The 57,671-nt window shown below is 40.6% G+C and carries 55 protein-coding genes, 1 tRNA gene and 1 pseudogene (2 of these 57 cut by a window edge); 44 read left to right on the top strand and 13 right to left on the bottom strand.

Annotated elements, in window-relative coordinates; all coding sequences use genetic code 11:
• The 6 genes and pseudogenes from B2727_RS02190 to B2727_RS02165 all read left to right on the top strand — a co-directional run.
• Nucleotides 1-290 carry the 3' portion of a LysM peptidoglycan-binding domain-containing protein gene (locus tag B2727_RS02190; protein WP_033132720.1) on the top strand. Its footprint begins 1,894 nt before the window's first position, so the window shows 290 of its 2,184 coding nt (coding positions 1,895-2,184); its start codon lies off the left edge, out of view; the stop codon is at nucleotides 288-290.
• A 1-nt stretch (nucleotide 291) separates the two neighbouring features.
• Nucleotides 292-1,020, top strand: coding sequence for a hypothetical protein (locus tag B2727_RS02185; protein ID WP_004657083.1), 729 nt, complete (start codon nucleotides 292-294; stop codon nucleotides 1,018-1,020).
• A gap of 80 nt (nucleotides 1,021-1,100) precedes the next feature.
• A pseudogene (locus B2727_RS02180) lies at nucleotides 1,101-1,291 on the top strand (DUF2345 domain-containing protein); the annotation flags it as partial.
• Between the two features lie 283 nt (nucleotides 1,292-1,574).
• Nucleotides 1,575-1,928, top strand: coding sequence for a hypothetical protein (locus B2727_RS02175; protein WP_033132719.1), 354 nt, complete (start codon nucleotides 1,575-1,577; stop codon nucleotides 1,926-1,928).
• 50 nt (nucleotides 1,929-1,978) lie between these two features.
• Nucleotides 1,979-2,674 carry a hypothetical protein gene (locus B2727_RS02170; RefSeq protein WP_096089471.1) on the top strand — a complete coding sequence of 232 codons (696 nt, stop codon included), beginning with the start codon at nucleotides 1,979-1,981 and terminating at the stop codon, nucleotides 2,672-2,674.
• Nucleotides 2,675-3,016: 342 nt separating this feature from the next.
• Nucleotides 3,017-3,565, top strand: a complete 549-nt coding sequence (locus tag B2727_RS02165) for a hypothetical protein (protein ID WP_033132718.1) — start codon at nucleotides 3,017-3,019, stop codon at nucleotides 3,563-3,565.
• Nucleotides 3,566-3,645: 80 nt separating this feature from the next.
• Here the strand turns inward: B2727_RS02165 and B2727_RS02160 are convergent, their stop codons facing one another.
• Nucleotides 3,646-4,992 carry a hypothetical protein gene (locus B2727_RS02160; protein ID WP_033132717.1) on the bottom strand — a complete coding sequence of 449 codons (1,347 nt, stop codon included), beginning with the start codon at nucleotides 4,990-4,992 and terminating at the stop codon, nucleotides 3,646-3,648.
• A gap of 262 nt (nucleotides 4,993-5,254) precedes the next feature.
• Between B2727_RS02160 and B2727_RS02155 the strand changes: the two genes are divergently transcribed.
• The 17 genes from B2727_RS02155 (at nucleotide 5,255) to urtE (ending at nucleotide 25,498) form a co-directional block, all read left to right on the top strand.
• Entirely contained in the window at nucleotides 5,255-5,845 is a 591-nt protein-coding gene (locus B2727_RS02155; protein ID WP_033132716.1) for a YqiA/YcfP family alpha/beta fold hydrolase, read from the top strand.
• Nucleotides 5,846-5,859: 14 nt separating this feature from the next.
• Nucleotides 5,860-7,743 carry a DNA topoisomerase IV subunit B gene (gene parE / locus B2727_RS02150; RefSeq protein WP_033132715.1) on the top strand — a complete coding sequence of 628 codons (1,884 nt, stop codon included), beginning with the start codon at nucleotides 5,860-5,862 and terminating at the stop codon, nucleotides 7,741-7,743.
• 113 nt (nucleotides 7,744-7,856) lie between these two features.
• Complete coding sequence (locus tag B2727_RS02145; RefSeq protein WP_031958238.1) at nucleotides 7,857-8,492, top strand: TnsA endonuclease N-terminal domain-containing protein; 636 nt, start codon at nucleotides 7,857-7,859, stop codon at nucleotides 8,490-8,492.
• Nucleotides 8,482-10,398 (top strand): Mu transposase C-terminal domain-containing protein, encoded by a 1,917-nt coding sequence (locus tag B2727_RS02140; protein WP_031958239.1) that lies wholly within the window; start codon nucleotides 8,482-8,484, stop codon nucleotides 10,396-10,398. The genes B2727_RS02145 and B2727_RS02140 overlap by 11 nt, the downstream gene beginning before the upstream one ends.
• Nucleotides 10,398-11,393 carry a TniB family NTP-binding protein gene (locus tag B2727_RS02135; protein ID WP_031958240.1) on the top strand — a complete coding sequence of 332 codons (996 nt, stop codon included), beginning with the start codon at nucleotides 10,398-10,400 and terminating at the stop codon, nucleotides 11,391-11,393. The genes B2727_RS02140 and B2727_RS02135 overlap by 1 nt, the downstream gene beginning before the upstream one ends.
• A gap of 28 nt (nucleotides 11,394-11,421) precedes the next feature.
• A complete protein-coding gene (locus B2727_RS02130) occupies nucleotides 11,422-11,979 on the top strand; it encodes a hypothetical protein (RefSeq protein WP_031958241.1) in 558 nt (185 codons plus the stop codon).
• 38 nt (nucleotides 11,980-12,017) lie between these two features.
• Complete coding sequence (locus B2727_RS02125; protein ID WP_031958242.1) at nucleotides 12,018-13,475, top strand: TniQ family protein; 1,458 nt, start codon at nucleotides 12,018-12,020, stop codon at nucleotides 13,473-13,475.
• Between the two features lie 158 nt (nucleotides 13,476-13,633).
• A complete protein-coding gene (locus B2727_RS02120; protein WP_031958244.1) occupies nucleotides 13,634-14,890 on the top strand; it encodes a DNA cytosine methyltransferase in 1,257 nt (418 codons plus the stop codon).
• Complete coding sequence (locus B2727_RS02115) at nucleotides 14,890-16,992, top strand: ATP-binding protein (protein ID WP_031958247.1); 2,103 nt, start codon at nucleotides 14,890-14,892, stop codon at nucleotides 16,990-16,992. The genes B2727_RS02120 and B2727_RS02115 overlap by 1 nt, the downstream gene beginning before the upstream one ends.
• An 18-nt stretch (nucleotides 16,993-17,010) precedes the next feature.
• Nucleotides 17,011-18,378, top strand: a complete 1,368-nt coding sequence (locus B2727_RS02110; RefSeq protein WP_031958249.1) for a hypothetical protein — start codon at nucleotides 17,011-17,013, stop codon at nucleotides 18,376-18,378.
• 131 nt (nucleotides 18,379-18,509) lie between these two features.
• Nucleotides 18,510-18,977, top strand: a complete 468-nt coding sequence (locus tag B2727_RS02105; protein WP_031958251.1) for a 3'-5' exoribonuclease — start codon at nucleotides 18,510-18,512, stop codon at nucleotides 18,975-18,977.
• A gap of 142 nt (nucleotides 18,978-19,119) precedes the next feature.
• On the top strand, nucleotides 19,120-19,689 hold the full coding sequence (locus B2727_RS02100; protein WP_050511440.1) for a DUF6714 family protein: 570 nt from the start codon (nucleotides 19,120-19,122) through the stop codon (nucleotides 19,687-19,689).
• 204 nt (nucleotides 19,690-19,893) lie between these two features.
• Nucleotides 19,894-21,174: an urea ABC transporter substrate-binding protein gene (urtA, locus tag B2727_RS02095; RefSeq protein ID WP_033132714.1), complete on the top strand. Its 1,281-nt coding sequence runs from the start codon at nucleotides 19,894-19,896 to the stop codon at nucleotides 21,172-21,174.
• A gap of 90 nt (nucleotides 21,175-21,264) precedes the next feature.
• Nucleotides 21,265-22,887, top strand: a complete 1,623-nt coding sequence (gene urtB / locus B2727_RS02090; RefSeq protein ID WP_033132713.1) for an urea ABC transporter permease subunit UrtB — start codon at nucleotides 21,265-21,267, stop codon at nucleotides 22,885-22,887.
• Nucleotides 22,888-22,891: 4 nt separating this feature from the next.
• Nucleotides 22,892-23,962, top strand: a complete 1,071-nt coding sequence (gene urtC, locus B2727_RS02085; protein WP_033132712.1) for an urea ABC transporter permease subunit UrtC — start codon at nucleotides 22,892-22,894, stop codon at nucleotides 23,960-23,962.
• Nucleotides 23,963-24,790 carry an urea ABC transporter ATP-binding protein UrtD gene (urtD, locus tag B2727_RS02080; protein ID WP_004657105.1) on the top strand — a complete coding sequence of 276 codons (828 nt, stop codon included), beginning with the start codon at nucleotides 23,963-23,965 and terminating at the stop codon, nucleotides 24,788-24,790.
• A gap of 9 nt (nucleotides 24,791-24,799) precedes the next feature.
• Entirely contained in the window at nucleotides 24,800-25,498 is a 699-nt protein-coding gene (gene urtE, locus B2727_RS02075; protein ID WP_004657106.1) for an urea ABC transporter ATP-binding subunit UrtE, read from the top strand.
• A gap of 214 nt (nucleotides 25,499-25,712) precedes the next feature.
• Here the strand turns inward: urtE and B2727_RS02070 are convergent, their stop codons facing one another.
• From B2727_RS02070 to B2727_RS02060, 3 genes are all read right to left on the bottom strand, one after another.
• Complete coding sequence (locus B2727_RS02070) at nucleotides 25,713-26,453, bottom strand: hypothetical protein (RefSeq protein WP_005201619.1); 741 nt, start codon at nucleotides 26,451-26,453, stop codon at nucleotides 25,713-25,715.
• Between the two features lie 81 nt (nucleotides 26,454-26,534).
• A complete protein-coding gene (locus B2727_RS02065; RefSeq protein WP_033132711.1) occupies nucleotides 26,535-27,086 on the bottom strand; it encodes a GNAT family N-acetyltransferase in 552 nt (183 codons plus the stop codon).
• Between the two features lie 131 nt (nucleotides 27,087-27,217).
• A complete protein-coding gene (locus tag B2727_RS02060; protein ID WP_005201617.1) occupies nucleotides 27,218-27,943 on the bottom strand; it encodes an outer membrane protein OmpK in 726 nt (241 codons plus the stop codon).
• A gap of 369 nt (nucleotides 27,944-28,312) precedes the next feature.
• Between B2727_RS02060 and B2727_RS02055 the strand changes: the two genes are divergently transcribed.
• From B2727_RS02055 to B2727_RS02035, 5 genes are all read left to right on the top strand, one after another.
• Entirely contained in the window at nucleotides 28,313-28,687 is a 375-nt protein-coding gene (locus B2727_RS02055; RefSeq protein ID WP_005317311.1) for an HPF/RaiA family ribosome-associated protein, read from the top strand.
• Between the two features lie 143 nt (nucleotides 28,688-28,830).
• A complete protein-coding gene (locus tag B2727_RS02050) occupies nucleotides 28,831-29,376 on the top strand; it encodes an ankyrin repeat domain-containing protein (protein WP_004803559.1) in 546 nt (181 codons plus the stop codon).
• 32 nt (nucleotides 29,377-29,408) lie between these two features.
• Complete coding sequence (locus tag B2727_RS02045) at nucleotides 29,409-30,176, top strand: transporter (RefSeq protein WP_033132710.1); 768 nt, start codon at nucleotides 29,409-29,411, stop codon at nucleotides 30,174-30,176.
• Between the two features lie 83 nt (nucleotides 30,177-30,259).
• Nucleotides 30,260-32,110 carry a protein-disulfide reductase DsbD gene (gene dsbD / locus B2727_RS02040; RefSeq protein ID WP_033132709.1) on the top strand — a complete coding sequence of 617 codons (1,851 nt, stop codon included), beginning with the start codon at nucleotides 30,260-30,262 and terminating at the stop codon, nucleotides 32,108-32,110.
• 2 nt (nucleotides 32,111-32,112) lie between these two features.
• Nucleotides 32,113-32,808, top strand: a complete 696-nt coding sequence (locus B2727_RS02035; protein ID WP_033132708.1) for a glutathione S-transferase family protein — start codon at nucleotides 32,113-32,115, stop codon at nucleotides 32,806-32,808.
• A 38-nt stretch (nucleotides 32,809-32,846) separates the two neighbouring features.
• Here B2727_RS02035 and B2727_RS02030 read toward each other — a convergent pair whose 3' ends face one another.
• Complete coding sequence (locus B2727_RS02030) at nucleotides 32,847-34,034, bottom strand: GGDEF domain-containing protein (RefSeq protein WP_033132707.1); 1,188 nt, start codon at nucleotides 34,032-34,034, stop codon at nucleotides 32,847-32,849.
• Between the two features lie 272 nt (nucleotides 34,035-34,306).
• Nucleotides 34,307-35,218, bottom strand: coding sequence for an alpha/beta hydrolase (locus tag B2727_RS02025; RefSeq protein ID WP_033132706.1), 912 nt, complete (start codon nucleotides 35,216-35,218; stop codon nucleotides 34,307-34,309).
• A gap of 204 nt (nucleotides 35,219-35,422) precedes the next feature.
• On the opposite strand from B2727_RS02025, the gene B2727_RS02020 reads away from it, so the two are divergent.
• Nucleotides 35,423-35,860, top strand: a complete 438-nt coding sequence (locus B2727_RS02020; protein WP_004803572.1) for a DUF2147 domain-containing protein — start codon at nucleotides 35,423-35,425, stop codon at nucleotides 35,858-35,860.
• A 66-nt stretch (nucleotides 35,861-35,926) separates the two neighbouring features.
• Here the strand turns inward: B2727_RS02020 and B2727_RS02015 are convergent, their stop codons facing one another.
• The gene (locus B2727_RS02015) at nucleotides 35,927-36,277 is read right to left on the bottom strand and encodes an arsenate reductase (protein ID WP_004803574.1); all 351 of its coding nucleotides are present in this window, start codon (nucleotides 36,275-36,277) and stop codon (nucleotides 35,927-35,929) included.
• 439 nt (nucleotides 36,278-36,716) lie between these two features.
• Nucleotides 36,717-37,541 (bottom strand): exodeoxyribonuclease III, encoded by an 825-nt coding sequence (locus B2727_RS02010; protein WP_033132705.1) that lies wholly within the window; start codon nucleotides 37,539-37,541, stop codon nucleotides 36,717-36,719.
• Nucleotides 37,542-37,582: 41 nt separating this feature from the next.
• Here B2727_RS02010 and pyrE point away from each other — a divergent pair, with 41 nt between their 5' ends.
• Nucleotides 37,583-38,233: an orotate phosphoribosyltransferase gene (gene pyrE, locus B2727_RS02005; RefSeq protein WP_005209496.1), complete on the top strand. Its 651-nt coding sequence runs from the start codon at nucleotides 37,583-37,585 to the stop codon at nucleotides 38,231-38,233.
• Between the two features lie 75 nt (nucleotides 38,234-38,308).
• On the opposite strand, the gene B2727_RS02000 is transcribed toward pyrE, so the two are convergent.
• A complete protein-coding gene (locus tag B2727_RS02000; protein WP_033132704.1) occupies nucleotides 38,309-38,806 on the bottom strand; it encodes a zinc-ribbon domain-containing protein in 498 nt (165 codons plus the stop codon).
• A 114-nt stretch (nucleotides 38,807-38,920) separates the two neighbouring features.
• Nucleotides 38,921-39,640, bottom strand: a complete 720-nt coding sequence (locus B2727_RS01995) for an SDR family oxidoreductase (RefSeq protein WP_033132703.1) — start codon at nucleotides 39,638-39,640, stop codon at nucleotides 38,921-38,923.
• A gap of 216 nt (nucleotides 39,641-39,856) precedes the next feature.
• Between B2727_RS01995 and B2727_RS01990 the strand changes: the two genes are divergently transcribed.
• Complete coding sequence (locus B2727_RS01990) at nucleotides 39,857-41,170, top strand: hypothetical protein (protein WP_033132753.1); 1,314 nt, start codon at nucleotides 39,857-39,859, stop codon at nucleotides 41,168-41,170.
• Nucleotides 41,165-41,240, top strand: a tRNA-OTHER gene (locus tag B2727_RS01985). The genes B2727_RS01990 and B2727_RS01985 overlap by 6 nt, the downstream gene beginning before the upstream one ends.
• Nucleotides 41,241-41,280: 40 nt before the next feature.
• Here the strand turns inward: B2727_RS01985 and B2727_RS01980 are convergent.
• Together B2727_RS01980 and B2727_RS01975 are read right to left on the bottom strand one after the other, a co-directional pair.
• Nucleotides 41,281-41,487 carry a DUF3565 domain-containing protein gene (locus B2727_RS01980; RefSeq protein ID WP_033132702.1) on the bottom strand — a complete coding sequence of 69 codons (207 nt, stop codon included), beginning with the start codon at nucleotides 41,485-41,487 and terminating at the stop codon, nucleotides 41,281-41,283.
• On the bottom strand, nucleotides 41,488-41,940 hold the full coding sequence (locus tag B2727_RS01975) for a MarR family winged helix-turn-helix transcriptional regulator (RefSeq protein ID WP_033132701.1): 453 nt from the start codon (nucleotides 41,938-41,940) through the stop codon (nucleotides 41,488-41,490). It lies immediately after the preceding gene.
• 178 nt (nucleotides 41,941-42,118) lie between these two features.
• Between B2727_RS01975 and B2727_RS01970 the strand changes: the two genes are divergently transcribed.
• From B2727_RS01970 to lpxC, 9 genes are all read left to right on the top strand, one after another.
• Nucleotides 42,119-42,598, top strand: coding sequence for a glutathione peroxidase (locus B2727_RS01970; RefSeq protein ID WP_005201599.1), 480 nt, complete (start codon nucleotides 42,119-42,121; stop codon nucleotides 42,596-42,598).
• A gap of 225 nt (nucleotides 42,599-42,823) precedes the next feature.
• Nucleotides 42,824-43,768, top strand: a complete 945-nt coding sequence (gene gshB / locus B2727_RS01965; protein ID WP_005201597.1) for a glutathione synthase — start codon at nucleotides 42,824-42,826, stop codon at nucleotides 43,766-43,768.
• A 228-nt stretch (nucleotides 43,769-43,996) separates the two neighbouring features.
• On the top strand, nucleotides 43,997-45,094 hold the full coding sequence (gene murG, locus B2727_RS01960; protein ID WP_081406930.1) for an undecaprenyldiphospho-muramoylpentapeptide beta-N-acetylglucosaminyltransferase: 1,098 nt from the start codon (nucleotides 43,997-43,999) through the stop codon (nucleotides 45,092-45,094).
• A 13-nt stretch (nucleotides 45,095-45,107) separates the two neighbouring features.
• Nucleotides 45,108-46,553 carry a UDP-N-acetylmuramate--L-alanine ligase gene (gene murC, locus B2727_RS01955; RefSeq protein ID WP_004803601.1) on the top strand — a complete coding sequence of 482 codons (1,446 nt, stop codon included), beginning with the start codon at nucleotides 45,108-45,110 and terminating at the stop codon, nucleotides 46,551-46,553.
• A 39-nt stretch (nucleotides 46,554-46,592) separates the two neighbouring features.
• Nucleotides 46,593-47,519, top strand: a complete 927-nt coding sequence (locus tag B2727_RS01950; RefSeq protein ID WP_005201595.1) for a D-alanine--D-alanine ligase — start codon at nucleotides 46,593-46,595, stop codon at nucleotides 47,517-47,519.
• A 6-nt stretch (nucleotides 47,520-47,525) separates the two neighbouring features.
• Nucleotides 47,526-48,383 carry a cell division protein FtsQ/DivIB gene (locus B2727_RS01945; RefSeq protein ID WP_005201594.1) on the top strand — a complete coding sequence of 286 codons (858 nt, stop codon included), beginning with the start codon at nucleotides 47,526-47,528 and terminating at the stop codon, nucleotides 48,381-48,383.
• Between the two features lie 61 nt (nucleotides 48,384-48,444).
• Nucleotides 48,445-49,707, top strand: coding sequence for a cell division protein FtsA (ftsA, locus tag B2727_RS01940; RefSeq protein ID WP_004803607.1), 1,263 nt, complete (start codon nucleotides 48,445-48,447; stop codon nucleotides 49,705-49,707).
• A gap of 164 nt (nucleotides 49,708-49,871) precedes the next feature.
• On the top strand, nucleotides 49,872-51,053 hold the full coding sequence (ftsZ, locus tag B2727_RS01935; protein WP_004803609.1) for a cell division protein FtsZ: 1,182 nt from the start codon (nucleotides 49,872-49,874) through the stop codon (nucleotides 51,051-51,053).
• Between the two features lie 111 nt (nucleotides 51,054-51,164).
• A complete protein-coding gene (gene lpxC / locus B2727_RS01930; protein ID WP_004803611.1) occupies nucleotides 51,165-52,067 on the top strand; it encodes a UDP-3-O-acyl-N-acetylglucosamine deacetylase in 903 nt (300 codons plus the stop codon).
• 98 nt (nucleotides 52,068-52,165) lie between these two features.
• Here the strand turns inward: lpxC and B2727_RS01925 are convergent, their stop codons facing one another.
• Nucleotides 52,166-52,606: a hypothetical protein gene (locus B2727_RS01925; protein ID WP_004803613.1), complete on the bottom strand. Its 441-nt coding sequence runs from the start codon at nucleotides 52,604-52,606 to the stop codon at nucleotides 52,166-52,168.
• 105 nt (nucleotides 52,607-52,711) lie between these two features.
• Here B2727_RS01925 and B2727_RS01920 point away from each other — a divergent pair, with 105 nt between their 5' ends.
• The 3 genes from B2727_RS01920 to B2727_RS01910 form a co-directional block, all read left to right on the top strand.
• On the top strand, nucleotides 52,712-53,413 hold the full coding sequence (locus B2727_RS01920) for a M23 family metallopeptidase (RefSeq protein ID WP_005201593.1): 702 nt from the start codon (nucleotides 52,712-52,714) through the stop codon (nucleotides 53,411-53,413).
• A gap of 204 nt (nucleotides 53,414-53,617) precedes the next feature.
• Nucleotides 53,618-56,335, top strand: coding sequence for a pyruvate dehydrogenase (acetyl-transferring), homodimeric type (gene aceE, locus B2727_RS01915; protein ID WP_005201592.1), 2,718 nt, complete (start codon nucleotides 53,618-53,620; stop codon nucleotides 56,333-56,335).
• Between the two features lie 2 nt (nucleotides 56,336-56,337).
• Nucleotides 56,338-57,671: the 5' portion of a 2-oxo acid dehydrogenase subunit E2 gene (locus B2727_RS01910; RefSeq protein ID WP_033132700.1), read on the top strand. It continues 634 nt past the right edge of the window; 1,334 of the gene's 1,968 nt are visible here — the first part of the coding sequence; it begins with the start codon at nucleotides 56,338-56,340; the stop codon falls past the right edge of the window.

The raw sequence follows: 57,671 nt of genomic DNA, 5'->3' as shown, positions 1-57,671 counted from the left end.
TATCGCATGTAAGTACAAGGGTTAGGAATTTTGTTAATAGCTATCTTATAGAAAGAGCAGATGGTAAACTTTCCATTATTGGAGAAAATCTAAACTATGCAAATAAATATTATTCAGATGCAAAAAATAGAAAGGCATGGGTAGATAAATTTCATGATGAAGCAGTAAAGAAAGGTATGATACTTGGCAATGGAACAGCTATACATGCTCATGGTACTACGACTGAACTAAGAAATAAAATGCCAAAACCTTTTAAAATAGTTCTCCCTAAAAACTTCAAAGGAATTTAATATGTTTAGTAAATATGTGGTTGGTACAGGATTAGTATTGTTAGCATTTGGTTCAACAATATCAGCATGTGCGGATAGCTCGTCAGTAAATTGTAATAAAAATAATGTTTATGAAAGTATACAATGTATAGAAAAGGAAAATAAAAAATTAATTATTAAACTTGATAATGAGAAAAATAGAGAAAAAAATGATTATGATAAATGGGTGAAAAAAATAAAAAGTAATTGTGAAGGGAAAATAAGTCATATAGCTGGGGAAGGTGCTGGTCTAGTTAGAAATCAATGTTATAGGGATGAATATTTATCTAGATTATCATTTTTAACAACTGGAAAATCTTCGAAAGAAGAAAAAAATATTCATGGTTTAGTATTAACACATTTACCTTACAATTCAGTTGATCATTTTAAATGTCTTTTAAAGAAAGATATAAATAGTTGTTCTAAAGTTAATTTGGTGAGCTCATCTAATTTGATAAAATTCTATCCATCTATTTCTCCTAGTTATGGGGATGGTATTGTTCTTCCAGAAACAGAAAGTGGTAAACAAATCATTATTTCTCCATTTGAAGATAATGAGGATGAGGGGCCACAACTTGCTATTTTAATCATTAATGCTTTTGGTGTGGAAGAAAAGAAATTTATACCAGCAACTAAAAACGTATTAATCGATAAGAATTATAATTTAACTTATATGGAAGGAAATAAAGAAAAACGAGTACAATTAAAATGATAATTTTATTTGTATTGTAGTAAATACGTGAAATCAGCCCGAATTTTGCTTAGTTCGGGTTTTTTGTAAACAAACAGTAAGAGCAAGGCAAACTTTTCAGACAGGCGCTGATGTTGCTGGCATTGTCGAATGGGATTGCATTAGCCACGCCTGAAAATATTATCTTTCAGACCGCTCAGGATATTGCCGAGAGTGCTAGTGGTTCAATTAATTTGAGCGTACAGAAAAATATTATTGGCATGTACAGGACAAGATCAGTTTGTTTGCTGCGTAAAATGGCTTTAGGGTTTATACAGCAAAAGGGAAATTGGAGTTGCAGGCGAGGTTCCGCAATTACCGAATAGCTTTAATTATGGTAATGGGATTAATTTATATAAAATTTTTCAATGAAGTAATTTTGATAGTATTAAATATAAGGGTATTTTTGAGAATCAAAAAATTATCCAAGGAAGTTTAGAGTGGTTGAAGTGAACAGAACTATTTAAAAGTAGTACTCCTGATAAAATGAAAGCCAGGATTGTGTCAATATTTTAAGAGATAATGGCGGGTTGCTAATGAAATTTATATGTTTTTTATTTTCTGTTTTATTAACTAGTGGATGCAGTGCGAAGATAAATGTTAATAGTTTGGATCAAAATCAGCAATGTGAAAATGATCTTAATGCTATTGTTTATAAAAATTTTGACATGAAAGAAATTAAAAAGAAAGATATTGCTTTCGATTTTTCAGAAAAGGATTACATACAAATATTTGTGAAAAGTAAAAGTGGGGTAAACAATGGAGCGACATTTGAGTGGATTAAAATTGATAAAAATAATAATAAATTATATGATGTTACTTATGATAATGAAAATAAAATCCCAATGAATACTTTAGGTAAAAATAATTATATCGATAGATGTCTGTAGTTTTAGTGCTGTTAAAAAGCTTTGTGGTATAAAAATAAGGAGATAAGTTTGTGAAAGTTTTTAATCATATAAAAATGTATTTAGCTATATTAGTGCTAACCCCTATTTTTGCTTGCTCAAGCAGTTCGTCAGTCGCCAAAGAAATTAACAAAATAGAAGAAAATGTGAAGGTGGTTAAATCTTCAGCATCTTTGAATTCATTTATGAATTTTAATGATAATTTTTATTCATTCAAAATTTGTAATATAACTGGTAAATGTCAATTGAATAAGGCGAGAAGTAATAATGATCAATATTTTTTTGAAAGTTTTGATCCTCCGAATGATGAATTTTATTTAAAAAAGAATAAGGATGGGTATGTTCTCTATTATAAAAATATTTATAATGAAGATGTTTTAATGGGGTGGGCAAATTCTCATATTTTGTCTGAGAATGATGAGAGTTTAATTTTAGGTATAAATAAAGTGTTTTTGACTATGGGGGGAGTCGATTTTTTATTAATGGGTGATAATTCAAACCAAGTACAATCCAGAAACCATAAGAAAGGTATTTATTTTTTGAATGATAATTATGACAAAAATCCATACTATCAAAAACAAGAAATTAAATTTACGAAAAAAAAGGATGGTACGATACTTTTAGATTGTAAGGCTTATATGAAAAATGAAATGGTAAAAAAACAATTTTCTGGAATTTTTTATAATGAATGTTCAGATGAAAGTAAAGTTTATTTTAAGAAAATATAATTTATAAATATAAAATGATAAAGAATGTCATAAAGACCTTCTTCATTCTTGCTAAAATTAGAGTGCAGTTTGTTCGATATCTGGAGCAACAGTGCAGGAGTTGATTTAGGGCATCTAGTGGGGCAATAGAAATTGTAAGGATGAAACTATGTATCTATCGTATTTTTTTAAAGTCAATTTTTTGAAATGTGTATGATGAATAAATTATTATAACTATTTAATTTACCCTCAAGCTGAGACACCTGATGATTACGTACTTAAGCAGGTGAATTGCTTAACCAAGAAAAAGATTAAATTCAGTGAATATTATGGTCGTTGTGGTTAATTTTAGAGGAATTTATTATGACTCCGCCCTATAAAAAATATACTTATATTCTAAGCTTAGTCAGCCTAAGCATCATAACTGCTTCCTGTAGCACTGCCTCAGAAAAGAAACATGAGATTTCTCATCAAAGCCAAATACATAAAGCTTCATCAAACCCTGCAAAGTTAAAAAATGATGATGGTTTCCTGATCACTTCGCTTCCTTATAGCTCAAATGCACATCTGAATTGTATTTTATCTGCACAGAGAATGAATTGTGGCTCAATTAACTTAATTGATAGTGTTGGTTTGATCAAAGTTTATAAATTTATTAACCCAAGCTATGGCGATTCGGTCATCTTCCCAGAAACAAGTTCGGGTGTTTTATTGATCGCGTCTCCCTCAACAAGTGAAGGGGAAACCCCAGAAATAAATCTGACGACGGTCAATAGGTTTGGCTTGGTTAAAAGCATTACCTTAGATGCATCTCAAAATATTGTCATTAATCAGAAGTATGAAGTTTTATATAAAGAATTTGGAAAAGATCTAAAACTAAAATTAAATGACCAAGGTGAGTTTGTTCAGTAAGGGTATTTCTAAGCTGATGAAGTTTGTCACGGATTTTGATCGATAAAAGCTCAGCTAGATCCTAACTGAGCTTTTATCTTTTAGGTCTCAACAATGCCTTCTAAATCATCAAAGGTATAGTTTTGAGGTACGTTGATCATATGGGTTTGTACACCAGCTTCAACTTTCTCTTTAGCATCTGGATATAACCAGCGTGTGATTTGTTCGGCCACACTGGAATGATACTGAATTTCAAAATGATTCAGCCCATAGAAAACCGCTTTATGGGTGTCAGGTAATTTCAGTTGGAAACGTGGGTTTGGATGTTCACCCAAAGCACTTTTCACACTGACCAGATAATCCCCAATCACAGACAGCGCTTTATTACGTAACTTCTCAAACTCTAAAGTTCCTGCAATCAAGAAGGTATTGATATGGGACGGTAACGGAGCGGGTTTACGATTGTCGTCGGCAAAACCAATGCGGGCATCATTATGTTCCCAGTCATCATCACGGACACTACCATAACGTAGATCGAGTATGCCGTTACTACGCACATTCACCAATTGGCCAAGCAAGTTGATAAACGGGAATCCACCGAGCTTGTCCTGTAAAACGAAACCAAAGCGTTCAAGTACTGCACCATGATGTGGCGAACCGATACAAACCAGATTCTCGACCATATGCACCCATTGATACAGATTCTGTTTGCCATAAAACAGGGCACTACGCGAAACCAAGCCGCCCATACTGTGCCCGATCAGATCAATACTGGTAATACGCGGATTACGCTGTACCAAATCCTCTAAGGTATTGGCAAAACTACGGCCATTGGCGGAAATTCGGCGACCAGTGTTGTAATTCAAATACAGGATGGTGTTGTTATCACGTTGCGCGAGCAAACGCTCACCAATCCCGCCATAACGATGATTAGACCAAGTTAAATGGTTCATACATAAACCATGGGCAAGAATCACCACACGCCCTGTGAGCTCGCCTTGCTGTAAAGAACCATAGTGATCATAAAGCACCATTGGCAAAGCCATTGGATTGTGCTGCTTTAAAAAGAAATCACCAAAAATTCCATTCAACGCACCCACCAAAAAATGTAGAGTTGGGGTTAAGGGCTTGTCATGTAAGACTGGAAATTTTTCAATAATGCGACGTAAATTTGGCGCAAGAAAATGACTGCCATATTTTTGTAGCGCCACATAAGAAAACTGATAAAACTTTTGCAGTTGCGGGTGCTTTTGTAATTGTTTGGCTTTTTGTGCACTTAAACCGAGCGTTGTCCTTAATACCTCAGTCTGTACCACTTGAATCAGTTCGTGTACACCACTAAGGCTGGTACTGACCAGCTGTGCCAAACCCTCCAAAACATCTGCCTGACTCGGGGGCGTGCGATCCCACTTACAATAGGTTTCATGCAGAGGTGTTAAACTTGGCATATTGATTTCCCCATCCTTGATATATACCGAAGGTTTGAAGTGTTTTTTCTGAATATTGTTTAGATAAACTACAACAAACGCTTACATCTTATGTCTTTCATACGTAATTTTTTTAGAATACTGATGAACGGAGTACAGTATCGTTTTTTGTGTCAGACAATATCCAGCTTAAATGTAATTTATATTGTTATTTGTTTAACTATTAATCAAAATAATGTGATTTATTTCACTTTATGTCAAGTCATTGCCTATTTTGGTGCGTATGCAAATTATCTATCTACATGGTTTCCGAAGCAGTCCGATGTCGATAAAAGGACAGCAGTTGCAACAATATTGTGCACAGCATGAGGCGATACAGGTGCATTTACCTGATTTAAATCAGCCACCCAATCAAGTGCTAGAACAACTCTCTCAGCTTATCGAAAATTTAGCACAGGATAAAGTAGTTTTAGTGGGAAGCAGCCTCGGTGGTTTCTATGCGACATATCTTGTCGCAAAATATGGTTGTGCTGCTGTATTGATTAATCCTGCTATGCGACCATGGCAATTATTCGAAGATTTATTTGGGGTTGAACAAATCCCACTCAAAGTCACTGCATCATGGACACTTGATGCCAATCAACTGCAGCAATTACAATCGATTGCTGACACGAAGCTCGTTCATGCTGATAAAATTCTAGTGCTTTTGCAACAAGGCGACGAAGTTTTGGATTATCGTGAAGCTCAACGCTATTATAGTGCAGTTCATCCATCCTCATTGATTTTAACCGACGCTAATGGTAATCATGCAATGGATGATTTTGAAGAAAAATTACCTTTAGTTCTCGAATTTTTATCGGCAGCCATCCAATAAGGAAGTCAGACCAAGTGACACAATACACGGCACAATCTCTTGAAGTTCTTTCTGGTTTAGATCCAGTGCGTCGTCGACCGGGCATGTATACCGATACCTCACGTCCAAACCATTTGGCGCAAGAGGTGATTGATAATGCAGTCGATGAAGCACTTGCAGGTCACGCCAACCAGATTTGTGTCACAGTTTATGAAGATGGCTCATTGTCGGTTGAAGATAATGGTCGTGGTATGCCAGTCGATATTCATCCTGAATATGGGCAAAGTGGTATCGAGATTATTTTGACCAAGTTACATGCGGGTGGCAAATTCAGTACCGATAACTATCAGTTCTCAGGTGGTTTGCATGGCGTTGGGATTTCGGTGGTCAATGCATTATCGACCCGTGTTGAAGTGGCCGTACAGCGTCAAGGTAATCTGTATCAAATGGCCTTTGAACAAGGCGAGCCAGTTGCACCTTTGTCGGTTTTAGAAGGTAAGGTAGCTAAGCGTGCGACAGGCACGACGGTACGTTTCTGGCCTGAAACCAAATATTTTGACAGCCCTAAATTTGCGCTTAAGGCACTGAAACATAATTTAAAAGCCAAGGCGGTTTTAGCTGCGGGCTTAAAAATAATTTATGACGATAAAATCAATAACGAAAAGATTGAATGGCAGTTCGAAAATGGTCTGGTCGACTATTTAATGGATGAACTGCAAGATCGTGACATCTTGCCAGATCCTGCTTTTGTCAGCAGCGGACAAGCAGACCGCGCAGCCTGTGAATTTGCAATTTGTTGGAATGTTGAAGGTGGCGAGCAAATTCAGGAAAGCTATGTCAACTTGATTCCAACCGCGCAAGGCGGTACCCATGTCAATGGTCTGCGTTCAGGTGTGACGGAGGCTTTACGTGAATTTTGTGAATTACGCAATTTGTTGCCGCGTAATATGAAGCTCTCTGCGGAAGATGTTTGGGATGGTGTGAATTTCATTTTGTCGTTGAAATTTCAGGAACCACAATTTTCAGGCCAAACCAAAGAACGTTTATCCAGTCGTGAAGCCTCTAATATTGTGCTGAACATCGCCAAAGATGCATTTGCCTTATGGTTAAACCAGCATGCCGAGATTGCGACACAACTGGCTGAAATGGCGATTGCCAAAGCAGGACGTCGTTTAAAAGCAGCGAAAAAAGTAGAACGTAAGAAGATTGTCGCAGGCCCAGCCCTACCTGGGAAATTAGCCGATTGTGTCGGTTTAACTCGTGAAGACAGTGAGTTGTTTATTGTCGAAGGGGATTCTGCGGGCGGTAGTGCCAAACAGGCACGTGACAAGAACTTCCAAGCGATTATGCCGATTCGTGGAAAAATCCTGAATACTTGGGAAGTCTCTTCGGACGAAGTTTTGGCTTCTCAAGAAGTGCATGATATTGCCATCGCAATTGGGGTCGATCCGGGCAGTGATGATCTGTCTGAACTGCGTTATGGCAAGATCTGTATCCTTGCCGATGCGGACTCGGATGGTCTGCATATCGCAACCTTATTATGCGCTTTATTCGTAAAACATTTCCCGACCTTGGTCGAGGAAGGTCATCTATTCGTAGCAATGCCACCACTCTATCGTACCGATATTGGTAAAGAGGTGTACTATGCCTTGGATGATGACGAACTTGAAAGCATCCTGAAAAAAGTTAAAGGCAATAAAAATCCGCAGATCACCCGATTTAAAGGTTTGGGCGAGATGAACGCCAGCCAGTTGCGTGAAACCACCATGGACCCGAATACGCGTCGTTTGGTGCAATTAGACTTGGACGATGCACATTTAACCGCAGGTTTATTAGATAAATTACTTGCGAAAAAGCGTTCTGCGGATCGTAAACATTGGTTAGAGCAAAAGGGTAATTTGGCGGATATCGTGGTTTGATTGTAGATTGTAGGATAAGTTTATAAAATTGTAGGAATAGTCTATAAATTATGTAGGATAAACTTATAAAAAAGCTTATAATTTGAACAAGGAAGTTCAGGATGAGCTAGAAAATGAATAGCCCTGCGCGCAAAATTCAGAAATCTGCTGTTAAGAATATTGTTCGTTTTCCTTCAATAAAAGCGAATGATGGAAAGACAATTCTTGTTGAATCCATCTTAGAGTCGAAATATTGTCTTCATTTAGAGTTTGACGCTGAGGTAGAGACATATTTCCCGCAACCTCGAAAATTTGAAGTTTCTGATAATGATGGAGAATGTAATATCTATACACCTGATTTTGAAGTTATTTATACTTCTGGTGTTAGGAAATATGTGGAGGTCAAACCCTCTGAAAATGTTCAAACTGAGCACTATCAACTTCTCTTTTCTCGCTTTTCCAACTTCTTGCAGGGTACTAATACAGACTTCTTGATAGTGAGTGAAATTGAAATCTATCAGCAGCCATTACTATCAAACTATGAAAAGCTTTATCAATATAAAAAGCGCCCTTTATTAAAAATGAAGAATCTTCAGCAGTGTGCCGAAGATATTAATGATTCGATGCCATTAGCACAGTTAGTGCATAGACTTGGTGACCGAGCACACTTGAGAGAAATATATTCATGGATTGCGCTAGGGTATTTGCGATTTGATATGCGCTCTGAGCCATTGAGTATGACAACAGAGGTGAAATTCGATGTCTGTTGAGTTATGGGAACAAGGTGTAATCATTGAGTTTAACAAGGGTATTCCTTGTCATCGTGCTATGGTCAGGTCTGTAGGAAAAGCAGAGGTCATTTTAGTAGATATTGAGAATGGAGCCGTATCTAGATTGAGTCGAGAAGAACTAGGTACAGTTTATGCTTCTGGAGGTATCAAATTTCTTGCGGAATCGCAAGATTTTGGGGATCTTAAGTTTATTGATCTTTCAGAAGCTGAGCAGCGTGAAACCAATAGAAAATATAAATATATCAAAAGGCTTAAAGAAAATGGTATTAGTAAAATCACTGAGAAAAGTGCTAGAAATACGATAGAGGAAGTCGCTTTAGAATTGGGTGAGAAAGCACCACATTGGCAATCAGTAAGAAGTTGGTACGCTAGTTTTGTCGAGGCAGGTCTAAAGATACAAGGTCTTTATCCTAAGCATCGATTTAAAGGGCATAGAAACCCTAAGATTGATGCTAAAGTTATTGAAATTATTGAATATTGTGCAAAGCGATATTACACACTCAGCCAGTCGTCAATGGCTTCAGTGGTTCGTAATGTTGAAGCTAAAATTATGTCACACAATTTAGATCATCCTGATGCACCGCTTCAGAAGCCAACATATCATACAGTTCAGAACCGTGTGTTAAGTGGGCTTTACCAAACTAAGAGAAAAGGGCGATATGGTGCTCGAGTTTTGCAGGCGGAGCTTGCTAAAGCATTAAGTGGGATAACTACTACTAGAGTCTTAGAGCGTGTCGAGCTTGATCATACTGAGTTGGATATTCATGTTCTACATGATGACTATAAGACTTTACTTGGCCGACCTAATATCACTGCTTTGATAGATCATTATTCTGGAATGTTACTTGGATTCCAAATTTCTTTTGAAGCTCCTTCATATGCCTCAGTTTGTTTGGCTTGTTTGAATGCATTCTTACCGAAAAATGACTTTATGAACGAGTTGAAATTGGACGGTTCTTGGCCTGCTCATGGGATTCCTTCGACGCTTGTAACAGACAATGCTAATGAGTTTTGGGGGAAGAAATTTATTGCAGTTGCGGATGAAATAGGGACAGTTTTTCAGTATTGTCCGATTCGTAAAGGTAATTATAAAAGTCGTATTGAACGTTTCTTCGGTATAGTCAATGCACTAGTGCTTGACGATTTGCCTGGTGTGGTTAGAAAAATTGGTAAATCTGGTGATGGCTATGACGCAAGACAAGAAGCTGCGCTCACATTTTCAGAGTTTAAACGCTATTTTGTGAAGTGGGTGACAGAAGAGTATCACCATACACCTCTAGAAGACTCAGATTTAACACCTTATGAAATTTGGGCTAGCTCGGAGGAGTGCTTCCCAGTGCCCGTAGAAGATAAAATGGAATTGACTACTATTTTACTGGCTACTGCCACACGTACGCTGAATAAAAGTGGTATCGAAATTTTTTCGATGAACTATGACTCAGGTCTTCTTAAAGATTTATATAGAAGAGATGGGCCTGGGGAAGTAACTGTAAAATACAATCCTTTTGATATTGGTTATATCTTGGTGCTAGATAAGATTAACAAGGTCTATTTAAAAGTAGATTGCCTGAAATATTCTTATGCTTCCAATCTTTCTGAGTTTGAACATAATAAGATTCGAGCTGCTGCAAGAGCTGCTCGACAATCAAAATTTGATAACTTGAATCTCCAAAAAGCTAAAATTCAACTTGCTAAAGAGCGTGAAGAATATCATGCAAGAAATGTTCGAAGAAGTAAGCAAGTAACAACATCTAAAGCCGCAAGATCTGATAAAACAGGTGTCCCTAATATCAGCCTTGTGGTGGACAATTCACATCGTACGATGAAAGTTGATTTTGAAGATGATGGGGATAATCTTAGCTTAAATGGATGGAGTATGGGCTAATGAAAACTACTTTCGAGGATCGTCCATTCATTAAAAGTCCATTTCTTACAAAAATGGTGAATCTATTTGATTCTTTGCGCAATAAAAAGAAAAAATATGGTGTTGCTTCTTGCATGTTGGTAACTGGAGAATCTGGGAGCGGGAAATCTGAGTTAGCAAAATATTATGCAAAGAATAATCCGAAAATAGAACAAGCGGAGCGGACACATATCCCCGTTCTACACTACGAATTAAGATCAGTTTCCACACCAGAAGAATTCCTAAGATCGTTGTTGGTCACAATTGGCGATCCACAGTGCGGACGAGGTGCGAGAAACAAAGGTGAACTTTATGAGCGATTGATTACGTTGCTTAAGGTGGTTGGCATAGAGTTGCTGATCCTTGACGAAATTCAGGTGATCATTGAACGTCGTAGTGCAAAGGTTGTTACAGGAATTGCAGATTTATTTAAAGACCTAATCAATGATACAGAGATACCGATTATTTTTATGGGAATGCCGTGGAGTAGATATCTTGTTGAATCAAATCAGCAATTAGCACGTCGGATATCATACCGCTACACCATTCCACCTTTTAGGATTAGCAGTAACGAAGATCGTGATGATTATAGAAGGCTCTTGATGTGCCTATCAGAGGCATATGGACTTTCTAAAAAGATTAAATTGGAAGAAATGACAATGTCGCTAAGGTGTTTTAGTGCAACGAGTGGAAATCTAGCAGCTACGGCTAATCTTGTTCGTGATGCTAGGATGATGTCTGAAATGGAAGACATGAAAGTAGATAAGGATTTGTTTGCTGAGGTTCTTAGCAGTTATGGTATTGATGAGCGAAATAATGCTTTTTTACTACCGATTGACAAGTTGGTGTTGAGAGAACTCATCGTTCATTCAGACTGGCATTTTGGGTATAGGGCAAATAAAAACGCAATCATCGATGCTGAATATGTTGAGTTTGGCGTATCAAAAGGCAATAAAGTGTTTTGTTTGGCAGGGTAAATGATAATTTATTTCAAGGTAAAGCATTGTGTTACTTGATCGATCACGACCAAATGATCAGCAAACATTTGATGATTATTTGAATGATTTGGGAAAGAAAAATGGTTTTTCGGATATTAAAGCTTTTAAAAAATTTCTAGTAAATTCTTCTAAAAAGTGGTATCGCACCTATTCTGTTAATAATTTGGATAGATATAGGGCTATTTCTGGGCTATTTCTTGAGCTTGGTATTGATCAAAAAGAAGTATCAGATATTATGCAGATACAATGTTTTAAGTGTCTTGATCGATACCCAGAGATATGGTCATGGAATAAGATAGCTGAGTACGAATGCTTAGGGCCAGAAGCTTACACCAGTAAAACATGTGAGCCATTACAGCAAGTATTTAAAACTAAAAATAAAGAAGAATATTGCGGTTTAATAAAGTGTTCTATGAGTAAGCTTGGGCTAAGTACTTCACCACTACCAGATGGGTTCTATTTTGCGGATCTGGCTTCAAAAGAAGAACTAATGAAACGTTTCCGAAACTATAGTGGGATGAAAGAGCTTTCCATAGATAGGCTGATAGCATTAAGATCTCAGTAACTATTAGATATTTTATTATCGATTGTGAGATCATTGAGATGCTTCTCGCCAGACCTAGCATCGAACCAAATGAATGCTTAGTTAGTTATTTGATTCGAATATCAGAGAAAAATGGCTTTAAGCACATAGGTCATTTGCTGCGTCACGCTGGTTTGGCTTGGAAAAATAATCGTGTACCAGTTCATCAGATTTTAACTGGTGAGTTTGATCTCAATGTGTATTTATTGCAGCTTGGGTTAGCAACTTGCTCCTCTAAAATTGAGCCAATATCTCACTCTTTTCAAAATGTTATTGATACGCCCTATCTAATTGTTAAATATCCAAAAGTATGTCCAGATTGTATTGAAGAATTTGGATTCTGTAGATTTGAATGGAGCTTATTGCCATACCTTGCTTGTGTTCGACATGGGAAATTATTGATAGATACGCACTCTGGTACTAGCAAACGACTGAATTGGTATCGTAGGTATTTAAATAAGTTTGATGATACTGATGTTATCAATTCATTAAGTGATGTTGCTCCGTCTGAGGCAATCAAACTCAGTCAATATATTGAAGTACTGTTACAAGGAGGAAATGGAATTTCTTGCCCTAAAATTCTGCAAGGTTTGGAGCTCCGAGAATCTCTTAGCTTAATTCATTTTATTGCTCATTATAGATCAAGGTTATTGGGTGGTTCGTTTCAACCTCTTTCAATGATTAATAGTGAGCTTGCTCAACATTATCAGTATGTATGGGCAATGCTTGAGAATTGGCCAGATGCCTACTACAAGTTTCTCAACCAATATCTTGAGCATCCGATGAGCAAAAAAGGTGTTGGTGGCCTACATAAACATTTTAGGGATTTATATGAGTCTCTACATCGTCAGAGTGAAAACAAGGGGATTGCTCGGATAAAATTTGAATTTGACCATTACATAGAGAATTATTGGCCTAGTGTCTTAGAGTCGAAGCGTATAACACGCATCCAGTTCACTACCCGAGAACGAAATGTTGTTTCCAGAAAGGAAGCTGCCAAAATTCTTAATTGCCATCCAGATAGAGTAGATAAATTAGTACAACAACAAAAGCTTACACCTCGTGTTTTTGAAGGGAAAAAGCACTATTCCCGTGAACAGGTTGAGGGTCTTGCAATACAGGTATCCTCAAATTGGACGATGGATGAGGCGTGTGAGGCATTACAGCTCACAAGATATCAGCTAAAGCAGTTGTTAGATGCTGGTATATTACATACGCTTCAGCGCCCAGATATGTTTAACCGAGATTGGATCGTTGATAAAGTACAATGCCAAGAACTGATAGCAAGTTTGTGCCAGAAGGCACGGAAGAACATTCCAGCTTCGGGAGTATTATCAATGACAAGTATGCAGCGCAGAGGCTACTCAATAGTTCGATTAGTTCTAGCTATGCAAACTGGGCAGATTGAATTTGGACAACTCTACGTTGTTGATCGTCCTTTAAGTTTTAAGCAGTTTACAGATTTTGCTTTCAAATAGCATTTGGGACCACTAAAGATCGATCGTAAGAACCGATAGATTTTGAATAGAAACCGTTGGGGTGCTAGGGTTTTAGCCTTTTAAATTAGTTACTATATTTTTGCTAAATCTTAAGTTTCCTGGTATCCTGGCACTTATTTATTTTCTATTGATGTATTATGTCTAGCACTTTAAAATTTCTTGATTTATTCGCTGGTGCTGGCGGCTTGTCAGAGGGGTTTATTCGTGCTGGGTTCAAACCAATTGCCCACGTTGAAGCAGATGCCTCAGCATGTTTTACACTGAAGACACGTCAAGCATTCCATTGGTTAAAAAACAATAATTCGATAGATCTATACTCAAAATATTTAAAAAATGAGATTACTCGAAAAGAATTATATAGTGCTGTTCCAATAAGTGAAATTGATTCGGTTATCAACGAGTTTATCGGCCTAGATACTTTAGATAAAATTTTTCAAAAAATAGATGAACAACTTGGTAAATCGAAATTAGATTTAATTATTGGGGGGCCACCTTGCCAAGCCTATTCTCTTATTGGTAGAGCACGTGGAAATATGGATGATGATCCCAGAAATCATTTATACAAATACTATGCTGAGTTTTTGAAAAGATATAAACCTAAATATTTTGTCTTTGAAAATGTGCTGGGACTTCTGACTGCAAAAAACCCTAATGGTGAACTCTACTTTGATAAGATGAGAGCCCTGTTTGTCGAAATAGGTTATACAATTGAGTATAGAGTACTATCTGCAAATGAATATGGTGTTCTACAAAATCGTAAACGCATTATTTTGGTAGGCAAACGAGGTCATCGCAGTAAGAAATCTTTTTATCCTGAACCTGAACAATGGCTGCCACAAGCTAATGTGTGGGATCTATTTAAAGATCTCCCTCAAATATCTGCTGGTGGAGGCCAAACTAGGCCAGTAGAGCCGATCAGTAAGCCGTCGGAATGGCTTGAACAAGCTCAAATTTATTCAAATCTTCCTCTAACTTGGCATGAAGCTCGTCCACATTCTAAACAAGATTTAGAAATTTATCAGTATGCTGTCAATTTATGGAATACTGAGAAAAGACGATTACATTATGATGATTTACCTGAATATTTAAAAAGTCATAAAGGTAGAAATTCCTTTGTCGATCGCTTTAAAGTAGTTGCTGGTAATTTAGCTGCCTGCCATACTGTTGTTGCACATATATCTAAAGATGGACATCATTATATTCATCCAGATATTGAGCAAAATCGGTCGATTACACCTAGAGAAGCCGCTAGAATTCAAAGTTTTCCTGACGACTACTATTTTGAAAATGTATCAGGTAAGCCTGCACGTACTAGTGCTTTTAAGCAAATTGGTAATGCTGTACCTGTTTTACTTGCGCAAAAAATTGCAGAAAAATTATTAAAGGATTGGTAATGACTGAAAATTATATTACTTCCGAAGATTTGGCATTTCGCCCAAGAGCACGCTTATTGCAAATGTTAGGTGATCAACTAATCGGTTCTTCTCGCCTAGCAATTTTTGAGCTTGTTAAAAATGCTTATGATGCTGATGCCGATACTGTCTTAATTACATTAGATAAAATCAACACCCCAAGTGCAAAAATCATTGTTGAAGATAATGGTGAGGGGATGTCAGCTGATATTATTAAAAATATTTGGCTTGTCCCTGCTCATGATCATAAGGAACAGCAAAAAAAAGAAAAAAGACGAACCAAAGCTGGTCGTTTACCTTTAGGGGAGAAAGGTTTAGGAAGATTCGCAGTACATAAATTAGGAAATGAAATTCAATTAATCACCAGATCTGAAAACTCTGATGAATGTATTCTTCACATTAACTGGCAAGATTTAATTGATAAACCTTTTCTAGAAGATACCCGTGTAGAAGTAATTACAAGAACACCTATAGTCTTTACGGGAGAAAATACAGGTACTCAAATTACTATAAGTAATTTGAGAGAACAAAGCTGGTCTCGTGGCGATGTAAGAAAACTTTTACGCCAAATTACTTCGATCTCTACACCTTTTAATGAAAAGCGAAGTGACAAGTTTGAAACATTACTTGAAGTTAAAGGACATCCAGACTGGACTGAAGGTGTTTCAGATATTGATAAATTAAAGGAAAGAGCTCCTTGGCATATCTCATTTTCAATCGCCAATGGTTTACTATCTTTAAACTATAATTTTATTGGTGTTCCTGGAATCAAAGTAGAGCCTCGTCAAGAATTATTAGAAAATGAGAAACTTTTATTACCATCAAATGTGAAAAAAAACAAAGTTGTTGTGGAGCCTGAGGACTTACATGGAATTGGTGATATAAGCGGTGAATTTTTTATCTATGATCGCGATAAACTAGTTATATCTAAGTTTGGAGAGCAGCAACTTGTTGAAAGCTTCCTAAATGAAAATGGCGGTATTCGTGTATATCGAGATAACATACGAGTTTATAACTATGGTGAACCTGGTGATGATTGGCTCGGTTTAGATTTGCGACGAGTCAATGTACCTGGTAGGCATATTAGTCGTAATATCATTGTTGGATCTTTAGATCTTAGTGTTGAAGATAGTTTTGATCTTCAAGAGAAAACTAATCGAGAAGGCTTTATTGAAAATGAGACGTACGAGAGATTCCAACAAATTGTATTAAGTGTATTAACTATTGTTGAGACAGAGCGCCAAAAAGATAAAGAACGTATAAGACAAGTAACTGAAACTGGTAAAAATATAGAAGAGAAAAAAATTGAAAAGCCATTAACTGAGCTCAGAAAACTGGCAAAGAAACATAATTTAACTGAGGAATTAGAACCATTAATTGAGAAAACTGAGAAAAATTATAATGAAATGCGTGAAGTAATGCTGACTTCAGGTTTTAATAATATGGGATTAGCTATTGTTTTTCATGAAGTTGAACATGGTGTTAGATCTTTATATCGGACTATTGAGCATAGCGAAGATATTACTTTAATTAAAGATCATGCCTATGAACTTGTGAAAATTTTAGATAGTTTCTCTGACTTGTTGAGAAAAGGTGATAATAAGCCGGCGAGCCTAAAAAACTTGATTCGTCGTGCAAGAGATATTGCCTCGATTCGATTCAGAGCACATAAGGTTCAATTCGTTTGTCCATTCCTTGAGGAAAATATTCCTGATATTGAACAAAAATATATTTTTAAAATATTAATCGGTTGTTTAAATAATATCTTTGATAATTCAATATATTGGCTCCAAGCACGTTGGCCTGAAGATACTATAGGTCAAAGAAAGATTTATATAGACGTACGTAGAGACTTTTATGGTAAAACAGCAATTATTGTTGCTGATAATGGTCCAGGTTTTCAAGATGAGCAAGAGCAGTTAGTGAAACCTTTCTTTACGAGAAGACCTAACGGGATGGGTATAGGTTTGTATTATGTAAATCTAGCTATGGAGGTAAATAAAGGACGTCTAGTTATTCTTGATGATCAGGATGATGTACCGACTGAATTTGACGGTGCAGCTATGGCTTTAGTTTTTGATTAATTTTTGAGTTTAATAATAATGTTAACACCTCCTCGCTTCGTTGTTTTAGATGATAAAAAAGAGCACTTAGGACCAATTATTGAAACATTTAAGCTTATTGGCTCCTCATGTATTGGTGTTCAATATAATGAAGAGGATGAATCTCATCTATGTCAAGACTATTACAAAGGTGTGAGAGGGCTATTTATAGATTTAAATTTATCAGGTAGAAGCTCCATTGGTCATAATACTCATTATGCTGAAATTATAAGAATTTTAGAGTCTGTCATCTCAAGTGAAAATGGACCTTTTATTATGATCTTGTGGACAGATAATCCTCAAGAATGTAGTAATTTAATTCAATATATAGAAGAACGCTTAGATCCTGAAAAGAAATATTGTAAGCCTTTACTTATTAAGCCTCTTTCTAAAACTCAATATATTGATGAAAATAGCAATATCAAGGTAGATACTAGTGAAAACTTAAAGGATGAAATTAAAGGTTTTTTCTCTTCTGTTCCTCAAATAGCAGCACTGTTTGATTGGGAATCAAAAGTCTTGGAGGCTGTAAATCAAACTTTAATTGAATTAATAAATTTAGTTCCAAATGATAAAAGAAATTTCAATGATTATCCATCCGAGATAGATAAAGTACTCAGTTGTATTGCTAGAGAAACTGTAGGAAAAGGTCATGTTGCAACTGATCCTAAAAAAGCACTTAATTTGGCTATTTATCCTATTTTGGTTGATAAAATACTAAATAACACCCCTGATCAAGCAAATATTCAGCTTTGGAATAATGCTATTACACAAGTAGGATCTGCTTCAATCGCTGATGAAAAAGCTGTTGGGAAATTCAACAAGATGCTTCATTTAGCGGTAACTGGACATGAGTCAATGAGTCCTTATGATTGGGGAGCTGTAGTTGAAATACCTTCTGAGATTTTTAATGATGAATTTTGTTTAGGACACTTTGGATATAATCAAAATTACCTTATTAAAAACACATTTTGTTTTAATAGCACAGAAAAGCTTAGGCCTATTCTAATACGTTTAGGAGCATCGTGTGATTATGCACAAAATAAGCAAGGACCTATTCCATATATTTTTGGATTCGTTGTTGAAGCAGAAAAATACCATGAAAGAGAAAGGGACTTTTTAGATCCAGATAAAAAATTTATAAGTAAAAAACTCTCTGACTGGGTATCACCACTATTTAGTTATAGGGATGAAGATCCAGCATTTTATATAGTTTTAAATCTTCAGTTAGTAATTTCTAAAGTTAAAGGACAGCTTGATAGTTATCAGACCCTATACAGGCTTCGAGAACAATTGCTGAATCAAGTTATTGTAAGAGCAACTACTTTTGCTTCTAGACCAGGCATTAATGAACTATATGTAAGATAATAGAATGGTTAAGGCAATAAATCTGATACCGAAATATTCAATGTATTGGATAGCTCATAGATTTTTTCAAGTGTAGGATTCACTTCATCTGAGGGTGTTCTAAATTGTGATTCTATATCGTGAGATGAAAAATGTATTTATTTCTGGATTGTGAATTTAATGGCTGGCATGATCAAGGTACAGGGGAGTTGATTTCATTAGGCTTAGTGTCTGCCGACGGCAAATATGAGTTTTATGAAGTGGTGAGCTGTAAGAATCCTAGTCCTTTTGTTGAACAACATGTCCTGCCAATTTTAGGACAATCAGCTATTCCTGTATGGGAGTTAGTTAATAAGCTATGTAGCTTTTTATGGGAAGTGAATAACCAAGAAGATGAGGATATCACTATAGTAGCTGACTATCCTTCAGATATAGAGTTATTCAACCGTATTTTGCTCTTAGGCCAAGGGCAGTGTATCAATGTGCCTGTATTAGGTTTCCTACTCGATTTGTCGCTTACTACAAAGAATTCTGCGATTCCTCATAATGCATTGGCTGATGCTAGAGCTTTGAGTAAAGATTATGCATTGAAGTACGCTCATAAGATCACAAGTGAGTGAGCTTTGAATTTAGCCCCGCCTGACTAAAGGTGGTTTTTTATAATCTTATCCTACAATTTAATTTATAGACTTATGCTTCAAAAGGCTTAGTTTAGCGGGGCCTAGGCCATTTTTTTATAAAGTTATCCTACAACTGACATTGATGAAAAAATATCCTTCACCTAGTGATATTCAGGAGATGCGCAAGAAAGGCTATGATCCCATCACGATTGAAGCAGCCGAAGAACTCTTGCCACGTTGGCAACAGTTAGATGAAGTGAAACAAAAAATCTCTAGTGCTTTTAATGGAGTCACTCTACAAGAGGGAATTGGTTTATATGAAGCACAAGGGATGGATGATTATGCAAGCCAAGCAGAGTGCTTGGCTTATCGCGCTAAAGATGAAAAGCTAAATTGGCATAACATTTCGGTTGATGCCTTAAATCGTTGTAACAGCGGTCTCTCATTTTTTGATGCTCAAGGCATGTTGTTTCATTTACCTGCATTTTTATTAGCAAGTTTAAATGGGGATTATTTACATGACCTCAGTTTTACGTTGACACATGAATGGCATGATACAGAAAGAAAATTCAGCTTATTTAATGCTGAACAGCGTGCAGTTGTGGCAGATTATTTACAAATTTTGCTGGATGAGCCTGATTACACTTATCATTATAAGGAAATCATGAGTGCATTAATTACAGGCTACTGGTCAGGCACAGCCATCGTATAGTTAATATATCAGTAGATAATGATGAGCATCTGCACTCTTTTAGGTCGTTGCGTATTTTTTGTATGCAATGTTGTATACAAGATGGAAGAATTAATACTTAACTTTTATTTAAAGTAAATAAAAACAATAGCTTGCTGTGTTGGCACAGAAATTGAATAACTCCACCCAGTAAAAATCACAATTATTGATGGGTGGAGAAACAAGATGCAAAACAAATTGATGTCGATGTCAGTGCTCATGGCAGCCATGATGGGGATCGGTCTAGTTGGCTGTTCAAAACCAGCAGAAAAAACAGAACAGACCAAAACAGAAGCTAAAACTGCACCCGCAGCGAGTGGCGATACCATTAAAGTCGGAATTCTGCATTCGCTTTCAGGCACCATGGCGATTTCAGAGACTTCACTGAAAGACACCGCCTTGATGACCATTAATGAGATCAATGCCAATGGTGGGGTACTGGGTAAAAAATTAGAACCTGTGATTGTTGACCCTGCATCGGATTGGCCATTATTTGCAGAAAAAGCCCGTCAGTTGATTACCCAAGATAAGGTCGCAGTAATTTTTGGCTGCTGGACGTCAGTTTCTCGTAAATCGGTGTTGCCTGTGGTGGAAGAGCTGAATGGCTTGTTGTTCTATCCAGTACAGTACGAAGGCCAGGAACAGTCTAAAAACATCTTTTATACTGGTGCAGCGCCAAATCAACAAGCGATTCCTGCGGTTGAATATCTGATGGGGGATGAAGGCGGTAAAGCAGAACGTTTTGTGTTACTCGGGACAGATTATGTCTATCCACGTACTACCAATAAAATTCTTCGTGCTTTCTTGAAGTCGAAAGGTGTGGCTGATGCTGACATCATGGAAGAATACACGCCATTTGGTCACAGCAATTATCAAACCATTGTTTCCAATATTAAAAAGTTCTCTGCAGGTAAAAAGACTGCGGTGATCTCGACCATCAATGGCGACTCCAATGTGCCGTTCTATCGTGAGCTGGGTAACCAAGGTATTAAAGCATCGGATATTCCCGTCATGGCTTTCTCGGTAGGTGAGGAAGAATTACGTGGTATCGACACCAAACCATTGGTGGGGCATTTAGCAGCATGGAACTACTTCATGTCAGTGAAAAACCCTAAAAACACTGAGTTTGTGAATAAATTCAAACAATATGCGGTGGAATATAAGCTTCCAAATGCAGACAAAGTCGTGACCAATGATCCGATGGAAGCAACCTATGTCGGTATCAATATGTGGAAGCAAGCAGTTGAAAAAGCGGGCACGACAGAGGTGGATAAGGTTCGTAATGCGATGGCAGGTCAGACTTTTGCTGCCCCATCAGGCTATACCTTAAAAATGGATGAAACTAATCACCATCTACATAAACCCGTGATGATTGGACAGATCCGTGGCGATGGCCAATTTGATGTGGTGTATAAAACTGCGCAAACCATCAAGGCGGAGCCTTGGAGCCCGTATATCCCGAAATAAGTGACTTTTAGCCTGCTGTATTCACAGCAGGCTTTTCTATTCTGATTTTTTGTTTGATCTATTTAAAACCGTAATAATAAGGGGAGTTCTATGGCGAAACACTATGTTTTGGCACTGCTCTGCATCATGGCACAGATGATTTTTAGTCCAGCATGGGCAGAAGCCACATCCGCAACAACCGTGACGTCTACAGCTTCTCAAGATGCCATTCAGACCTTTGTGAAGTCCGATTTTGCGACGCGTCGTGCCATGCTCAATCAATGGCCTGCCAGTATTGAACAACTGGATCAGTTGGTGGCATATATTGATCAAAATGAGCTGTATACCGATAGCGCAGGCAATACTTATCTCTTAAAAAATGATGACAAACTGTTTAGTTATCCTGAGCAGCAAGCATTGGAACAATGGCCAGCCGATCTATCTCAAGTGACTTTGGTCAATACCTTACGCAAGGCACTGAATTTTGGTCAAGCCAAGGCCAAACTGAATTCAACGGATGCATCGCAACGTTTAGCCGCGGTTGATATTTTAGAAAATAATTTGACTGAACTTGATGTGGCGATGGTGAAGCAGCTTTATCTGAATGAAAAAAATGATCAGGTCAAAGCACGTTTAGCACAGCTCAAAGCGCGCTTAGATTTTAACAGTGCTGATGAGTTTACCAAGCTTGAAGCCGTGAAAGTCTTGGCCGATTCAAATCGCCCTGATGTGTTCGCCTTAATCAACCAAACTTTAGAACAACCACAAAGCAATCCCGCATTGAAGGCAGCGTTGTTGGATGCACATAATCAAATTAAAACCCGCCTACAAATCAGTGAGTGGTCAGGCCATGTATTTTCAGGCTTAAGTACGGCCAGCATTTTATTGCTTGCTGCACTTGGCTTAGCGATTACTTATGGTCTGCTTGGGGTAATTAACATGGCACATGGTGAGCTCATCATGATTGGTGCCTATACCACCTATGTGATCCAGAGTTTTTTTAAAACCCATTTTGCTGGATTAGTCGATTGGTATTTGTTGGCTGCGATTCCTGCGGCATTTCTGGTCAGTGCCTTGATTGGTATGTTGATTGAACGCACCGTGATTCGTCCGCTGTATGGTCGTCAATTAGAGACTTTACTTGCCACCTTTGGTGTGAGTCTGATCCTGATGCAATTGGTGCGTATGGTGTTCGGTGCGCAAAATGTCGAGGTTTCCAACGTAGCATGGTTGAGTGGTGGAGTTGCGCTAACACCGAGCCTAATGCTGCCTTATAACCGGATCGCTATTATTGGTTTTACCATCGCAGTGTTATTGCTGTTGCTGTTCCTACTCAATAAAACCCGTTTTGGTTTATTTGTTCGAGCTGTGACGCAAAACCGTCAAATGGCACGCGCTGTTGGTATCCGTTCTGCACGGATTGACATGATGGCTTTTGGTCTGGGTTCTGGCTTGGCAGGTTTGGCAGGTTGTGCTTTGGCACAGGTCGGTAATGTTGGACCTGACCTTGGACAAAACTACATTATTGACGCCTTCCTTGTGGTCGTTGTTGGTGGTGTTGGTCAAGTGTGGGGTGCGGTATTGGCAGCACTCGGACTGGGGATTAGCGGTACGGTTTTAGAAATTGGTTTAGGGGCAGTCCTAGCAAAAATTATTCTCTTGGTTCTTGTGATTTTGTTTATCCAAAAGCGTCCACAAGGTTTGTTTGCCATCAAAGGCCGTTTTGTGGAGTAAGCCAATGAAAATCACTTCTTTATTTGCCGACAAACTCTATAGCGCCGTGGCGATTGCACTTTGTTTCAGCGTGCTCTTATTGTTGCCGTGGTTGCATCTGTTGTCTCCTGACTCGGCCTTTTACCTATCTGCTTACTGGATCACCTTGATTGGCAAGATCATGTGTTTGGCTTTAGTGGCTCTTGCACTGGATTTGGTCTGGGGCTATGCCGGGATTCTAAGTTTAGGGCATGGTTTGTATTTTGCTTTGGGCGGTTATGCCTTTGGCATGTACCTCACGCGTCAATCTGCAGGCGATGGTCTGCCTGATTTTATGCGCTTTCTGAGTTGGACTGAATTGCCTTGGTATTGGATCGGGACCGAGCATATTGCTTGGGCACTGGCTTTAGTCATTCTTGTACCAGGTTTGATCGCATTTATATTTGGCTTTTTTGCCTTTCGCTCCAAAATCAAAGGCGTGTATTTCTCAATTATTACCCAAGCCATGACCTTTGCTGCAGCCTTACTGTTCTTCCGTAATGAAACAGGCTTTGGTGGCAACAATGGTTTTACAGGCTTTAAAACAATTTTGGGTTTTGATATTACCTCTGCACCGATGCGTGCAACCTTATGCTTTGTCACAGCGTTGATGTTGATGTTGTGTTTCCTCGGTCTGCGCCAATTGATGAATCGTCCTTATGGGAGAGTATTGGGTGCGATTCGTGACAGTGAAAATCGCTTGCAATATCTCGGTTATCGTACGCTGTGGTACAAGCTGTCAGCATGGGTATTGTCCGCGGTGATTGCAGGCATCGCGGGGGCGTTGTATGTGCCGCAGGCTGGTATTATCAACCCAAGTGAAATGAACCCAGTCAACTCAATTGAAATGGCGGTGTGGGTGGCTGCGGGTGGACGTGGCACTTTGATTGGCCCGATTTTAGGGGCTGGTTTAATTAATGCAGTGAAAACCTATTTCACTGTGGCTGCGCCAGAAGCATGGTTATTGATTTTGGGCGCACTGTTCATTGTCGTGACCTTGTTCTTACCAAAAGGTGTGATTGGTTTATTTGACCGTTTTAAAAAGGAGCGTGATTAAATGAGTGATGTATTAATAGACTCAGCTCAACATGGCGGTCAACTGGGCGAGGGTTATGGTCGTGCCAAGCCGCAAGGTGCGGATTTTAGCCACGGTATTGCCTTATATCTGGAAAAAGTTAGTGTCTGGTTTGACTCATTTAGAGCCTTAAATGATTTGTCGTTGTACATTGCCGAGGGTGAGTTACGCTGTATCATCGGGCCGAATGGGGCGGGTAAAACCACCTTGATGGATGTGATTACCGGTAAAACCCGTCCAACTACAGGCACGGCATTTTTTGGGCAAAACTATGATCTTGCCAAAATGAGTACCGAGCAAATTGCCGAAGCGGGCATCGGTCGAAAATTCCAAAAACCAACGGTATTTGAAAATTTTACTGTCATGGAAAATCTACTGTTAGCAGCACCACGAGATAAACGGGTGAAGAAAAGCTTCTTTTCTCGTTTAGACCCAGAAGCGCAATTGGCTTTGGATGAAAGTCTGGAACAGATTCGTTTAAAGGAGTTTGTACACAAGCCAGCGGGCTTACTGTCGCATGGGCAAAAGCAGTGGTTAGAAATCGGTATGTTGCTGATGCAACGACCGAAGTTGATTTTATTGGATGAGCCTGTCGCAGGCATGACCGATGCTGAAACCGAGCGCACGGCTGAACTGTGTCTGGAGCTGAAAAAAAATCACACCCTTGTGGTGGTCGAACATGACATGAGTTTTATTGACACCATCAGTGAAAAAGTCACGGTATTGGCGCAAGGGGCGATCTTGGCTGAGGGCACATTGGCAGAAGTTCAGGCCAATGAAGATGTGATTGAAAAGTATTTAGGACGTTAGGAGACGCGCATGTTAGAAGTGAAACAAATTAATCAGTTCTATGGTGGCAGTCATATTCTGCGTGATGTGTCTTTTAATGCGCCTGTGGGTGAATGTAGTGTGGTCTTAGGACGCAATGGCGTGGGCAAAACCACCTTACTGAAATGCCTGATGGGGATACTACCGATTAAATCAGGACAGATCCTATTAGATGGCAAAGACATTGCCAAGATGTCCCCTGAGCAACGGGTGCGTGCGGGGTTGGCTTATGTGCCGCAAGGTCGCGATATCTTTTCGACTTTAACGGTAGAAGAAAATATTTTAATTGGCATGGCGAAATTTTCAGGGGCTAAGACGCGTAAGGTGCCAAGCCATTTGTATGAAATTTTCCCTGTGCTGGATGAAATGAAACATCGCCGTGGCGGAGATTTATCCGGTGGTCAGCAACAACAGCTTGCGATTGCCCGAGCGTTGGCTTCGGAGCCGAGTGTTTTGATTTTAGATGAACCGACCGAAGGGATTCAGCCCTCGATTATTAAAGATATTGGTCGAGTGATTCGTAAACTGGCGGATCAAGGTGAGATGGCGATTATTTTGGTGGAGCAGTTTTATGATTTTGCTGAAGAGTTGGCGGATGCGTATACGGTGATGGCGCGTGGGCAGGTGATTGCACAGGGGCGGGGGGAGGATATGCCTGAGAAGGGGATTCGGGAGTTGGTGGCGATATAGTATTTCTTGGCTAATTGTTGCTTTATCAGTGTTTTTAGTAATCTATCTTTATGATGTACCCTACTTTTGAAGGATCAAAAGTAGGCAAAAATCCTTTGTTCGACTAACGGTACGTCCTTGTGACCGTAGTCGAACATGGCGACATCCATGTCGCCTATCACGATAGTGAGTGTTGGGGAAATGCAATTTAGAACATTAAATGGTTAGCCTAGATTTATTTGTCTTCAACCTTATAAAACGTGCCACCAGCATAGACATTGTGTCCAAAGCCACATGAGGACTCGCCGTTGTGCTGTTCAACCTCAATTTTTTGTCCAAGATTCGCATCATTGGCGAATAGAAGTTTGATTTGGCAATCTTCATAGCGATAGCTGGTTTGTTTTGACTTGATTGGCATGCTGGTTTCAAACTGTCCCATATTGGGTCCATAGATCAGGCCACGTAGTCCGAAGTAATAGCCATCAAATGCAATCTGATATTGATTCTGTTTTTTGCTGACCTTGAGGTAATCCCATTGCCCAAAACCATTGGCGCGGGCATAAGTTCCTTGTAAATCTGAAGATACTTTTGGTTTAGGGAGCTGTTTTAAATTGTATTGACTGGTTTTTGAGTCTTTATCTCTGAGAAACCAGACTCTGGCCCATTGCGGTTTGCCGAGTTTGGCATAGCTTAAGCCGACATTATTGTTAGCGATTTCAATGTCTCGGTCACTGACCTGAATCCCGCTTTCATCTGCATTAAGTTGACAGAAATGTGCCCATGCGGCTTGATCTTCAAATTGTTTGGCGGCTTTGAGATATTGCTTTTGATCGTAAAACTTTTTACCTGCTTGCGCATATTGTTTTACTTTGGCGCAGCCTTGTTGCAACTCTTGTTCAAAAGAAACTTCGGCAAAGCTCGCGCTTGAAGCGATTGCGATGGAAAGGCACAGACCGAGTTGAGATGTTTTAATCATTTTGGCTATTTTTGAAATCAAGTATTGTTTTCATTCTAAGCCACAATTCAGTCGTAAGACAGTAGGGTAAAAGTGAGCTTTTTATTGAGATTCTGTGAGTTGCAGTTGCATCCAGACCAAATCTCGCCATGTCCCAAACTTTTGTCCCACTTGAGGCATATAACCTGTTTGAATAAAGCCAAGCTGTTCATGTAGCACGATTGAACCCTTATTTTCACTATCAATCGCAGCTACCATGATATGCATGTTTTGCTGTTTGGCCAGATGAATCAGTTGCTGCATCAGGGCTTTGCCCAGCCCTTGGCGAGCGTAGCTTGGGTCAACAAAAACAGAATGTTCAATACTTTGGCGATAACCACTGATGCTTCGAAATGCAGTGTAATAGGCATAGCCTGCCACTTGATGGCTATTCAGGTCTTCGACCACGATCATGGGGAAGTGCTGTTGCTGCATGCTGTGAAAACGTTGCTGATAATCTGTTAAGGAAACCGCCTGATCATTCCAGTTGGCTGTCCCATTCAGGATCTCTGTATTATAGATCGCTAGGATTTGCTCGAGGTCATCGACTGTGGCAAAACGAATGTGGAAATGTGTAGCTAAGGTAGATGGGGCAAGTGCAAGTTTTTCAGCCATGAGCAAAGGTCATCAAATCAGAAAAAAAAGATAAGACATTGGGAAAGCGGCAAATCGTTTCAGGTTTATATTCAGCGATACCAACAAAAACAGCAAGGAAATCCTTGCTGTTTTTTCACATTCTAATCAGATTAGAAATGGTATTTGATCAAAGCACTGACGTTGTTTTCGTCACGGTTTTTCATACCAAATTTGTTATTCCAAACTGAGTGTTCCACACCTAAGTAAAGGCGAGTGTCTGGTGAAATGTGTTTACCCAAGTTCCACTTGTATTGTGTGGTCCAGTTGAGTTCACTGGCGTGATCTTTTTCGCCTGTAGACCAGTCAAGGAAACCATCCACCAAGAAATCTTCGTTTGATACTTTAAATGGCAAAGCATAAGCAATGGTCATTTGATAGTCATCAGCGGTATTTTCGTTGTTGGCACGGTAGAAGTTTACATTCGCATATTGGAAATATGGAATCGCGAGATCGAAACCAACACCATACAAGAAGTTGTCAAAACTAGCGAAGTCATCATTGTTGCTTTCCCAAGTGGTTGAGATCAACACATCTTTGATTGGACCAAACGCAAGTTTTTGACCTGAAATTTCACCCAAGCTTAAACGTGGAGAAAGCTCGAAATAAGTGCTTTTATGGTCATCGCTGCCACGCATACGGTCCATAAAGAAGAATACATCGGCATATTTTACTTTTGCCGCATATTCAACGGTGATGGTTGTTTGCTTTTCATCAACAACTTCGTAGTTCTCGCCATACAAACCGGTCAAGCTGAAATCTTGCCAAATCGGCTTCGCTTGAGTGAAAGCTGCTGTAGATACCAATAAACATGTTGCTGCAAGTTGCTTCAATTGCATTTAAAAAATCTCCCCCCAAAAGGCGTGTAAAGGATACAAGGTATTAAGCAAAAATAAAGCCAAATTTGACCAAATGAACAAAAGAATTGTATATGCCAGAAGCCGTCTAAGCGGATGCTAAAGTTGGTCATCTTTTTGTTGAAGATTTCATCAAAATGTCAAAAATCAGCTTGCATATTTTGGAGGAAAGTCAGATATTGGAACTATAGAAGATCTTCTTACATACTGAAAAACAACAGATGCAAAGCGAGGAGACAACACGCATTTACACAATCAGAATATACAACTGCACTGAATGACTGCATGCTCAAAGTGTGCAAAGAAAAAAGTTTTGTAGCACCGTCTCACAGAAAAGAGAGGAAGATATTTATGAATATTGAAATCCGTACAGATAAAAACATTCAAGGTAGTGAACGCTTAAACAGTTATGTTCGTGCAGAACTTACACAAGAATTCCAACGTTATAGCGAGCGTATTACACATTTTTCGGTTCATATTAGTGATGAGAATGGGGACAAAACGGGCGATCATGACAAACGATGTATGATTGAAGCTCGCCCAGCAGGAATGAAACCTGTCGCAGTGACACATAAAGCAGCAAATATTGATAACTCGATTCATGGTGCGATTGATAAATTGAAACGTAGTCTGGAGCATCTTTATGAGAAAAAAGAGCACCATCGTGGCGGTTTACCCGAATTTGTTGATGTCGATGATGACGTAAAAGTGGATGATGAAGCATAAAAATCGACGCATAAAAAAAGCCCTGTTCGGGGCTTTTTTTATGCGTGTATCAAATTTATACATGATTTTTTAGATGGTTTTATAAAATCCTGTCAGGATATTCGGCATAATAGACATATTAAAAAATATTGTGAGAATTGGTCATGTTAAATAAGCAACAGCAGGCCTTGGTGCAAGCCATACAACAACTCGATTTGGACCAAGTGCAATCTTTACTTGCTGAAGGACTCGACCCGAATTTTATTGACCCTGAACAAGGTCCGCCTGTCTCTGTGATTTGCGATGGTTTGTTCGTATGGTGGGAACGAATTTGTGAAGCTTATGAAGCAGGGAAGCCTTTCACTGATGAAGAAAAGCAACAACAACTTAAAGTTTATTTAGATATTTTAGATGTATTGATTCAAGCCAAAGCCAATCTGCATTTATGGGATTCAGAAGAGTTTTATGGTCCATTGTGGGATGCGGCAAGTTCTGCTTGCGTGCCTGTGGTAGAACGGTTATTGGTTGAAAAAGTAGATCCAAATACCCGTGATGAAGAAGGTTTAACGGTTTTATCATCAATCAGCCAATTGTTCTTTGACTGTGAATTTGATGAAATTGATTGGTCGGAGTCATTACCAGAAGAGCGTGCAACACTGGAATTGCTACGTGAACATGGTGCAAAAATGTCAAAAGAGCTCAGCGCATAAGCCAAGCTATTAGAAATAGAACGAGGAATAGAATGAAAACATTGCAAACATTGAGCTTAATTGCTGCATCTATGCTGACAAGTACCGTTTTTGCGGCTGACTTTTCTTTTGACCGCCCTGGTACGGGGATCGGGACTGGTATTACTCCTGTGGGACAGTTGGCATGGGAACAAGGTTTACCGAGTATCAACTACCAAGAAGGTAAGGTAGATGGTGTCAAAGACAAAACCTTAACCCTGAACGGTGACATGTTATTGCGTACCGGTTTGGCCGATGGTTTGGAACTGCAATTGGGTTGGCAAGGTCCAGTGTGGCAGCAATACAAACGTGCAGGTACGAAAAAAGAGACCAATGGTCTGGGCGATGTCAGCATTGGTTTGAAAAAAGCCATTGATCTAAAAGATGATCGTTTATCTATGGCATTGTTGGCTGAAGCCATTATTGCAACGGGGAATGATGAATTCACCAACCATGATGATATCTATAGTCTCACTTCAGCAGTTGCTTACGAATTTAGCGACTTGATTGGAACTTCGATCACGATGCGTTATGAAGCGCAGAACAGTAATTGGGCCGTGACTGCAATTCCAACCATTGACTATAAAATTGCAGGTAAATTATCGGGTTATTCAGAATTCGTTTATCGTAAGGCTGAGAGCCAAGATTATGAATATGGTCTCGGTACAGGTCTGATTTATGCTTTGAATAATCGCACGCAATTAGATGCCAGCATTGGTGTTGACCTAAATGGCGATCAAAAAAGTTATAACGGTGGCTTCGGCGTATCGGTTTTATTCTAACAATAATGAATACTCCTGAATTCTCTTAAATTCACTTCTGCATAAGTGGGAGGGAGGTTCAGGAGATTGATAGTGAGATAATCATGCAAATGTCTGTTCAGGCTGGGAAATCTTTCCCGCTGATGCGTTACTTTCTTGGGACTTTATTGTTGTTATGTGGGTCTTTGACTTACGCCCAAGAGAATTCATCGGCGCCATTACTCAGCCCCGAACAGGCTTTTACATTTACGGTTGAGTCGACTGCACAGAATCAAGCACGTTTGCATTGGTCGATCCAGCCAAATTATTATCTCTATCAGCATAAGTTTGAAGTACAGCAGGGCAATCAGCCCGTCGCATTGACTTTACCGAAAGCGGTAGAGCAGTATGATGAGAATTATGGTCACAGCCAAGTTTATTATCAGCAAGCTGAATTTAGTATTCCAACCCAAGCTTCTCAGCATTATCGTGTGACTTGGCAGGGCTGCGCCAAAGACCGGATTTGTTATCCTCCACAGAATATTGAATTTCAGACCGATGCCGATGGTCTAGTCAGTGCTCAGAATATCAGTGCAAACTCACAAAAAAGCTTTTTAGATGTGGCGCGTGCATCCAATGCCTTAAATACCCAAACGGCAACAAATGATGAAACGCAAGCTGAGCCAACTGCACAAACCTCAAATTCAAATAACTCAGGTGTGATGGCACAGGACCAAAAGTGGTCCAGCGCACTCGAACAGCATTCACTGGCCTATAGCATCTTATTATTCTTAGGTTTAGGAATTTTATTGGCGTTTACGCCATGCTCCTTACCAATGTTACCGATTCTGACTTCATTAATTGTACGTGACAATAAAGGCGTCAAGGCTTGGTCGATTGCACTGACTTTTGTCGTGAGTATGGCTTTGGTCTATGCGGTATTAGGTTTGATTGCTTCTGCAGCAGGGCTGAATTTCCAACGCTGGTTACAACAACCCGCGACATTGATCGCATTTAGCTTATTGTTCGTGGTGTTTGCCCTCAATCTATTTGGTCTATTTGAGTTAAAGCTGCCACAGAACTGGGTCAATCGATTAGATCAGATGCAATCCAATCAAAAAGGCGGTACTTTGGTTGGTGCCAGTGTCATGGGGATGATCTCTGCACTATTGGTTGGGCCTTGTATGACCGCACCTCTGGCAGGGGTTTTACTGTTTATTTCACAAACACAGAGTCAATGGCAAGGTGGGTTGTTGCTGTTTACACTCGGTTTGGGCATGGGCATTCCATTGCTATTGGCCAGTGTTTTGGGGGCAAAAGCTTTACCCAAAGCAGGCGATTGGATGAACCAAATCAAGGTGATCTTTGCCTTTTTAATGCTGGCCTTGAGCATTTACTTTATCCGTCCTTTATTACCAGAACTCGCGATTCAAATTCTTAGCTTAATTCTTGGTTTGGCCTTTATTATTTATGCGGCATATCGCCTGTTTGCACAGAAAAGTAAGCTGCAATGGCTCTATGCGATCTTACTGATTTTAGCGATTCCAGCATTGGGCTTTAATCAATATCAGCATTTTCAAAGTCTCAGTTCAGTTCAGGCAGATAAGCTGGCCGAATGGCATGTGGCAAAAACAGGAGATGAATTTCAGCAGATCTTAGCCAATGCGCCCAAAGACCGTGGCATTGTGATTGATGTCTATGCGGATTGGTGTGTGGCTTGTCAGCCGATTGAGCATCGCATTCTAAAAGATGCAGAGGTGCAACAGGCTTTGTCTGGTTATTATCTGATTAAAATGGATTTAAGCCACTATGATGCGTCACACCAAGCATTGCTAGCACAGTGGGATATTTTAGGGCCACCGACGTACTTATTCTTAGATCAGCAACAACAAGAAATTCGCTCGCTACGCTTAACGGGTGCATTCCAAAAAGCTGAGCTATTACAGCAATTGGCTTTATTTAAAGGGAAACAATAACAATGTATCAACTCTTTATCGGCAATAAAAATTACTCCACGTGGTCGATGCGCCCATGGATTTTACTTACACAAGCGGGGATTTCCTTTCAGGAGCATGTGATTCGGTTTGATAGTTTTGAACCTGAAAGTGAATTTAAAACAGAGATTCTAAAGCTCAACCCAACGGGTAAAGTTCCTGCGCTTGTGAATGGCGAACTGGTGGTCTGGGATAGCTTGGCGATTTGTGAATATATTGCGGAACAGCATCCTGAACTTGACTTGTGGCCACAAGAGAAGACATTACGGGCTAGAGCACGTTGTATTAGTGCAGAGATGCACAGTAGCTTTCAAAGCTTACGTAATCTTTGCCCCATGAATGTGGAAGCGGATCTAGGTCATATTGGCAAACAACTCTGGGCCGAACATGCGCAGTTACGTGCCGATGTGGCTCGAATTGATCAGATCTGGTCTGAACGTCCAAGCGAAGACGGTTTTTTATGTGGCGAGTTTAGTATCGCCGATGCATTCTATGCGCCTGTGGTGATGCGTTTTGAATGCTATCAACTGCCACTCTCCGCATCAAGCCAAGTTTATGTGCAAAAAATATTATCTTTGCCATCGGTACAGCAATGGATTGACGAAGCCAAACAAGAGCAGATGTTTGTGCCTTTTGATGAGCCTTATCGTCAACATCGAGAAGAATTTTTGAAAGGCTAATCAACATTGCAATGAAGGCATGTTGTGCCTTCATTGTTCTAGCTTGTTGCAAGATCAGTAAATATTTTCACTTGATTACGCCCCGCAGCTTTGACTGCATACAGGGCTTGATCGGCCTGACTGATGATCAAATGTGGCTCATCGGCACTGAGCGAACTACTAATCCCAAAGCTGGCACTCACGCTAAATTCCTGCTTATATTCTGTAATAAAACGCAGTTGTGATACTGCATGGCGACAGCGTTCAGCTACGTTCTGTGCTTGCATCGTCGGCGTGTTGGGCAGCAATAAAATAAACTCCTCGCCACCAAAACGACCAATGATATCCTGATCACGTAGATTACTTGCCAAGCATCGTGCGACTTGGATCAGCACTTGATCGCCCATGCTATGCCCATATTGATCATTAATCGTTTTAAAATGATCGAGATCAAGCAGAATAATCGAATAGAGTGGGTGGGGGTGTTGATGCAACTTATTTAAATAACTACTGATACTGCGCCGATTGAGTACATTGGTCAGAGGGTCGAGACGACTGAGAATCTGAATGGTCATTTCCCGCGTTCGCCATTGCGTCAGTAAAATTTCAAATAAGAATAAACACGCCAATAAAATCGGCAATAAGAAAAATACCATACTGCCGACCCAGAATGGATGCATCGGTACTTCATTTAGGCGCTGCATATTAAACAGAGGCGCATAAGTCAGCATCCCAATCATGCTCAGGTAGTTGCATAGCAATAAGGCCAGTGTTGCTGGAATCAAAGCGCAATACACCATCCTGCGGTCAAACAGCACTAAACCCACACCTACTACACTGACATAACCCACCATAGTTGCTGGGCTAAAACTGCCTGCTAAATAGCCTTTATGGCATAGCATTGCAGTAAAAATCTGCACACTGAGGATAGGTAAAACATTCTGTGCCCAAGTTCGATCCTTAAATACATGGCAAGGAATAATCAGCAGCAACATCACGGTCAGCGTAATCAGGCTGGTGATTAAGTGTGAGCGTACAATGCCTAGATTGACCCATTCAGAATACTGTGGATGTATCAGGACAAAAATATCCCAACTGATCCAAAATAGGCTCATAAATGCAGCAAGTATCAGTAATAAAATACTTTTTTTGAGTATGGTCCAATTGACTACAATATGATGTTCCCAAGAAAGCTTAAAGCCCCATCCTTTTGTGTCAGTTGACCGATTAAAACGAATCTTCACCATTGGCATGCATCCTTTTATGCAATGAGATTCCTAGCAACTGTAGATCTGTCGTCAAAATACCGAAGAACGATTATTGAAATAACAATAACATCTTTAGAATGAGAAAAAAGTCTAGCTCTGGGCTTTTTAATGCAAATCAGGACGGGAAAAATTCTTTGATAAATCAGCTCTTATCAGAATATCCAATCAATTTTATTTTATGATGACCAAAGGGAATTAAGAATGACAATGGTCAGACATAGCTGACCATTTTTTACACAATTTTATTTTGCTTAGTCACGATCGAGTGCATGTGCAAACGCTGCGATATCTGCCAAAGCTTGCTTTGCCTCAGGGAACCAAGCATTAAACATCTGGAAATTATGCCACATGCCGGTATACAGCTTGAACTTAACTTTGACATCGGCTTTTTCCGCTTTTTCTCTAAAGCGTTTTGAATCATCCAATAGAATTTCTTTCGAACCGACTTGCACCAAGGTGGGTGGAAGCCCTTTTAAATCATCAAACAACGGTGAAACACGTGGATCATCGGCTTGGATGTTCTCGGTGAGATAATGATTGATGCCTGCCTGTAAGGCCTCAATAGACAACAAGGCATCATGTTTCTGGTTAAAGCGTAGCGATTCACTGGTCAGGGTGAGATCAAGATAAGGCGACATCAGAATCAAGCCGCTTGGCATCAGTTCAGGTTGTTGTTTGAGGCGTAAACACAGCGCCAAGGCAAGGTTAGCACCGCAAGAATCGCCTGAAATAATAATATCTTTCGGTTTAATGCCTTGTACCAGCAGCGCTTGATAGACATCGAAAATCGCATCAATCGCTTCAGGATATGGATGTTCAGGTGCAAGTGGATAATCGACATGAATCACTTGCATTTGAGTACGTGCAGCAATATCTGTCATCAAAGCACGATGAGTATTTAAACTACCGAGGAAAAAAGCACCACCGTGAATATGGAAAATCAGTTGTGTAGCCGCGGCTTGGGCTTTGATTTCTTCACCACGTACACCCGCTAGACGGATTGGGCGGACTTGTACTGTTGAATCTTGTGGAAATAGACGACACAGTTGATCGAGCAACGGACGTAATGCATTTGGGGCCAAGTTAAATTGACTAGGTGTCCGAATCGTCGCTTTAAGTAAGGATTCAGTAAAATAATATTTCCAAACAGTAGCAAATTTCATAATTTTTCCATATTGTTAGATCAGTATAGCAATAAGAAAGTTCTTGAAAATAAGCTATGTCTAAGCACGACGATAAAATCTGAAAAAATGTGCGCTATGACACTCTTACTCAGGTTATACCAAATAGTCATAATCAAGAATTGCAATATTGATTGAAGTTCTCAATACTTTCAGTTTGAAAGACCCCTTAAGGATATTACAAAAATGAAGAAAATTGCTTTAGCATTTGGATTGCTCGGTTTGACAACTTTTGCCAATGCAGCGGATGCGCTGAATGGCACTGTTTGGCAGACCATTGATGATGAAACAAAACAGCCAAAGGCGATCGTGAAGTTCACGGAGCAAAAGGATGGAACGTTAACGGCGTCGATTCAAAAATATTTAGTGGCAGGCCAGGAAAATGCTTGTTCTAAATGTGAAGGAACTTACCATAACAAACCACTGAAAGGCGTGACCATTGTGAATGGCCTAAAAAATGTCGGTGGTGTGAATTACGATGGTGGCTCAATTATCGACCCTAAAAATGGTAAAACCTATAAATTGAAAGCTGAAATTATCGAAGGCGGTAAAAAGCTGAAATTACGTGGCTATATCGGTGTCGCTGCTTTAGGTCGTAACCAAACTTGGATTCGTACCAACTAAGCTAGATTTAAATAACAAAAACCGAGTCCTAAGACTCGGTTTTTTATTTTTGCTCATCTTTAGCGTTTAAGCGGATAAAGCTTGATACGTGGCTTCATCAAAGCCAATCACAAAACCTTGCGGCGTTTGCAGCACAGGACGCTTAATCAGGCTTGGTTGCGCAATTAGGGCTTCAATCAGGTTCTGTTCATTGCTGGTGGCGTGTGTTTGCTCCTCGGCAGTGAGTTTGCGCCATGTGGTGCCTTTTTTATTCAGTACTTTGTCCGCACCAATCTCTTTTAACCAGATCGCTAAAGTATCTGCATCAATGCCTTGTTTTTTATAATCATGAAATTCGTAATTGATGCCGTTGGCTTGTAAGACATCAAAGGCTTTTTTCATCGAATTACAATTTTTAATGCCGTAAATTTTAAACATACCGAAAACCATAAAAAAGAATAAAAGAGATGAGCCAAAGCCTAACGCAAAAGAAGGGTGGTGTACCAGTTGAAATTTTTTATCAAGTTGATCGGTAGGGTGTATGCAGCAACAATTGAATGACGAAAATGATCATGCGCTTTGAGCAGAAAAGCTAAAGACAAAGCCAAGAAAGAAAATCTAAGATTTAGAAAAGAGAAAACCCGCATATAATCTTCCTGATTATGCGGGTCTCATTTCAACGTCCAATGTCTCATCCATGCAAATAAACTTAATCTAAGTTTATTTTATCTTCCTACGGCGTCCTATCCCTTTTTGGTCATCCTGACCGCTTCCCTGTGCCGTGAAGCTATAATGCCGTTCTAGATGCGAAATAAAAATACACAAAAGCGACAAGTTATGTAAGCTAAAGAAGCGATCAAAGTGAACAGGTGTTCACTTATTCGTGTATTTTATAGTCGATAATCACGGGTGCATGGTCGCTAAACCATTGTTCTTTATACACCCATGCATTTGTTGTACGTGCTTTCCAGTCTGGAGAGCATGAATGGTAGTCGATACGCCACCCAACATTTTTCGCACGCGCTTGACCGCGATTTGACCACCATGAATACAATTCTGCTTCAGGGCGAACTTCGCGGAAAGTATCCACATAACCTAACTCGTCATACATATGATCGAGCCAAGCACGTTCATGTGGCAAAACCCCAGAAGATTTCTGGTTACCTGACCAGTTTTTAATATCGATGCGTTTATGCACGATATTGTAATCCCCACAGACAATGATTGATTTATTTTCATCTCGCCACTGTTTGAGTATTTTGGCGTATTCTTGTAAAAACACGTCTTTGCGTGCTTGTGCTTCGTCACCGCTTGATCCTGATGGCAAGTATAACGAGGCAATATGAACAGTTTGTGACAAGCCTAGATCGAATTCAGCGCTGGTAAAACGGCCCTGAGAATCGGCCAGTTCAAAGCCTAAACCATCTTTGACTGACACGAATGGCAGACGGCTATAGATCGCCGTACCTGCATAGCCTGCGCGTTCAGCAGGGAACAGGTGGGTATACCAACCTTCAGGTTTAAATTTATCGGTCCATTGTTCATGGGTGATGCGGCTTTCCTGCATACACACCACGTCGGCACCCGACTGTTCTAACCATTCGAGCAGGCCTTTGGTGACTGATGAGCGCAAGCCATTTACGTTAATTGAAACGACTCGAAGAATTTTTACATCACTTGGATAGCTATCCTTTGGTATCATACGTCTGTTTAACCTCAATTGAAGAATTTGGAGCACTTTATATGACAACGCCTGTGTCATTTCATCCGCAAGCTTTTATCGAACTCGCATTATCACGTGGAGTGCTTAAATTTGGTGAGTTTACCTTAAAATCAGGCCGTGTCAGTCCTTATTTCTTTAACGCAGGTTTGTTAAACGATGGTGAAGCACTGTCTTTGTTAGCGCAAGGCTATGCCGACAAACTAGTACAGTGTGACAATGTCGGTGTGATTTTTGGCCCAGCCTATAAAGGGATTCCTTTTGTCGCAGCAACAGCGGTGGCATTGTCTCAAGTGCATGGTAAGAGCGTACCTTGGGGCTTTAACCGTAAAGAAGCCAAAGATCATGGAGAAGGTGGTGTGTTGGTGGGTGCATCGGTTGCAGGTCAAAAAGTCTGGATCATTGATGATGTGATCACTGCGGGCACTGCGATTCGTGAAGTGGTCACCATCTTAAAAAATGCGGGTGCTGAAATTGCAGGTGTATTGGTGGCACTAGACCGTCAAGAACGTGGTCAAGGTGAGCTTTCTGCGATTCAGGAAGTGCAAAAAGAACTCGAAATTCCTGTGCATGCTCTCATTACCATGAAAGATTTAATGGATTATCTGGATGCGAAAGGCGAAAAAGACGCTTTAGCCAATATGCAGGCGTATCGTGAAAAATATGGCATCTAAGTTTTAGGTGTAAACAAAAAGGAAGCTGAAGCTTCCTTTTTTGTTATAAGGTGCAGATCAGATTAACTCTTGATCTTAGTTCAGTTGATGCAGGCTTGCGAAATAACTGGCGGATAAAAAGATGATGAGCCTAAAACTAATCCCGAGAATGAGGGGGATGATCCAAGATTTTTTCTGATAATCTAAATTCTTAGTTTGATTGATTTGTTCCTTTGCAAAGAAAAAATACCATATAAATAAATAGACTAAACCTAATCCATTTGCACCACTGATACTGGATTGTAGATCATTGTTAAAATCGCTATAAATAACAAATAGTGACAGGCATAAGACGATGAGGCTAATGGCTAACCATTTGTTTGATTTTGCGATATTGTCTTTATTACCTAAAGCCTCTGAGTTTTTTAAATATAGAATAGAGCCAAATATGGGAGTACATAGAATACTCCAGTTGGTAATAGCAGATGGATTCCAAAGGTAAGTTTTATTATTTTGCTGATTTATTTTTGTTCCACAGTTTGAGCAAAACTGCGATGAATCAATATTCAAGTGTCCACAATTACGACACGTCATAGTCTTAACACTCCGTTTTTATTCTATTTTATCTGAGTGTATTTCAAGGTTTTTACCATGTTATTCTCTTTTTTATATCAAGTTGTTCCAAAAGAAGAGTTGGTCGGTATTTTATTAAACATTCTGATCCAACATCGCAGGCATCAGAATTTCTTTAACACAGCTTGCCTTGCTGGTTGAAAGAATAAAATGAATCGCCTGAATCACATCGGATAATGGAATAAGAGAGAATTTAGTTTCTTCTAAAACATCTTGAGTGGCTTTATCTATTTCATATTCACTGGCAAGGTAGCCTAAGTTCAGTACACTGACCCCAATCAAGTGCTCACGCAAGATTTCTCGAAGGGATTGCACAATGCCTCTTAGAGCAAATTTGGTAGCGGAGAAAACAAGTTCTTTACCGTTATGATTATCAACGCCCCAAGTGGAGCCAATCAGAATAATTTTGGCATTATCGGAGAGTTTGAGATTTTTGATCAATGATTGAATCGACAGGATACAGGTGCTGATATTGGTATTGATGATTTGGTTGATTTCAGCAGCAGAAACCTCTTCAAAATTATAGTTGTCGCTAAATGCCTGTTGCTCCCAAATACCAACGTTATAAATCAGCACATCAAGTTTTTGTTGTCCAATCGCTGTTTTTACATCGCTTACAGCCTGCTCTGGTTTGGATAGATCAGCACAAATCCAGTTTAAGTTTGGAGTTTCTTGTGGTTGAGTACGAGATACGCCGTAGATGGTATCTGTTGGCTTTGGTACAGCTTGAACAATGGCTTTGCCTAGGCCTTTACTGACGCCGTATAGGAGAAACGTTTTATTCGAGTTATTCATTTATCTATCCGTACTTTTTGGATTAAAAAAAGTAACTATAAAAGCTCAAGTTAGCTTGATGTCAATAGAGTTATTTGTATGGTGTGACTCAAAGGTGTTTAAACAGTTGGGTTGTAGTATGTTAGATTCTGGAAGATTTTTAATTTTTAGATTCAACCTAAATTACTTTCACTTCTTAATATTTTGAAAGAAGCTGTTTTGATGGACAATAAAAGTATGGATTATATTAAAAATTTATATCAATCATTAAGTGAGAGAAAGCGTCCAGAAGATATTGCAGAAGTGATCAAAAATTATATGTCAGATCACTATAGTGTTCGAGAACGTATAATTTTAGAAAAAGCTGCACAGCATGCTTTAGTACGCAGACATATTCCCTATACATCAATGCCGGAAGATTTTAGAAAAATAGTGGGAGCAGAAAAACAGTTTTTAAAAGCTAGTGAGCTTTTTGATGTCTCGTTATATACAAATTTTGATTATTGTGATGTTGGAGAGATTCAATCTGCTCTAAAAGAAATAGAGATGCTGGTAAAAAAAGAAATTGGGAGTAATAATTTTATTCGCGATAGATTAAATAAAAATGAGAGGAAGAAATCGAATATACAGCTTTCAAAGCGGCAATATAATAAACGATGGAGGTTGTTAAAACGTATCGAAGAGAAGCAAAAAAAACTTCAGAGAGAATTACATAAACTGGAGTTTGAAAAAATTGCAAAGCATGGATTAGCCCATCACCTTTCTTATAGTGAGTTTGCTCAGGATGCTGATAGCGCATGTTTTATTGCTTATTATACAGCACGTTGTAATTTACGTAGTGTATTCACTAATACGACCCAGGAACGTCCATTTGATGAAATTTGTGAAATGCTTTTAACTCGGTGTCGTTTAAAGTGTCCAATTACTACCAATTGGTGGGCCATTTCTCATGTTTATATTTCTGATTTTGTTACAAGTCATCTAACTGAAGAGCAGAAAGGGTTACTTCTAGGGCGTTGGACATGTATCCTTGAGGAAATTTCTAAATTTTTACATGATCTCTGGTTGAAAAATAATATTAATAGGCAAACTATGATTGTGAAAAAAGGAAATGATTCTTCAACATGGAATCATGCAGCTGGGGCTTGGAATAAAGCTCGCGATCAATGGATGCATCTTATATATGCTTTAGGTTTGGAAATAATATTAGAAAATATCTGTATAGGTAAGGTATTACGGTTAATGGCTGGAGATATTGCTGCATGGCATTTAGAGTCAAAAGGGACTTTGGACCCTGATACCTATGTTTGGAATGAACTTCCTTTACCATGGGAGGTTTTGCAGGGACGTGTTGTTTGTACAAAAGATGATATTATAGTTCAGTGCTTAAAAGTTAATTTAGATCCAGAAAAATCGGGTTGGATTGCACCCAAATCACATTCTACTGTACAGTTTAAGACAACACCTGAATTGGTCCATGGTGTAGAAATTAGTAGTCCATTTTTAGCTAGTATATTAAAAAGAAATAAATTTTTTTCAGGTAAAGGATAGGTTAGTTCAGTGGTAGAACGTTCGGCTCTCTTATCCGAATGGACGCAGGTTCGAGCCCTGCACCTATCCATCATTCTTTGATGGTTTTAACTATGTTATTGTTTTATTTATTATAATAAGGGGGTCTTGAAAGCCTCCTCACACTTTTTACATTCCAACATTACACCTATTTTTTCTTTATGCCCTTGTTCTGTTAACACCCAAGGGCGATTCTGCCACGGTGGATTATGGCGCACATGTTGCCCATGCCCACAAGCAAGATCAGCTATCCAATGGGCTTCTTCATCGAGATGAAAACCGACAATGGCTTGCTGCATTTAATTTTCCAGAGACTCGAGTTTAGATTGTTCCAAACCCTTTAAAAAACGATGGCATAAGTTATGAATTGCCAGCAGATCATTCGGGTCCATACCCAACGAGCAGGCGAGCTTAAACGGAATCAGGGTAATTTCATCCTTAGAAGCCAGTGCTTTTTCCAGCAAAATCACTTTTTTCATCCGCTCATCTTCTTTGACCGCAACACGTTTTAAAAACTGCTTTTCTTCGAGTTTTTTAATAATCGGTGTCAGCGTTCCGGAATCAAAAAAAGTCTTTTGTCCGATTTCAGATAACATCACATTGTCCTGCTCATACAAAGCCAACAACACAATAAATTGCGGATAGGTTAGATCATATTCCTGAAGTAAAGGGCGGTACTGGCGAATCATCGCATTGGTCGCGGAATACATGGCAAAACACACTTGGTTATCCAAAAATGAAACTTCAGCCATGATGATTTGTTCTCGACTCAGTTGTTGAACATTCAGTATAAATGGGATTGTGTAAAAAGTATATTGCGTGTAATTAACTTGCACACAAGATAATTGTGTGAAATATTAAATAGGCAAGCTGAATTATTCAGCAAACGATTTTGATTACATCCAAGATTGGATAGAAGAGAGAACACCTATGAGCAAGATTTATGATTTTCAGGCTGAACTGTTAGAAGGCGAACAAAAGAACCTCGCAGATTACCAAGGCAAAGTTTTATTGGTGGTGAACACCGCAAGCCAGTGTGGTCTAACGCCACAATTTGAAGGTTTGGAAAAGTTATATCAGGACTATCAACAACAAGGGTTGGTGATTCTCGGTTTTCCATGTAATCAATTTGCCAACCAAGATCCATCGAGCAATGAAGAAATTGGCAGCTTCTGTCAGCGCAATTATGGCGTATCGTTTCCGATGTTTGCCAAGGTTGATGTGAATGGCCCAACCGCACATCCTTTGTATAAATATCTCACTTCTGAAGCCAAAGGTCTGTTAGGCAGCAGCATTAAATGGAACTTCACTAAATTCTTGATTAATCAAAACGGTGAAGTGGTCAAACGCTATGCCCCAATCACCAAACCTGAAAAAATTGCCAAAGATATTCAAAAGCTTTTGCGATAAATAGGCTGGAAAATGAGGAAAATGGAAATGACTGGTCTACGATGCATCCACTGGTGATTTCCTCATCCGAAACAAATTAAATCATAAAGCTGAATATTTTTAATATGTTGTAATTAATTGAACAAAATAGATTTTTTAATCTTTAAGATTTATACAAGTTGTTTCACGATTGACCGCAAACTTCGCTATACTTTTTGCCAAGATTAAAAATACGAGCGTCAGATTATGCGTGTACTTGTAGTGATGGACCCGATTGAAACTGTGAATCTCAAAAAAGATTCAACTATGGCGATGTTATGGGCGGCCAGCCGTCGCGGACATGAATTGGGTTATGCATTACAACACGATTTATATATCGACCAAGGCAAAGCCTTTGGCCTGATCTCACCCTTAAAAGTATTTGAAGACTATAACCATTACTATGAGTTGGGCGAGCAGCGTAAAGAATCGTTGGCGGATTATGATGTGGTGTTGATGCGTAAAGACCCACCATTCGACATGAATTTTGTTTATACCACTTATATTCTGGAACAAGCCGAGCGTGAAGGCGTGTGGATTATTAACAAACCACAATCACTACGTGACTGTAATGAAAAGCTGTTCGCCACGCAGTTCCCAGAGCTACAAGTCCCAACTTTAGTAACCTCACAACAAAGCCTGATTCGTGAATTTATCAAAGAACATGGCGATGTGATTGTGAAGCCTTTGGATGGCATGGGCGGTATGGGCATTTTCCGTTTATACCAAGATGGCGTGAACATTGGTTCGACTTTGGAAATGCTCACCGAAATGGGCACACGTCCAATTATGGCGCAACGTTATATCCCTGAAATTGTCGAAGGCGATAAGCGCATCTTGATGGTCAATGGTGAGCCGATTCCATATTGTCTGGCACGGATTCCGCAAAATGGCGAAGTGCGTGGTAACTTGGCGGCAGGTGGTTTAGGTCAGGCCCGTCCACTAACTGAAAATGATAAATTGATTGCGGCAAAAGTCGGGCCATTCCTGCGTGAAAAAGGTCTGGTCTTTGTTGGTTTGGATGTGATTGGTAACTATGTGACTGAAATTAACGTGACCAGTCCAACCTGTATCCGTGAGATTGATGCACAATTTGGCACCTCGATTGCCGATGATCTTTTTGATGTCTTAGAAGCAGGTCGTAAAAACTAAAAAAGTTGCATTTTTGACCGAATTGCCCGTTTGTATTCCATCAAAATTTGGACGCAAACGGGCATTTGCATATCGGCAGAACCTTGTTTTTAACAAAGAATCGAAAAAAGCACAGCTTTCTGTTGTAAACAGGTGAAATTCGCTTTTCGTGAATGAAGCTTTAGGATTAAAATAACGCTCGAAAACAATAGACGATAACCTTCTTTTTTTGAGTTGAAGAATTAGACCGTGACCAATTCACCGCAGAACAAACCCAAACATGTCATGATGATGGCCGCAGGTACTGGTGGGCATGTGTTTCCCGCGCTTGCTGTTGCCAAACAGCTGCAACAGGAAGGCTGCCAAGTCTCTTGGTTAGCGACGCCTACGGGAATGGAAAATCGGTTGTTGAAAGATCAAAATATTCCGATTTATCAAATTGATATTCAAGGTGTACGCGGCAATGGCTTAGTTCGTAAACTCAGTGCGCCGTTTAAAATTTTAAAAGCCACGCTCAGCGCCATGCGTTATATGAAACAGCTCAAGATTGATGCTGTGGCGGGTTTTGGTGGCTATGTGGCAGGCCCAGGTGGTTTAGCTGCACGTTTGCTGGGTATTCCTGTGCTGATTCATGAGCAAAATGCCATTGCAGGATTTACCAATACCCAATTGGCACGTATTGCCAAAACCGTGTGTCAGGCTTTTCCAAATACATTTGCAAACAGTGATAAAGTCGTGACCACAGGTAATCCTGTGCGTGCGGAGATTACTGCGATTTTGAATCCCTCTTGGCGCTATCAAACTCGTGAACAGGAACAATTGCCCATCAACCTTCTAATTGTTGGTGGTTCACTCGGCGCACAAGCATTGAATGAGCGTTTGCCTGAAGCTTTGAAAAAGGTCAATGTTCCGCTGAAGGTGTTCCATCAGTGTGGTCAAAACAAGCAAGATGCCACGCGTGCACTATATCAAGCTGCACCTGAGAGCTTGGATATTCAAGTGGAACCCTTTATTCATGATATGGCAAAAGCCTATAGTGAAGCAGATTTGATTATATGCCGCGCTGGTGCTTTAACGGTGACAGAAGTCGCAACCGCCGGTTTGGCGGCGATTTTTGTGCCTTTACCGATTGCGGTGGATGACCACCAAACGGCAAATGCAAAATTCTTGGCCAATGCTGGCGCAGCCAAGATTTGCCAGCAAGCAGACATGACACCTGCGGTTTTAGATGAGTTATTAGCGACCTTATTAAATCGTCAGCTACTCTCTGAAATGGCGGTAAAAGCACGTCAACAAGCACAACCGAATGCAACACAGCATGTGGTTGATCTGATTAAAAAATTGTAATTCGAGTTTATTTATGTCTCCTACAAATCCAAACCAAGCCAAAAAGCTGATTAAAGTGCCAGAAATGCGCCGTATTAAAAATATCCACTTTGTTGGTATTGGTGGTGCGGGGATGTGTGGTATTGCCGAAGTATTGAGTAACCAAGGTTATAAAATTTCAGGCTCAGACATTAAAGCGTCGAAAACCACAGCTCAACTCGAAGCGAATGGTATTAAAGTATTTATTGGCCATTCAGCTGACAATATTAAAAATGCCAATGTATTGGTGGTGTCGACTGCGATTGATCCTGAAAATCCAGAGATTAAAGCAGCTATCGAACAACGTACCCCAATCGTGCGTCGTGCGGAAATGTTGGGTGAGTTGATGCGCTACCGTCATGGTATTGCGGTTGCGGGAACGCATGGTAAAACCACAACGACAAGCTTATTGACCACCATGTTGGCGGAAGAAAACCTTGATCCGACTTATGTGATCGGTGGTTTGCTGAATAGCACGGGGGTGAATGCAGCGCTTGGTGAAAGTCGTTTTATCGTGGCAGAAGCGGATGAGTCAGATGCCTCATTCTTGTATTTGCAACCGATGGCTGCGATCGTGACCAATATCGATGCGGATCATATGGACACCTATGAAGGCAGCTTTGATAAGCTAAAAGATACTTTTATCCAGTTCTTACATAACCTGCCATTCTATGGTTTGGCTGTGGTCTGTGGCGATGATGCCAATATCCGTGAGATTCTGCCACGCGTGGGTCGTCCAGTGTTGACCTATGGTTTTGCTGAAGACAATGACATCCGTGCGGTGGATGTTGCACAAGAAGGCATGCAGTCGCATTTTACTGTATTGCGTAAAGATCGTGAGCCATTGCGCGTTACGATCAATCAACCAGGTTTGCATAATGTCTTGAATGCACTTGCTGCGATTGGTGTGGCAACGGATGAAGGCGTGTCTGATGGCGCGATTTGCCGTGCCTTAGAAGGTTTTAGTGGGGTAGGTCGTCGCTTCCAAGTTCAGGGCGAATTTGAGGTTGATGAAGGCTTGGTGAAATTGGTGGATGACTATGGTCACCATCCAAAAGAAGTTGAAGCAACCATTAAAGCAGCGCGTGCCAGCCATCCAGACCGTCGTTTAGTGATGTTGTTCCAGCCGCACCGTTTTAGCCGTACCCGTGATTGTTTTGATGACTTTGTTGATGTGTTATCACAAGTGGATCAGTTGTTATTACTGGAAGTTTATCCAGCAGGTGAAAAGCCGATTGTGGGCGCTGATAGTCGTGCTTTAGCGCGTAGTATTCGTCTACGTGGTGATGTTGAACCGATTTTGGTTGATCCAGTGGAAGGCAATTTACCGAACGTTTTACAAAAAGTGTTACAAGCAAATGACCTGTTATTAACACAAGGCGCGGGTAACGTTGGCGCAATTTCGGTAGAATTGGCTCAGCATCGCTTGTATGCCAAATAATTTTGTTTTGTGAATATTAAAAGTTTTAAGGATATAAACGTGTCAAATGCTGCAAAATTCGGCAAAGTTGCTGTGTTGTTTGGTGGGAAGTCGGCTGAGCGTGCTGTGTCATTGGACAGCGGTCAAGCTGTTTTAGAGGCGTTATTACGTTCGGGCGTTCAGGCAGAAGCATTTGACCCCCAAGATCGTAGTGTGACTGAATTGGTTGGCTATGATCGTGCTTTTATCGTATTACATGGTCGTGGTGGTGAAGACGGTCAGATCCAAGGTGTATTGGAGTGGCTAAACCTTCCTTATACCGGTACGGGTGTGCAAGGTTCTGCGATCGGTATGGACAAAGTTAAAACCAAGCAAATCTGGCAAGGCAGTGATTTGCCAACAGCACCTTATCGTATTGTCACTAAAGATACCGATCTGGATGCCGTGATTGCTGAATTGGGCTTGCCAGTCATTATCAAACCTGTACATGAAGGCTCAAGTGTTGGCATGAGCAAGGTTGAGAAAGCTGAAGATTTTGCTGCGGCAATTGAAAAAGCCACGCAGCATGATGCGGTGGTGATGGCAGAAAAATGGATCACAGGTCGTGAATTCACGATTTCATTCTTAAATGGTCAACCATTACCCGTGATTCGTTTGCAGCCACCCGCAGACGTTGCCTTCTATGATTATGAAGCAAAGTATCAGCGTAATGATGTGGAATATGGCATTCCTTGCGGTCTAAGCGAATCGGAAGAGAAAAGCTTACAAGCATTGTGCTTACGTGCATTCCAAGCCGTTGGTGCAGAAGGTTGGGGGCGTATTGATGCGATGCAGGATGAGCAGGGCAACTTCTGGTTATTGGAAGTGAATACCGTTCCAGGAATGACCAGTCACTCTTTGGTGCCAAAAGCGGCGCAAGCAGTGGGTTATAACTTTGATCAGCTCTGTGTTGCGATTTTAGAGCAAACCTTAGCTACGTCGGCTTAACGATTTATGGCTCAGCTTCCTGCCTCGATGCGCCGTAAAACGCGGCCAGCCATTAGCTCGATTCACGAGAAACCGCCTTCACCTAAACAAAAAATGGTGAATGCGGGCGGTTGGGTCTTGCTGGTGATTGCGTTTGCTGTTTTGGCATTGGGTTTGTTTGGCTTATATAAAGTCATGACCGATGCAAGAGCGGCGCAGTTGCAGGTGGTTGGAACCAATTCTGATATTGAGAACCAACAGTTAGTTCAATATCTGAGTCCAATTATTAAAGATAACTATTTCACTTCAGATTTAGAACAAATTCGAGATCAAGCGTTAAAAGTCTCATGGGTTGATCGTGTGGTGGTGTCACGGGCTTGGCCAAATGCAATTCGGGTACGGGTGATGCCGCGACATGCGATTGCACGTTGGGGAACAGGGCGTTTGCTCAGTGACAATGGCGATGTATTTAGTGAGGCGGTGCCAACAGCACATCCAAACTTGCCGCTTTTACATGGGCCAGCCAGCCAATCCAAAATGATGATGCGTCGCTATAATGAAATTAATCAGTTATTTCATCCAGCGAATTTGAGATTAAAAGAATTGTATTTAACCGAGCGTATGACGTGGTTCATGCAGTTTGATTCGGGCTTACGGATTATTGTAGATCAAGATCAGACCATGAATAAGCTGCAACGCTTAAGCCATTTGGCACAAACGGATTTAAAACCTGTATGGTCAAAAATCACGGCAATCGATTTGCGTTATCGGAATGGTCTTGCCATTCAGTGGAAAAACGCAGCTCCGCCGAAGATTGTCAACGGTCAGTTAGTTGTAACGATTGATGACACAAGCCTTGCAGGGGCAATTCAGGCAAAGCCATAATACGTGGCTTAAAATAAAGGACAATCGTCCTAAACAACACTAAAGATATGGTATTGAAGTAATGAGTGAAGCTGTTCCCTCAGTTGTTGCGATTGATATTGGGACTCATAAAGTCTCAGTTTTGATTGGTAAGATCCATGCACCAGATAAGATCCAAGTCATTGGCATGGCAACTGCTCGCAACCGAGGTATGGTTAAAGGCAAGATTGTTAGCTTAGACAAGGTCATTGCGGCGATTAAGAATGCGGTATCCGAAGCTGAGGATATGGCGGAATGTCGTATTCATAGTGCGTGGGTGTCGATTCCAAGTACTGAATTACAAAGTTTTTATGCCTCAGGCCGTACGCCTGTTGCCAACCACGATCATATTATTACTACAAATGAAGTGGTGCGTGCGTTAGAGTTGGCCAAAGCCAGTCATGTATCGCCAGATTACTATCTTGCCAGTGCTGTGCCATTGGGCTTCGAGTTGGGTGATTCGGCGGAATGGGTACAAAATCCAGTCAATATGTCGGCGCATAGTATGACTGGGCATTATCAGTTAATGATGATGCCGATCAGCACCATGCAAAACCTTGATCGTGCCATGAAAGGTGCGAATATCGGGGTGGAGAAAATGGTGGTGTCTTGCTTGGCAACCGCTGAAGCCAGTCTGCTCAAAGATGAAAAAGAATATGGCGTGTGTCTGGTTGATATTGGTGCGGGTATTACCAATATCGCGGTATATCTAGATGGCCGTTTGGCTTTGGCACGAACCTTGCCACGTGGTGGTGAGAATGTGACGCGTGATATTGCTGCCGTTTTGCAGACCACCACAGAAGAAGCGGAACGCATCAAGATTTTACACGGTTGTGTTGACTTGAGTGTGGTGAAACCTGATCACATGATTCAGGTGCAGGGGATTGATGGGACGCAAACCATCAGTCGTATTGAGCTTGCAGAAATCATCATTGCGCGTTATGAAGAAATCTTCACTTTAATCCGTGAAGAATTGGAACATAGCGGTGCGATTCATGGTCTCTATCATGGTGTGGTACTGACAGGTGATGCGTGTCAAATTGAAGGTATGGTGAATTTGGCGCGTCGAATGTTGGGGGTGTCTGCGCATTTGGGCAATCCGCCATTACAGGTGTATGCAGATGATCAGCATTTAGCTGCATTGCGTCGTTCAATGTACGCAACCGCATCTGGCTTGTTGATGTTTAGCCAAAGTGATTTGCAAGATACGGTTGAAGAGCCAGAAGAAGCAAATGATCGTAGTTTTGTTGATCGTGTTGCCAATGGTTGGAATGCATTAAATAGCAAATTAAAGGCCATCTTTTAAGTTGTAGTTATTTTTGGGAAAATTTGTTAGGAAGTTGTTCTAAATCAGCCACTGTACTTGACAAGCTAGCTATTATTGAACAGCATCCTAAACATCAGTTGTTTAAAAATCAGGGCAGTAACGGGCTGAAGTAACTGCCATTAATATTAGGAAATCTAAAGGTCATGGCCTCATTTGAATTTATAGAAGATGAACTAGACAATGGCAACGGTCAAGCCCGTTTCACAGTATTTGGCGTTGGTGGTGGTGGCGGTAATGCCGTGCAGCACATGGCGCAATCTGATATCCAAGGTGTAAAGTTCGTTTGTGCAAATACAGACAAACAAGCATTGGATAGCATGAACGCCCCATTCAAAATTCAATTGGGTGAACAAAGTACACGTGGTTTAGGTGCAGGCGCGAATCCAGAAGTGGGTCAAATCGCAGCGGAAGAAAGCCGTGAAGTGATTCGTCAGCATCTTGAAGGTACCGACATGGTGTTTGTCACTGCCGGTATGGGTGGTGGTACTGGTACAGGTGCTGCACCAGTGGTTGCAGAAGTTGCCAAAGAGATGGGCATCCTGACCGTAGGTGTGGTGACTACACCATTCAACTTTGAAGGCCGTCGTCGTCAAAAGTCTGCTGAAAAGGGTATTGATGCCTTAGAAGCACATGTTGATTCATTGATCATCATTCCAAACCAGCGCTTACTCAGCGTTTATGGTGATATTTCAATGAAGGATGCCTATAAAAAGGCAGATGATGTGTTGCTGAATGCAGTGCGTAGTATTTTTGATCTTGTGGTAAACCGTGGTCATATTAACCTTGACTTTGCTGACTTGAAAACAGCGATGAGTACACGTGGTTATGCCATGATGGGTGCTGGTTTAGGTCGTGGTGAAGATCGTGCTCGCCAAGCTGCTGAGCAAGCAATCCGTAGCCCGTTGCTTGATAATGTGAATATTATTAATGCAAAAGGCGTATTGATTAACATTACGGGTGGGGATGATATTACCCTGCGTGAAACTGAAATCATTACTGATGTGGTCAATCAGATCGTTGATTTGGATGAAGGTGAGATCTTCTACGGTACGGTATTTGATCCGGATGCGCGTGATGAGCTTCGTGTGACTGTTATTGCAACAGGCTTAACCCGTAATGCAAGTGAAGTTGATCAGAAAAGACGTGCTGTAGTTTCACATGCACCGTCTGCTCAAGCGGCTCAGCAACCAGTGGATGAAGATGATGTTCCTGCGATCAGCAAACGTGCAAATACGGATGCACCAGTGGGCGCAACAGCAAGTTCTACGCCACGTTCATCGCCAATGAGCATTCAAGACTATCTGAAAAATCAACAGCGTAAATAATAAAATCATATATTTAGAGAAAGGGGGGGAGTAATTACCCCCTTTTTTATTTTTTTAAAATGGCAAAATATGCTAAGTTATATCGGTTTTTGCAAATGAAGTTGGTATGGCATGTTGAAACAACGTACTCTCAAACGTGTGGTGAAAGCGAGCGGTATTGGTCTGCACAGTGGTCAAAAGGTGCTGATTAATTTTGTTCCACATCATATTGATGGAGGTATTGTCTTTCGCCGTATCGACTTAAATCCCCCGATCGACCTTCCAGCCAATGCTTTATTGATTCAAGAAGCCTTTATGTGCTCGAATTTGGTCCGTGAAGATATCAAAGTCGGCACTATTGAGCATGTCATGAGTGCGATTGCAGGACTGGGGATTGATAATCTGATTGTTGAAGTCTCTGCATCCGAAGTACCGATTATGGACGGTAGTGCAGGGCCTTTTATTTATTTATTGATGCAAGGTGAATTGGCGGAGCAAGACGCGCCAAAGAAGTTCATTCGTATTTTAAAGCCTGTTGAGGCTTTAATTGACGATAAAAAGGCCATTTTTTCACCACATTCAGGCTTTCAGCTGAACTTTACCATCGATTTTGATCATCCTGCCTTTGCCAAAGAATATCAATCAGCCACCATCGATTTCTCGACGGAAACTTTCGTCTACGAAGTGAGCGAAGCGCGAACTTTTGGCTTTATGAAAGATTTGGACTATTTAAAAGCCAATAATCTGGCTTTAGGTGCGAGCCTTGAAAATGCGATTGGTGTCGATGACACAGGTGTGGTCAATGAGGAAGGTTTACGCTTTGCCGACGAGTTTGTACGTCATAAAATTCTAGATGCAGTCGGTGACTTATATTTGCTTGGACATCAAATTATTGCCAAGTTTGATGGTTATAAATCGGGGCATGCGCTGAACAATCAGCTATTACGCAATGTTCAAAACGATCCAAGCAGCTATGAAATTGTAACATTTAATAACGAGAGTGATTGTCCAATTCCTTATGTGAGTGTGACATAAGTCATTGTCTTTTATTGCCTATGTTATATTATAACAAATGAATGTGAGATTTTCGTCACATAAAACTAGTGTGTATTCCAACACTTAATATATGAAGTTTACTTTTTATTGCTTGCCAAACGTAGTAAAGCTTGGCTAAGCTTAGGGTCGCTCACATATTCAGCGGCGCTGCGCAATTGCTCTTGGGTCTCTGATGTTAGTGTTTTTGTTGGGGGAGAGGGTTCACGAGAGACAACTGTTTTGTTTCTTAACCGAACTTGAATTTTTCGTAATTCCTTGAGTCCTTCGAGCTGAGCTAACTGCGCAACATAGTGGCTTTGTAAATAGCTGAGTTGACTAATCATTGCTTGATTTTCACCAGTGATGATCAATACACCATGTTGATAACAAACAACCTGCCATTGCTCTGGTTGGGGCAGTAAAGGTTGAATAATTTTCGTAAGTTGTTTCCATTGTGTGACTTGCGTCGTTAGAAACGTTAAGTTTCCAGTTTTTATGTGTTGTCCTTTCTGTTGGAAAACGTTGTTAGGGTCAGACATAGAACTTCCTCGGAGGTGATGTGTCCATCTTAAGCGTTTGCTTCAGCTGTTATCAAGGAACAGATGATAAAGGAACGTTTGAAGGACGGTTTCAAGAGGTTTTTTATGCATCATACGCGTCGTATTTTACTCGCATTTTCGTTGGCTGCTTCAGCTGCTTCGGTTGCTTTCGCAGATTATCAGAACATTGGTCAAGCTACAGGTGATGACCGCTTAGAGCAATTATCAAAAACCTTAGCTCAAGGTTCTTATACTCATTCTGCTGATATGGATCTGCCGGCCGTATCGAATGTCTCAGTTAAATTACGTGAAAAAACCATTGAATTGAACAATGCAACGATCGAGAAGAAATATGGTCGTTCAGCGATTTCATCTCAAGACAATGCTCCTTCATTCTCTGCAAATACTGGTTATTCTTGGTTGGTGAGTCATCCATTGCAAGAAGGCCGTGTCAGCTCTTCTTGGGGTAACCGTACTTTATTAGGTTCAACACGTCATCACTCTGGTGTTGATCTTGCTGCACCTTCTGGTACGCCAATTTACTCAACTGGTCCTGGTGTCGTGACGAAGTCAGGTTGGGGTACAGGATATGGTCAGTATGTCGAGATTGATCATGGTAATGGCTATATCACTCGTTATGCCCATGCATCACGTTTAATCGTGAATGCGGGTGATCGCGTGAGTGCTGGTGAGCATATTGCCAATGTCGGTTGTACAGGTCGTTGTACTGGACCACATTTACACTTTGAAGTTGTAAAAGATGGTCAACGTAAAAATCCATCAACTTACTTAGCAATGTTGCCTTAATGTAATTTGTTAACAGTTGTATATAAATATTCAAAAAAATCGCCTTTATTGGCGATTTTTTATGTGTTTTGTTTCATTTAGGTCAATGACTATTTTGTCAGAAAATAATAAGGCGTTTTGCATTCATCTGGGGCAATAGTTCTATCACAGCAAAACATGATAAAAATAGGGTCGACAAATAACTTAAGGGAAAAGGTGAATTGTATGGCGTTTTATGGCGACTCTGACGCGCAAGAAACCCAAGAATGGCAAGAAGCATTTGATTCAGTATTACAACATATGGGCACGGAACGTGCTGCCTTCTTACTAGAAAAACTCTATCAACGGGCAATTGCGAAACATGTGCCAATCCAGCGCTTAAATACACCTTACCTCAATACCATTTCAGTTGAAGAACAACCAGCGATGCCTGGCGATCAGGATATGGAACGCCGTATCCGTGCCTTGATCCGCTGGAATGCCTTAGCGATGGTATTACGAGCCAATAAAACAGGCGATGACCTCGGTGGTCACCTTGCAAGTTTCGCATCATCTGCAACATTGTATGATGTGGGTTTCAACCATTTCTTCCGCGCAAACAGCAATAACTTTGGCGGTGATATGATTTATTACCAAGGTCACTGTGCCCCTGGTATCTATGCGCGTTCGTTCTTGGAAGGACGCTTAACTGAAGATCAATTGAATAATTTCCGCCGTGAAGTGGGTGGCAATGGTCTTCCGAGTTATCCGCATCCCTATTTAATGCCTGATTACTGGCAGTTCCCAACCGTATCGATGGGTTTGGGTCCTATTATGTCGATTTACCAAGCACACATTCAAAAGTATTTGATGAATCGTGGTTTGATCAAAGAAGAAGATCGTAAAGTCTGGGCTTATCTTGGCGACGGTGAGATGGATGAGCCAGAAAGTACAGGTGCAATTTCACTTGCGGGTCGTGAAAAGCTTGATAACCTCATTTGGGTCGTGAACTGTAACTTACAGCGTCTCGATGGTCCTGTACGTGGTAACGGTAAAATTATTCAAGAATTAGAATCTTTATTCCGTGGTGCGGGCTGGCGTGTGATTAAAGTGGTGTGGGGCCGTCATTGGGACCCACTCCTTGCGCAAGATAATTCAGGCGCTTTAAAAGCGGTCATGGAAGAAACAGTTGATGGTGAATATCAGCGCTATCAAGTGAAAGGTGGTGCGTATACACGTGAGAAATTCTTTGGCAAGTACCCAGAAGCTGCGGAACTGGTCAAAGATTTAAGTGATGAAGATATCGATAATCTTAACCGTGGTGGTCATGATCCGTACAAAGTTTTTGCTGCCTATGCAGAAGCAATGAAAGCCAAAGGTCAACCAACCGTTATTCTTGCGAAAACGGTTAAAGGTTATGGTCTGTCTGAGGAAATTGAAGCGGTGAACAAAACTCACCAAATCAAAAAAATGCAGATCGACTCTTTGAAATATGTACGTGACCGTTTTAACCTGCCATTTACAGATGATAAGTTAGAAGAACTCCCATTCTACCGCCCAAGTGAAAACTCTCCAGAAATGAAGTACATGAAGGCACGTCGTGAAGCATTAGGGGGTTACCTACCAGCACGTCGTCGTGAGAGTGACACTTTAGCGATTCCTGAACTCTCTGTATTTGATGCTGTATTAAATGGCTCAGGTGGTAAAGAACAATCGACCACGATGCTGATGGTTCGTTTAATTGCGGCTTTACTGAAAGAAAAAGCAATTAAAGACCGCGTCGTGCCAATCGTTCCAGATGAAGCGCGTACTTTTGGTTTAGAAGGGATGTTCCGTCAGCTTGGTATTTATGCGGCACACGGTCAAAAATATACCCCAGAAGACCAAGAACAGTTAATGCATTACCGTGAAGCAAGTGATGGTCACATGCTTCAAGAAGGAATTAACGAAGCGGGTGCGATGAGTGCGTGGGCTGCATTGGCAACCAGTTATTCAACCAATAACTTGCCGATGATTCCAATGTACATGTACTACTCAATGTTTGGTTTCCAACGTATTGGTGACATTGCATGGGCTGCTGGTGATGCGCAGGCACAAGGTTTCTTGTTAGGTGCCACTGCTGGCCGTACCACATTGAACGGTGAAGGTTTACAGCACCAAGATGGTCATTCACATATCTTGGCGAACACCATTCCAAACTGCGTATCTTATGATCCATGTTTTGGTTATGAATTGGCTGTGATCGTACACGACGGTTTACAACGTATGTATGTGAACCAAGAGCGAGTGTTCTATTACTTAACTGTAATGAATGAAAACTACGAGCATCCTGCAATGCCAGAAGGCGCTGAGGAAGGCATTAAACGTGGTATGTACTTGTTCGAAAAAGATGAAAAAGCCACTGTGCAATTATTGGGTTCAGGTGTAATCCTTCGTGAAGTGATTAAAGCGGCGAAAATCTTGCGTGATGAATACCAAATCCACTCAAACGTGTGGAGCGTCACCAGCTTCAATGAATTGTCTCGTGATGGCATGGCATGTGAAGAATACAACCGCTTACACCCGCTCACTGAAGAAGTAAAAGAATCTTGGGTATCTAAACAGTTACGTGGTACAGAAGGTATCGTGGTTTCTGCGACGGACCATATGCGTGCGTACAGCGAACAGATCCGTGCATATCTTCCAGATGGTCGTCCATTTGTTGCATTAGGTACTGATGGTTATGGACGTTCTGATACACGTGCAAACTTACGTAGTTTCTTTGGTGTTGATGCTGCGCATATCGTGGTTGCGACATTGAAAAAATTAGCGGACGAAGGTGAAGTTGAAAACCGTTTGGTGAAAGACGCAATTTCTAACTTTGAGTTAGATACGGACCGTCCAGTGGCATGGGCGCCACAAGCACATCCAGAAGTTCAGGCAGTTGCTGAATACCATGAAACGCAAACAGGTGAGGGGAAATAATCATGCAAATCCAAGCACCTGATATTGGCGTAGATAAAGCCCTAGTTGCAGAAATCTTGGTTAAAGTGGGCGACCATGTTGCAGTTGACGATAGCCTTCTGGTGTTAGAGTCAGATAAAGCAACGGTAGAAGTACCAAGCACTGCGGCAGGTATCGTGAAAAGTATTCTGGTTCAACAGGGCGATGAAGTCACTGAAGGCGTCGCATTGATTGAATTAGAGTCTGAGTCTGCTGCTGAAACACCTGCGAACGAAGCACCGAAAGCGGAAGCGCCAAAAGCCGAAGCAAAACCTGTAGTTGCTGAAACAAAAGCACAACCAGTCGCTGCTCCAGCAGCGACTGCAAGCCAGATTGTGGATGTAAAAGTTCCAGATATTGGTGTAGAAAAAGCCTTGGTTGCAGAAGTGCTGGTCAAAGTCGGTGATCAGATCGAACCTGAACAAAGCATTGTGGTGGTTGAATCGGACAAGGCGACGGTAGAAGTCCCAAGTTCGGTTGCGGGGATTGTAGAAGCGATCCAGATTAAAGAAGGTGACAGTATTAAGGAAGGCGTGGTATTGATTCAGGTCAAGACTGCGAGCGCTGCAACGTCATCTGAACCACAAGCAGCCCCAGCTCAAACAGAAGCGCCAGCCGCAACTACAGAAGCCCCAGCTGCAACAAATACCTCAACAGGTCATGTTGAAATTGAAGTACCTGATCTAGGTGTAGAAAAAGCTCTTGTTTCAGAAATTCTAGTCAATGTCGGTGATCGCGTTGAAGCTCAACAAAGCCTATGCGTGGTTGAGTCAGATAAGGCTTCGGTTGAAGTGCCAAGTTCAGTAGCAGGGATTGTGAAAGCGATCCATGTGTCTGCGAATCAAGAAGTGCGTCAAGGTGTGGCTTTGGCAACGATTGAGGTCAGTGGTCAGGCCGATGCACCAGCATCTGCACCAAAAGCTCAAGCTCCTTCTGCACCAGCAGCAACGACAGCGCCAGCAAAATCACAGGTGGCAGCGACAGCAGCCCCAAGTGCGCCTGCACAAGCTGAGAAGTTGACTAAACAGCAAGAAGCTGACAATGCGAAAGTCTATGCGGGTCCAGCCGTGCGTAAACTGGCACGTGAGTTAGGTGTGGTTCTTGGACAGGTGAAAGCATCAGGTGAGCACGGTCGTGTGATGAAGGACGATGTCTTTGCCTATGTGAAAACACGTTTGACCGCACCACAACCAACTGCTGCAACGCAAGCCGCTCCAGTGGCTTCAGGCTTACCAAAGTTGCCAGACTTTAATGCATTTGGTGGTGGTGAAGTGAAAGCGATGACGCGTTTACAGCAAGTGTCTGTACCGCAATTGTC

Source organism: Acinetobacter sp. UBA991 (genome assembly GCF_002292065.1).
In the GTDB taxonomy this organism is placed as follows: Bacteria; Pseudomonadota; Gammaproteobacteria; order Pseudomonadales; family Moraxellaceae; genus Acinetobacter; species Acinetobacter higginsii.
The sequence above is the reverse complement of the archived record's forward strand: the minus strand, read 5'-3'. Positions and strand labels throughout refer to the sequence as shown.

Excerpts from the sequence above, each read along its gene's own strand:
- aceE (WP_005201592.1), top strand. The coding sequence starts at position 53,618 with ATGGCGTTTTATGGCGACTCTGACGCGCAAGAAACCCAAGAATGGCAA.
- B2727_RS02065 (WP_033132711.1), bottom strand. The coding sequence starts at position 27,086 with ATGGCTGAAAAACTTGCACTTGCCCCATCTACCTTAGCTACACATTTC.
- B2727_RS02155 (WP_033132716.1), top strand. The coding sequence starts at position 5,255 with ATGCAAATTATCTATCTACATGGTTTCCGAAGCAGTCCGATGTCGATA.
- B2727_RS02105 (WP_031958251.1), top strand. The coding sequence starts at position 18,510 with ATGTATTTATTTCTGGATTGTGAATTTAATGGCTGGCATGATCAAGGT.
- B2727_RS02145 (WP_031958238.1), top strand. The coding sequence starts at position 7,857 with ATGAATAGCCCTGCGCGCAAAATTCAGAAATCTGCTGTTAAGAATATT.
- B2727_RS02070 (WP_005201619.1), bottom strand. The coding sequence starts at position 26,453 with ATGATTAAAACATCTCAACTCGGTCTGTGCCTTTCCATCGCAATCGCT.
- B2727_RS02175 (WP_033132719.1), top strand. The coding sequence starts at position 1,575 with ATGAAATTTATATGTTTTTTATTTTCTGTTTTATTAACTAGTGGATGC.
- B2727_RS02160 (WP_033132717.1), bottom strand. The coding sequence starts at position 4,992 with ATGCCAAGTTTAACACCTCTGCATGAAACCTATTGTAAGTGGGATCGC.
- murC (WP_004803601.1), top strand. The coding sequence starts at position 45,108 with ATGTCTCCTACAAATCCAAACCAAGCCAAAAAGCTGATTAAAGTGCCA.
- B2727_RS02125 (WP_031958242.1), top strand. The coding sequence starts at position 12,018 with ATGCTTCTCGCCAGACCTAGCATCGAACCAAATGAATGCTTAGTTAGT.
- B2727_RS02000 (WP_033132704.1), bottom strand. The coding sequence starts at position 38,806 with ATGACGTGTCGTAATTGTGGACACTTGAATATTGATTCATCGCAGTTT.
- dsbD (WP_033132709.1), top strand. The coding sequence starts at position 30,260 with ATGCAAATGTCTGTTCAGGCTGGGAAATCTTTCCCGCTGATGCGTTAC.
- B2727_RS02115 (WP_031958247.1), top strand. The coding sequence starts at position 14,890 with ATGACTGAAAATTATATTACTTCCGAAGATTTGGCATTTCGCCCAAGA.
- B2727_RS01995 (WP_033132703.1), bottom strand. The coding sequence starts at position 39,640 with ATGAATAACTCGAATAAAACGTTTCTCCTATACGGCGTCAGTAAAGGC.
- B2727_RS02110 (WP_031958249.1), top strand. The coding sequence starts at position 17,011 with ATGTTAACACCTCCTCGCTTCGTTGTTTTAGATGATAAAAAAGAGCAC.
- B2727_RS02030 (WP_033132707.1), bottom strand. The coding sequence starts at position 34,034 with ATGGTGAAGATTCGTTTTAATCGGTCAACTGACACAAAAGGATGGGGC.
- B2727_RS02025 (WP_033132706.1), bottom strand. The coding sequence starts at position 35,218 with ATGAAATTTGCTACTGTTTGGAAATATTATTTTACTGAATCCTTACTT.
- B2727_RS02010 (WP_033132705.1), bottom strand. The coding sequence starts at position 37,541 with ATGATACCAAAGGATAGCTATCCAAGTGATGTAAAAATTCTTCGAGTC.
- B2727_RS02045 (WP_033132710.1), top strand. The coding sequence starts at position 29,409 with ATGAAAACATTGCAAACATTGAGCTTAATTGCTGCATCTATGCTGACA.
- B2727_RS02035 (WP_033132708.1), top strand. The coding sequence starts at position 32,113 with ATGTATCAACTCTTTATCGGCAATAAAAATTACTCCACGTGGTCGATG.
- urtB (WP_033132713.1), top strand. The coding sequence starts at position 21,265 with ATGGCGAAACACTATGTTTTGGCACTGCTCTGCATCATGGCACAGATG.
- lpxC (WP_004803611.1), top strand. The coding sequence starts at position 51,165 with ATGTTGAAACAACGTACTCTCAAACGTGTGGTGAAAGCGAGCGGTATT.
- B2727_RS02055 (WP_005317311.1), top strand. The coding sequence starts at position 28,313 with ATGAATATTGAAATCCGTACAGATAAAAACATTCAAGGTAGTGAACGC.
- B2727_RS02165 (WP_033132718.1), top strand. The coding sequence starts at position 3,017 with ATGACTCCGCCCTATAAAAAATATACTTATATTCTAAGCTTAGTCAGC.
- ftsA (WP_004803607.1), top strand. The coding sequence starts at position 48,445 with ATGAGTGAAGCTGTTCCCTCAGTTGTTGCGATTGATATTGGGACTCAT.
- urtA (WP_033132714.1), top strand. The coding sequence starts at position 19,894 with ATGCAAAACAAATTGATGTCGATGTCAGTGCTCATGGCAGCCATGATG.
- B2727_RS02140 (WP_031958239.1), top strand. The coding sequence starts at position 8,482 with ATGTCTGTTGAGTTATGGGAACAAGGTGTAATCATTGAGTTTAACAAG.
- B2727_RS02060 (WP_005201617.1), bottom strand. The coding sequence starts at position 27,943 with ATGCAATTGAAGCAACTTGCAGCAACATGTTTATTGGTATCTACAGCA.
- B2727_RS02015 (WP_004803574.1), bottom strand. The coding sequence starts at position 36,277 with ATGTTTAAAATTTACGGCATTAAAAATTGTAATTCGATGAAAAAAGCC.
- urtE (WP_004657106.1), top strand. The coding sequence starts at position 24,800 with ATGTTAGAAGTGAAACAAATTAATCAGTTCTATGGTGGCAGTCATATT.
- B2727_RS02185 (WP_004657083.1), top strand. The coding sequence starts at position 292 with ATGTTTAGTAAATATGTGGTTGGTACAGGATTAGTATTGTTAGCATTT.
- B2727_RS02100 (WP_050511440.1), top strand. The coding sequence starts at position 19,120 with ATGAAAAAATATCCTTCACCTAGTGATATTCAGGAGATGCGCAAGAAA.
- urtD (WP_004657105.1), top strand. The coding sequence starts at position 23,963 with ATGAGTGATGTATTAATAGACTCAGCTCAACATGGCGGTCAACTGGGC.
- pyrE (WP_005209496.1), top strand. The coding sequence starts at position 37,583 with ATGACAACGCCTGTGTCATTTCATCCGCAAGCTTTTATCGAACTCGCA.
- B2727_RS01945 (WP_005201594.1), top strand. The coding sequence starts at position 47,526 with ATGGCTCAGCTTCCTGCCTCGATGCGCCGTAAAACGCGGCCAGCCATT.
- B2727_RS02050 (WP_004803559.1), top strand. The coding sequence starts at position 28,831 with ATGTTAAATAAGCAACAGCAGGCCTTGGTGCAAGCCATACAACAACTC.
- ftsZ (WP_004803609.1), top strand. The coding sequence starts at position 49,872 with ATGGCCTCATTTGAATTTATAGAAGATGAACTAGACAATGGCAACGGT.
- B2727_RS02135 (WP_031958240.1), top strand. The coding sequence starts at position 10,398 with ATGAAAACTACTTTCGAGGATCGTCCATTCATTAAAAGTCCATTTCTT.
- B2727_RS02120 (WP_031958244.1), top strand. The coding sequence starts at position 13,634 with ATGTCTAGCACTTTAAAATTTCTTGATTTATTCGCTGGTGCTGGCGGC.
- B2727_RS01980 (WP_033132702.1), bottom strand. The coding sequence starts at position 41,487 with ATGCAGCAAGCCATTGTCGGTTTTCATCTCGATGAAGAAGCCCATTGG.
- urtC (WP_033132712.1), top strand. The coding sequence starts at position 22,892 with ATGAAAATCACTTCTTTATTTGCCGACAAACTCTATAGCGCCGTGGCG.
- gshB (WP_005201597.1), top strand. The coding sequence starts at position 42,824 with ATGCGTGTACTTGTAGTGATGGACCCGATTGAAACTGTGAATCTCAAA.
- B2727_RS01975 (WP_033132701.1), bottom strand. The coding sequence starts at position 41,940 with ATGGCTGAAGTTTCATTTTTGGATAACCAAGTGTGTTTTGCCATGTAT.
- B2727_RS02020 (WP_004803572.1), top strand. The coding sequence starts at position 35,423 with ATGAAGAAAATTGCTTTAGCATTTGGATTGCTCGGTTTGACAACTTTT.
- B2727_RS01970 (WP_005201599.1), top strand. The coding sequence starts at position 42,119 with ATGAGCAAGATTTATGATTTTCAGGCTGAACTGTTAGAAGGCGAACAA.
- B2727_RS01925 (WP_004803613.1), bottom strand. The coding sequence starts at position 52,606 with ATGTCTGACCCTAACAACGTTTTCCAACAGAAAGGACAACACATAAAA.
- B2727_RS01990 (WP_033132753.1), top strand. The coding sequence starts at position 39,857 with ATGGATTATATTAAAAATTTATATCAATCATTAAGTGAGAGAAAGCGT.
- B2727_RS01920 (WP_005201593.1), top strand. The coding sequence starts at position 52,712 with ATGCATCATACGCGTCGTATTTTACTCGCATTTTCGTTGGCTGCTTCA.